Source organism: Microbacterium marinilacus (genome assembly GCF_019753765.1).
GTDB lineage: Bacteria > Actinomycetota > Actinomycetes > Actinomycetales > Microbacteriaceae > Microbacterium > Microbacterium marinilacus.
The window spans coordinates 50,061-106,469 of record NZ_JAIJZW010000007.1 but is presented as its reverse complement, the minus strand read 5'-3'; the positions used below and the strand labels follow the sequence as shown (position 1 = coordinate 106,469).

49 protein-coding genes and 2 pseudogenes (1 of these 51 cut by a window edge) are annotated in these 56,409 nt (G+C 72.4%); 28 read left to right on the top strand and 23 right to left on the bottom strand.

The features are described from left to right. Both K5S26_RS12620 and K5S26_RS12615 read left to right on the top strand, forming a co-directional pair. A protein-coding gene (locus K5S26_RS12620; RefSeq protein ID WP_221858688.1) for a LuxR C-terminal-related transcriptional regulator crosses the window boundary here: on the top strand, positions 1-426 show its 3' portion. Its footprint begins 300 nt before the window's first position; only the last 426 of its 726 coding nucleotides appear in the window; its start codon lies beyond the left edge, outside the window; its stop codon occupies positions 424-426. Continuing rightward, positions 423-1,286, top strand: coding sequence for a hypothetical protein (locus tag K5S26_RS12615; RefSeq protein ID WP_221858686.1), 864 nt, complete (start codon positions 423-425; stop codon positions 1,284-1,286). The genes K5S26_RS12620 and K5S26_RS12615 overlap by 4 nt, the downstream gene beginning before the upstream one ends. An 86-nt stretch (positions 1,287-1,372) precedes the next feature. Here K5S26_RS12615 and K5S26_RS12610 read toward each other — a convergent pair whose 3' ends face one another. The 4 genes from K5S26_RS12610 to K5S26_RS12595 are packed head-to-tail and all read right to left on the bottom strand — an operon-like array spanning position 1,373 to position 5,695. Continuing rightward, positions 1,373-2,557 carry a glycoside hydrolase family 1 protein gene (locus K5S26_RS12610; protein WP_221858684.1) on the bottom strand — a complete coding sequence of 395 codons (1,185 nt, stop codon included), beginning with the start codon at positions 2,555-2,557 and terminating at the stop codon, positions 1,373-1,375. Between the two features lie 14 nt (positions 2,558-2,571). Then, on the bottom strand, positions 2,572-3,462 hold the full coding sequence (locus tag K5S26_RS12605; protein WP_372454406.1) for a carbohydrate ABC transporter permease: 891 nt from the start codon (positions 3,460-3,462) through the stop codon (positions 2,572-2,574). Between the two features lies 1 nt (position 3,463). Further along, positions 3,464-4,384: a carbohydrate ABC transporter permease gene (locus tag K5S26_RS12600; RefSeq protein ID WP_221858682.1), complete on the bottom strand. Its 921-nt coding sequence runs from the start codon at positions 4,382-4,384 to the stop codon at positions 3,464-3,466. A 3-nt stretch (positions 4,385-4,387) separates the two neighbouring features. Beyond that, the gene (locus K5S26_RS12595; protein ID WP_221858680.1) at positions 4,388-5,695 is read right to left on the bottom strand and encodes a sugar ABC transporter substrate-binding protein; all 1,308 of its coding nucleotides are present in this window, start codon (positions 5,693-5,695) and stop codon (positions 4,388-4,390) included. A gap of 153 nt (positions 5,696-5,848) precedes the next feature. Here K5S26_RS12595 and K5S26_RS12590 point away from each other — a divergent pair, with 153 nt between their 5' ends. From K5S26_RS12590 to K5S26_RS12560, 7 genes are all read left to right on the top strand, one after another. Beyond that, positions 5,849-6,484 (top strand): TetR/AcrR family transcriptional regulator, encoded by a 636-nt coding sequence (locus K5S26_RS12590; RefSeq protein WP_221858679.1) that lies wholly within the window; start codon positions 5,849-5,851, stop codon positions 6,482-6,484. Between the two features lie 120 nt (positions 6,485-6,604). Then, positions 6,605-8,158 carry a glucoamylase family protein gene (locus K5S26_RS12585; protein WP_221858678.1) on the top strand — a complete coding sequence of 518 codons (1,554 nt, stop codon included), beginning with the start codon at positions 6,605-6,607 and terminating at the stop codon, positions 8,156-8,158. Positions 8,159-8,227: 69 nt separating this feature from the next. Further along, positions 8,228-8,578: a helix-turn-helix domain-containing protein gene (locus K5S26_RS12580; RefSeq protein ID WP_221858677.1), complete on the top strand. Its 351-nt coding sequence runs from the start codon at positions 8,228-8,230 to the stop codon at positions 8,576-8,578. Positions 8,579-8,689: 111 nt separating this feature from the next. Then, complete coding sequence (locus tag K5S26_RS12575; protein ID WP_221858676.1) at positions 8,690-9,328, top strand: ClpP family protease; 639 nt, start codon at positions 8,690-8,692, stop codon at positions 9,326-9,328. Next, the gene (locus tag K5S26_RS12570) at positions 9,325-9,915 is read left to right on the top strand and encodes a ClpP family protease (protein ID WP_221858675.1); all 591 of its coding nucleotides are present in this window, start codon (positions 9,325-9,327) and stop codon (positions 9,913-9,915) included. The genes K5S26_RS12575 and K5S26_RS12570 overlap by 4 nt, the downstream gene beginning before the upstream one ends. Before the next feature lie 106 nt (positions 9,916-10,021). Continuing rightward, entirely contained in the window at positions 10,022-10,750 is a 729-nt protein-coding gene (locus K5S26_RS12565) for an SDR family NAD(P)-dependent oxidoreductase (RefSeq protein WP_221858674.1), read from the top strand. Between the two features lie 106 nt (positions 10,751-10,856). Continuing rightward, positions 10,857-12,155, top strand: a complete 1,299-nt coding sequence (locus K5S26_RS12560; protein WP_221858672.1) for an alpha/beta fold hydrolase — start codon at positions 10,857-10,859, stop codon at positions 12,153-12,155. Between the two features lie 295 nt (positions 12,156-12,450). On the opposite strand, the gene K5S26_RS12555 is transcribed toward K5S26_RS12560, so the two are convergent. The 6 genes from K5S26_RS12555 to K5S26_RS12530 all read right to left on the bottom strand — a co-directional run bounded on the left by K5S26_RS12555 (position 12,451) and on the right by K5S26_RS12530 (position 18,772). Then, the gene (locus K5S26_RS12555) at positions 12,451-14,184 is read right to left on the bottom strand and encodes a carbohydrate-binding domain-containing protein (protein WP_221858671.1); all 1,734 of its coding nucleotides are present in this window, start codon (positions 14,182-14,184) and stop codon (positions 12,451-12,453) included. Further along, positions 14,181-15,017, bottom strand: coding sequence for a polyphosphate polymerase domain-containing protein (locus K5S26_RS12550; protein WP_308122956.1), 837 nt, complete (start codon positions 15,015-15,017; stop codon positions 14,181-14,183). Before K5S26_RS12550 ends, K5S26_RS12555 begins: the two co-directional genes overlap by 4 nt. Continuing rightward, complete coding sequence (locus K5S26_RS12545) at positions 15,014-15,613, bottom strand: DUF4956 domain-containing protein (RefSeq protein WP_221858669.1); 600 nt, start codon at positions 15,611-15,613, stop codon at positions 15,014-15,016. Before K5S26_RS12545 ends, K5S26_RS12550 begins: the two co-directional genes overlap by 4 nt. 61 nt (positions 15,614-15,674) lie before the next feature. Next, positions 15,675-16,772: a glycosyltransferase gene (locus K5S26_RS12540; protein WP_221858667.1), complete on the bottom strand. Its 1,098-nt coding sequence runs from the start codon at positions 16,770-16,772 to the stop codon at positions 15,675-15,677. After that, positions 16,769-17,707 (bottom strand): phosphodiester glycosidase family protein, encoded by a 939-nt coding sequence (locus tag K5S26_RS12535; protein WP_221858665.1) that lies wholly within the window; start codon positions 17,705-17,707, stop codon positions 16,769-16,771. The genes K5S26_RS12540 and K5S26_RS12535 overlap by 4 nt, the downstream gene beginning before the upstream one ends. A 171-nt stretch (positions 17,708-17,878) precedes the next feature. Continuing rightward, complete coding sequence (locus K5S26_RS12530; protein WP_221858663.1) at positions 17,879-18,772, bottom strand: Bax inhibitor-1/YccA family protein; 894 nt, start codon at positions 18,770-18,772, stop codon at positions 17,879-17,881. 180 nt (positions 18,773-18,952) lie between these two features. On the opposite strand from K5S26_RS12530, the gene K5S26_RS12525 reads away from it, so the two are divergent. From K5S26_RS12525 to K5S26_RS12515, 3 genes are all read left to right on the top strand, one after another. Further along, a complete protein-coding gene (locus tag K5S26_RS12525) occupies positions 18,953-19,966 on the top strand; it encodes a glycerophosphodiester phosphodiesterase family protein (protein ID WP_221858661.1) in 1,014 nt (337 codons plus the stop codon). Positions 19,967-20,022: 56 nt separating this feature from the next. Next, positions 20,023-22,443 (top strand): ATP-dependent helicase, encoded by a 2,421-nt coding sequence (locus tag K5S26_RS12520; protein WP_221858659.1) that lies wholly within the window; start codon positions 20,023-20,025, stop codon positions 22,441-22,443. A 254-nt stretch (positions 22,444-22,697) separates the two neighbouring features. Next, on the top strand, positions 22,698-23,648 hold the full coding sequence (locus K5S26_RS12515) for a type IV toxin-antitoxin system AbiEi family antitoxin domain-containing protein (protein WP_246603967.1): 951 nt from the start codon (positions 22,698-22,700) through the stop codon (positions 23,646-23,648). Here K5S26_RS12515 and K5S26_RS12510 read toward each other — a convergent pair. Further along, on the bottom strand, positions 23,645-24,292 hold the full coding sequence (locus tag K5S26_RS12510; protein ID WP_246603966.1) for a YigZ family protein: 648 nt from the start codon (positions 24,290-24,292) through the stop codon (positions 23,645-23,647). The genes K5S26_RS12515 and K5S26_RS12510 overlap by 4 nt on opposite strands. A 66-nt stretch (positions 24,293-24,358) precedes the next feature. Between K5S26_RS12510 and K5S26_RS12505 the strand changes: the two genes are divergently transcribed. Continuing rightward, entirely contained in the window at positions 24,359-25,594 is a 1,236-nt protein-coding gene (locus K5S26_RS12505) for an SseB family protein (RefSeq protein WP_221858657.1), read from the top strand. Between the two features lie 99 nt (positions 25,595-25,693). Beyond that, positions 25,694-26,743, top strand: a complete 1,050-nt coding sequence (gene ligD / locus K5S26_RS12500; protein ID WP_221858655.1) for a non-homologous end-joining DNA ligase — start codon at positions 25,694-25,696, stop codon at positions 26,741-26,743. Between the two features lie 45 nt (positions 26,744-26,788). On the opposite strand, the gene K5S26_RS12495 is transcribed toward ligD, so the two are convergent. Beyond that, positions 26,789-27,331: an ATP-dependent zinc protease family protein gene (locus tag K5S26_RS12495; protein ID WP_221858653.1), complete on the bottom strand. Its 543-nt coding sequence runs from the start codon at positions 27,329-27,331 to the stop codon at positions 26,789-26,791. Positions 27,332-27,356: 25 nt separating this feature from the next. On the opposite strand from K5S26_RS12495, the gene K5S26_RS12490 reads away from it, so the two are divergent. After that, complete coding sequence (locus K5S26_RS12490; RefSeq protein WP_221858651.1) at positions 27,357-28,550, top strand: RimK family alpha-L-glutamate ligase; 1,194 nt, start codon at positions 27,357-27,359, stop codon at positions 28,548-28,550. 13 nt (positions 28,551-28,563) lie between these two features. Here K5S26_RS12490 and K5S26_RS12485 read toward each other — a convergent pair whose 3' ends face one another. From K5S26_RS12485 to K5S26_RS12475, 3 genes are all read right to left on the bottom strand, one after another. Then, positions 28,564-29,622 carry an ATP-dependent DNA ligase gene (locus K5S26_RS12485; RefSeq protein WP_221858649.1) on the bottom strand — a complete coding sequence of 353 codons (1,059 nt, stop codon included), beginning with the start codon at positions 29,620-29,622 and terminating at the stop codon, positions 28,564-28,566. 96 nt (positions 29,623-29,718) lie between these two features. Continuing rightward, on the bottom strand, positions 29,719-31,170 hold the full coding sequence (locus K5S26_RS12480) for a phytoene desaturase family protein (RefSeq protein ID WP_221858647.1): 1,452 nt from the start codon (positions 31,168-31,170) through the stop codon (positions 29,719-29,721). Between the two features lie 140 nt (positions 31,171-31,310). Then, complete coding sequence (locus K5S26_RS12475) at positions 31,311-32,561, bottom strand: acyl-CoA dehydrogenase family protein (protein ID WP_221858645.1); 1,251 nt, start codon at positions 32,559-32,561, stop codon at positions 31,311-31,313. A gap of 151 nt (positions 32,562-32,712) precedes the next feature. Here K5S26_RS12475 and K5S26_RS12470 point away from each other — a divergent pair, with 151 nt between their 5' ends. The 3 genes from K5S26_RS12470 (at position 32,713) to sucD (ending at position 35,158) form a co-directional block, all read left to right on the top strand. Continuing rightward, entirely contained in the window at positions 32,713-32,871 is a 159-nt protein-coding gene (locus tag K5S26_RS12470; RefSeq protein ID WP_221858643.1) for a hypothetical protein, read from the top strand. 188 nt (positions 32,872-33,059) lie between these two features. Further along, positions 33,060-34,226, top strand: a complete 1,167-nt coding sequence (sucC, locus tag K5S26_RS12465; protein WP_221858641.1) for an ADP-forming succinate--CoA ligase subunit beta — start codon at positions 33,060-33,062, stop codon at positions 34,224-34,226. Positions 34,227-34,255: 29 nt separating this feature from the next. Further along, positions 34,256-35,158 (top strand): succinate--CoA ligase subunit alpha, encoded by a 903-nt coding sequence (gene sucD / locus K5S26_RS12460; RefSeq protein WP_221858639.1) that lies wholly within the window; start codon positions 34,256-34,258, stop codon positions 35,156-35,158. Positions 35,159-35,219: 61 nt separating this feature from the next. Here the strand turns inward: sucD and K5S26_RS12455 are convergent, their stop codons facing one another. Continuing rightward, on the bottom strand, positions 35,220-35,654 hold the full coding sequence (locus K5S26_RS12455; protein WP_221858637.1) for a nitroreductase family deazaflavin-dependent oxidoreductase: 435 nt from the start codon (positions 35,652-35,654) through the stop codon (positions 35,220-35,222). 72 nt (positions 35,655-35,726) lie between these two features. Here K5S26_RS12455 and K5S26_RS12450 point away from each other — a divergent pair. From K5S26_RS12450 to purH, 4 genes and pseudogenes are all read left to right on the top strand, one after another. Beyond that, positions 35,727-36,166, top strand: a pseudogene (locus tag K5S26_RS12450) (nitroreductase family deazaflavin-dependent oxidoreductase). A 108-nt stretch (positions 36,167-36,274) separates the two neighbouring features. Further along, positions 36,275-37,678, top strand: a complete 1,404-nt coding sequence (locus K5S26_RS12445) for a cell division protein PerM (RefSeq protein WP_221858635.1) — start codon at positions 36,275-36,277, stop codon at positions 37,676-37,678. 4 nt (positions 37,679-37,682) lie between these two features. After that, complete coding sequence (purN, locus tag K5S26_RS12440; protein ID WP_221858633.1) at positions 37,683-38,276, top strand: phosphoribosylglycinamide formyltransferase; 594 nt, start codon at positions 37,683-37,685, stop codon at positions 38,274-38,276. A gap of 48 nt (positions 38,277-38,324) precedes the next feature. Next, positions 38,325-39,926, top strand: a pseudogene (gene purH, locus K5S26_RS12435) (bifunctional phosphoribosylaminoimidazolecarboxamide formyltransferase/IMP cyclohydrolase); the annotation flags it as partial. 70 nt (positions 39,927-39,996) lie between these two features. On the opposite strand, the gene K5S26_RS12430 reads toward purH, so the two are convergent. The 4 genes from K5S26_RS12430 to K5S26_RS12415 form a co-directional block, all read right to left on the bottom strand. Then, on the bottom strand, positions 39,997-41,328 hold the full coding sequence (locus K5S26_RS12430; RefSeq protein ID WP_221858629.1) for an MFS transporter: 1,332 nt from the start codon (positions 41,326-41,328) through the stop codon (positions 39,997-39,999). A gap of 84 nt (positions 41,329-41,412) precedes the next feature. Then, complete coding sequence (locus K5S26_RS12425) at positions 41,413-41,862, bottom strand: RpiB/LacA/LacB family sugar-phosphate isomerase (protein ID WP_221858627.1); 450 nt, start codon at positions 41,860-41,862, stop codon at positions 41,413-41,415. Continuing rightward, positions 41,859-42,824 carry a ribokinase gene (locus K5S26_RS12420; RefSeq protein ID WP_221858625.1) on the bottom strand — a complete coding sequence of 322 codons (966 nt, stop codon included), beginning with the start codon at positions 42,822-42,824 and terminating at the stop codon, positions 41,859-41,861. Before K5S26_RS12420 ends, K5S26_RS12425 begins: the two co-directional genes overlap by 4 nt. Beyond that, positions 42,821-43,837, bottom strand: coding sequence for a LacI family DNA-binding transcriptional regulator (locus K5S26_RS12415; RefSeq protein ID WP_221858623.1), 1,017 nt, complete (start codon positions 43,835-43,837; stop codon positions 42,821-42,823). The genes K5S26_RS12420 and K5S26_RS12415 overlap by 4 nt, the downstream gene beginning before the upstream one ends. Before the next feature lie 188 nt (positions 43,838-44,025). Between K5S26_RS12415 and K5S26_RS12410 the strand changes: the two genes are divergently transcribed. The 4 genes from K5S26_RS12410 (at position 44,026) to K5S26_RS12395 (ending at position 49,980) form a co-directional block, all read left to right on the top strand. Further along, positions 44,026-45,537 carry an AlkA N-terminal domain-containing protein gene (locus K5S26_RS12410; RefSeq protein WP_221858620.1) on the top strand — a complete coding sequence of 504 codons (1,512 nt, stop codon included), beginning with the start codon at positions 44,026-44,028 and terminating at the stop codon, positions 45,535-45,537. A 1-nt stretch (position 45,538) separates the two neighbouring features. Beyond that, positions 45,539-46,036, top strand: coding sequence for a methylated-DNA--[protein]-cysteine S-methyltransferase (locus tag K5S26_RS12405; RefSeq protein WP_221858618.1), 498 nt, complete (start codon positions 45,539-45,541; stop codon positions 46,034-46,036). A 189-nt stretch (positions 46,037-46,225) separates the two neighbouring features. After that, positions 46,226-48,172 (top strand): ABC transporter ATP-binding protein, encoded by a 1,947-nt coding sequence (locus tag K5S26_RS12400; protein ID WP_221858616.1) that lies wholly within the window; start codon positions 46,226-46,228, stop codon positions 48,170-48,172. Then, entirely contained in the window at positions 48,169-49,980 is a 1,812-nt protein-coding gene (locus K5S26_RS12395; protein WP_221858614.1) for an ABC transporter ATP-binding protein, read from the top strand. The genes K5S26_RS12400 and K5S26_RS12395 overlap by 4 nt, the downstream gene beginning before the upstream one ends. 177 nt (positions 49,981-50,157) lie before the next feature. Here K5S26_RS12395 and K5S26_RS12390 read toward each other — a convergent pair whose 3' ends face one another. From K5S26_RS12390 to K5S26_RS12380, 3 genes are all read right to left on the bottom strand, one after another. Further along, complete coding sequence (locus K5S26_RS12390) at positions 50,158-50,616, bottom strand: GNAT family N-acetyltransferase (RefSeq protein WP_221858612.1); 459 nt, start codon at positions 50,614-50,616, stop codon at positions 50,158-50,160. Positions 50,617-50,670: 54 nt separating this feature from the next. Further along, positions 50,671-52,152: a L,D-transpeptidase family protein gene (locus tag K5S26_RS12385; RefSeq protein ID WP_221858610.1), complete on the bottom strand. Its 1,482-nt coding sequence runs from the start codon at positions 52,150-52,152 to the stop codon at positions 50,671-50,673. Positions 52,153-52,333: 181 nt separating this feature from the next. Beyond that, a complete protein-coding gene (locus tag K5S26_RS12380) occupies positions 52,334-53,746 on the bottom strand; it encodes a beta-N-acetylhexosaminidase (RefSeq protein WP_221858609.1) in 1,413 nt (470 codons plus the stop codon). Between the two features lie 113 nt (positions 53,747-53,859). On the opposite strand from K5S26_RS12380, the gene K5S26_RS12375 reads away from it, so the two are divergent. Further along, positions 53,860-54,963, top strand: a complete 1,104-nt coding sequence (locus tag K5S26_RS12375) for an ROK family transcriptional regulator (RefSeq protein WP_221858607.1) — start codon at positions 53,860-53,862, stop codon at positions 54,961-54,963. Between the two features lie 80 nt (positions 54,964-55,043). Continuing rightward, entirely contained in the window at positions 55,044-56,321 is a 1,278-nt protein-coding gene (locus tag K5S26_RS12370) for an extracellular solute-binding protein (RefSeq protein WP_221858604.1), read from the top strand. Positions 56,322-56,409 lie beyond the last annotated feature (88 nt).

The window sequence follows — 56,409 nt, the reverse complement described above, 5'->3', positions numbered from 1 at the left end:
TCCGCAGACGGTGCCCACGAGGGGCACAGCGGCGCGCTCGGCTACCTGCTGAAGGATCGCGTCGCCGACGTCGCCGAGTTCCTCGACTCGGTCGCGCGCATCGCACAGGGAGCCACCGTGCTCGACCCCGAGGTGGTCGCACAGCTGCTCACGCGGCGCCGCGAGGACGATCGCATGTCGCGGCTCACCGAGCGCGAGCGCACCGTCCTGTCGCTGATCGCGGAGGGGAAGTCGAACCAAGCCGTCGCGGCGCTGCTGTTCCTCTCGGAGGGCAGCGTCGAGAAGCACATCACCGCGATCTTCCAGAAGCTGGGCCTCGAGCCCGACGAATCCGGCAACCGCCGCGTGCTCGCGGTGCTTGCGCACATCGCCAGTGAAGACCAACAGCGCGGCGGCGCATCGCCGCAGACAGGAACGCCCCGATGAACGCCACCGTCACACCTCCGCCCGCGGCGCCCGCGGCTTCGTCGCCCGCACCGGCCCCGCACAGGCGCGGACCCGGCAAGCCCGTGGCGATCGTCCTCGGCGTGATCGGCGCGATCGTGCTGCTCGGCTTCGGATTCGACGCGGTGCGGTCCACGGTGAGCGCCACCACGCGCGTCAGCGACGTCCAGACGGCCTCCGCCGACGGCCTCGCGTCGCTCGACGTGCGGGCCGAGGCGTCGTCCTTCACGATCGAGTTCGGCGACGTCGCGGACGCGACGCTCGAGGTCTCGGACGCCCGGGGCGAGTGGACGCTCGACCGGTCCGGCGACGAGCTCGTCGTCGCCAGCCGGGACGGCTGGTTCGGCGGCGGGCGCGGCTGGTGGAACTGGGGCGACGACGAGGAGCGTGTGGTGCTGACGCTGCCGGAGGTGCTGCGCGATGCCGGCCTCGACGCCGACCTGGAGCTCGCGGCCGGGCGTCTGGAGGCGGAGGGGGCGTTCGGCAGCCTCGTGCTCGACGTCGGAGCCGGCGGCATGGAGATCAGCGGCTCGGCCGAGACGCTCGAGGTCGACCTGAGCGCCGGTGACGCGCGGTTCGACCTCGCCGACGTGTCCCGCGCAGACCTGAGCGTGTCGGCGGGCCGCCTGCAGGGCGAGCTCACCGGCGCCGCGCCGGACACGGTCGGCGTCGTCGTGAGCGCGGGCTCGGTCGACCTCACGCTGCCGGCCGCCTCGTACGAGGTCCGCTCCGAGGTCTCGGCCGGCTCGTTCGACAGCGGGCTCGAGGAGTCCCCCTCGTCGCGGCACCAGGTCGACGTCGACGTCTCCGCCGGGCACGTCGTGCTCCGCGACGCGGGCTGAGCCTCCGGCGCGGTCCCGGCCGGCGGCCCCGCGATGGGGACGCCGGCCGGGTCCGCGTGCGCCGGGTCGCCCCGTGTCCGGGGGCGTCAGCGCGGGACGTCGGCCCGGCCGACCTGCCCCAGCCACGCGAGGCTCGGCTTGGGACGACGCGCGAACGTGGTGCGATCCCAGCCGATGAGCCCGAACGTGGGGGCGAAGCTGCCCCACTCGTAGTTGTCGAGGGCGCTCCAGTGCAGGTAGCCGCGCACGTCGACCCCGTCGTCGATCGCCGCTGCGACCGTCTCGAGCGCTCCGCGGGTGTAGTCGATGCGGCGTTCGTCGTCGGCGGTCGCGATGCCGTTCTCGGTCACGTAGACGGGAAGCCTGTTGCGCGCCCACGAGTTGCGGATGCCGTCCCCCACGGCGGGCGGGTAGTACTCCCATCCGGTCAGGGTGCGCTCCGCGTCCTCGCGGATCGGGAGCGGTCCGTCGGCGCCGATGCGCGTGCGGGTGTAGGCCTGCACGCCCACCCAGTCGTCGCCGGCCGCGGCGTCGAGGAACACGTCCTCGCGCGACCGCCCGTAGTCGGCCGCGATCGCCTCGGCGCCCGGCTCGGGCTGGTACGCCTGCGTCGCGACCGACCAGCCCGCTCGCGATCCCGCCCCGCGCACCACCTCGACGGCGGCCTTGTGCGCCCGGATGAGGCGCTCGGTGACGGCCGGCACCCCCGGGGGCAGCCCGATCGAGGGGAACCCCGCCTCGGGATCGGCGAGCACCGAGACCATGTTCGGCTCGTTGATCGTGCAGACGAGGTCGACGCCGTCGATCACCGGCAGCGCCGCCTCGACGAAGCGCGCGAAGCGGTCGACCGACGCGTCGGTGAACCAGCCGCCCTCGCGCGCGAACCACGCGGGATTGGTGAAGTGGTGCAGCGTGACCATCGGCTCGAGACCCAGCTCCCGCGCGGTGTCGACCATCCGCCGGTAGTGGTCGATGCTCGCCCGGGAGACGAAGCCGGGCTCGGGCTCGATGCGCGCCCACTCGATGCTGAACCGGTAGCTGTTCAGCCCGGCGCCCGCCAGCAGCGCCATGTCCTCCGGATAGCGGTGGAAGCTGTCGGCCGCGTCGCCCGACGGCTCCGCGACGGGTGCGCCCGGCAGGTGGCCGTGCTCGCGCTGCCACCAGTCGGAGTTCACGTTGTTGCCCTCCACCTGGTGCGCGGCGGTCGAGGCTCCCCAGAGGAAGCCCTCGGGCCAGCGAAGATCCTCGAGGGGACGGGGGGCGTCGGTCATCCGGCTCTCCTTGCTCACTTGATGCCCGTGAGGGCGATGCCCTGGATGAAGTGGCGCTGCAGCAGCACGAACACCACCAGGACGGGGACCACGACGATGACGGCGCCCGCCATCATCAGCCCGTACTGCGCGGCGTTCTGCCCCACCGAGTACAGGGCGAGAGCAACGGGCAGGGTGTACCTGTCCTCGCTGGTGGCGACGACGAGCGGCCACAGGAAGTTGTTCCAGCTGCTCAGGAACGTGAGGATCGTCAGGGTCGCCACGGCGGGGCCGCACAGCGGCATGATGACGCGCAGGAAGATGCGCCACTCGCTCGCCCCGTCGATGCGTGCCGCCTCGATCAGCTCGTCGGGCAGGCCGAGCATGAACTGCCGCATCAGGAACACCCCGAGCGGGGTGATGAGGAACGGCAGGATGAGGCCCGGGTAGGAGTTGACGAGGCCGAGGTTCGCCGTCAGCACGAACAGCGGCACGAACGTCACGACGCCGGGAACCATCAGGGTCGCGAGCACGAGGGCGAACAGCAGCCGCTTGCCGCGGAACTCGAGCTTCGCGAGCGCGTAGCCGACCATCGACGAGAACACGATGTTGCCGAGGGTCACGCACACGGCGACGACGGTGCTGTTCAGGAAGAACGTGGCAAAGTCGAGCCGCCCGAACAGCTGCGCGTAGTTGTCGAGCGTGGGCTCGAGCGGCCAGAAGCCGGTGGGGTGCTGGCGGATCTCCGCGTCGGTCTTGAACGACCCCAGGATCATCCAGACGAACGGCATCACCATCGCGATCAGCCCGAGCGCGAGCACGACGTAGAGCCACCATCGGGGGCGCTCCGTGCGGCGGCGGCGGGCGGGACGGGCGGTCGGCGCGGGCGCGGTCGTGCGGGGAGCGCCGGAGGTGATCGCGGTCACGTCAGTCCCTCCTTCCGAGCAGGCGGAACTGGACCAGCGACAGCGCGACGATCGCGAGGAAGAGCACGTAGCTCGCCGCGGAGGCGTAGGCGTAGTTGCCGAAGCCGAACTGGTTGAACGTGTACATCGCCGTCGACAGCGTCGCGTCGAGGGGGCCGCCGCGGGTCATCACGAACGGTTCCTCGAAGAACTGCAGGAAGCCGATGCTGGTGATGACCGCCGCGAACAGCAGGGTCGGGCGCAGGGCGGGCAGCGTGATCGACGCGAAGCGCCGGAACGCGCCCGCGCCGTCCACCATCGCCGCCTCGTGGTGCTCGCGGGGCACGCCCTGCAGCCCGGCGAGGAAGATCACCATCAGGGTGCCGATGTTGCGCCACACCGCCATGAGCACCAGCGACGGAAGCGCCCACGTCGTCGACTGCAGCCAGTCGGGGCCCTGGATGCCGAACCAGCCGAGGAAGCCGTTCAGCAGCCCGTCCGGCTGCAGGATGAACCGCCACACGATCGCGATGGCGACGATGCTGGTGACCACGGGCGCGTAGTACCCGACGCGGAACGCCGTGCGGAACCGGGTGATCCCGGTGTTCAGCGCCATCGCGACAGCGAGCGCGAGCGCCATCGTGAGCGGCACGCCGACCGCGACGAACGCGACGGTGTTGAGCAGCGAGCGCAGGAAGCGCGGGTCGGCGAACAGCTGCGCGTAGTTGTCCAGGCCGATGAGGTTCACGTTGAACGGCGTCTGCAGGTCGCGCGTGGTGAGGTCGGTGAAGCTCATCAGCAGCGAGGACACGATCGGACCCGCCATGAACACCAGGAACAGGACGACGAACGGCGCGGCGAAGCCCCAGGCGACGAGGGTGGTGCGTCCGCTCCGGCGCGACCCTCGGGTGCGCGCCGGAGCGGACGTGGCGACGGCGGTCATGCGCTACTGACCGGTGCCGATCGACTCGGCCTGCTGCTGCACGGTCGCCAGCGCGTCGTCGACGCTCGTCTCGCCGCGGGTCACCTTCTCGAGCTCCTGGTCGATGACGGCGGACACCTGCGCCCAGGTCGGGATCGACGGCGGCGCCTTCGAGTCGCGCAGCTGCTCGCCGAAGACGCTGAGGTACGGGTCCTCGGCGAAGGTCGGATCCTCCCAGGCCGCCTCGACGCTCGGCAGGTCGGTCGAGATGTCGTACCACGCGACCTGCGTCTCGGGCTGGCTCAGCCAGCGGACGAACTTCCAGGCGGCGTCGCGGTTCTCGCTGTCGTCGAACACGGCGAGGTTGCCGCCGCCCGTGAAGCTCGTGCGGGTGTCGGCGCCCGGCACCATCGACACGGCGAACCGGTCGGCGAAGTCCTCGCCGCCCTGCTCCCGCAGCAGCGAGACGTGGAACGGCCCGCTGAAGAACGAGCCGACCTCGCCCGAGATGAACTTCTGCTCGATCTCGCCGCCCTCGAGGCGCACCGGCTCCGACACGCCGTCCTCGAAGAAGCCGGCGTAGAACTCGAACGCCTCGTGCCACTCCGGGCTGTCGAGGGTGAACGTCTCGCCGTCCTCGGCGAGGATGTCGCCGCCCTGCTGCCAGGCGAGCGGCGCCACGTACTGCCACGAGTCGAAGCCGCCCGGGGGCAGGGAGACGCCCGACGCGGCGCCCCCGTCCTTCAGCGCGGCGGCGAACTCCGCGTACTCGTCCCAGGTGGTGGGCGCCTCGACCCCGGCCGCCTCTGCCAGGTCGGTGCGGTAGTAGAGCACGCGGGTGTCGACGTACCACGGCACCCCGTAGGCGACGTCGTCGACGATCGTGGTGTCCCACGAGCCGGGGAAGAACGACGCGGAGTCGACGAGGCCCTCGGGGGTCGGCTCGAAGGCGCCGGTGGCGGCGAACTCGCCGACCCAGGTGGTGCCGAGCATGGTGACGTCGGGCGTCTCGCCGCCCGCGATGGACGTGGCGATCCGGTCGTGCGCGCTCTCCCAGGGCACGGCGGTCACCTCGATCGTGACGTCGGGGTTCTCCTCCTCGAACTGCGCCGCGAGGTCGCCGAGCACCTCGCCCTCGTTGCCCATCGCCCACACCTCGACGGTGCCGGTCGCGGGGGAGTCGTCGATCGCCTCGCCGCCCCCGGCGTCCCCTCCGCCGGCGCCTCCGCCCTCTGCGCGGCCGCAGCCGGCGAGCACCAGGGTGCTCGCGATCGCGACGACTCCTGCGGCGGCGATGCGCCTGCGTCCTGGATGTGACGTGGTTCGAAACATGTCCGGCCTCCGTTGGTCGATGTCCGCGCCCGCGACGGCTGCGTCTCGGGTGGGGGAAGTGCGCGCCCCGGCCGTGGTCGAGGCGATCGCCACTGTACTCCGAAAACCTTTCACGCGGTAGGTTTTAGGTTCGCGGTGCGATACGTTCGCTGCATGGACCAGGACGTTCCCGCGGAGGAGGCGGCCGCGACGCGCCCTCGGCGCGGGGCGCGCGGCAGCTACGCGAAAGGACAGGCGAAGCGGCGGGAGATCGTCGAGGCAGCGCTCGTCGTGTTCGGCCGAAGCGGCTTCCACAGCGGCTCGCTGCGGGAGATCGCCAAGCGCGTCGAGCTCACGCCGGCCGGCCTCCTGCACCACTTCTCCACCAAGGAGGAGCTCTTCACCGAGGTGCTGCGCGAGCGGGACGCCCGCGTGCAGGCGGCGGCGGGCGACGTGTCGGAGGCGACGCTGCTCGAGCAGGTGCGCAACGTGGTCGCCTACAACCAGACGACGCGCGGGCTGACCTCGCTCTACACGGTGATCGCGGCCGAGGCCACCGACATCGAGCATCCCGCCCACGCGGCGTTCGCACGGCGTTACGCCGAGCGGGCGACCTCGACCAGCGAGGTCCTCGCCGACGCCCAGCGCGGCGGGCTCGTGCGCCCCGACATCGACGTCGCGCACGCGGCCCGGCTGATCTCGGCCGTCATGGACGGGCTGCAGCAGCAGTGGCTGCTCGACGAGACGGTCGACATGACCGCGGCGTTCGACGAGTTCGTGCGCGGCTACCTTCTGCTGCCGCGCGGCTGATCGGCGCGGCTGAGCTGCTCGGCCGTGCCGGCGCCTCCGTGCGGACCCCAATACCTTGCGCTTGTCAGGTATTGGGGTCATGCTTCACGGGTCGCATCCGTCACGAACGAAGGAGTTCCCATGCGATCGACACAGCGCGGCCTGCTCGCCGTCGCCGCCACGCTCGCCCTGCTCGTGCCGACGTCGGCCGCGTATGCGGGGCAGCCGCCCGGCCAGGGAGGCGGACACGGCGGTCACGGCGGCGATCGGACCCTGCAGCGCTACGCGGCCGACACCTGGGAGTCGCTCGAGGCCATGACCGACGAGCGGACCGGGCTGGTGGCCGACAACATCGAGGGCGACCTCAGCGGGGCCAGTGGCTACACCAGCCCGACGAACATCGGGGGCTACCTGTGGTCGACCGTGGTCGCGCGCGACCTGCACATCATCTCGCGCACCGAGGCGCGGCAGAGGATGGCGCGGACGCTCGAGACCCTGTCCGAGATCGAGCGCCACGAGCCGAGCGGCATGTTCTACAACTGGTACTCGCCCGCAGACGGATCGAAGCTGACCACCTGGCCGGCGGACGGCAGCGTCGTCCACCCCTTCCTCTCCACCGTCGACAACGGCTGGCTCGCGACGGCGCTGCGCGTCGTCGCGGAGGCCGAGCCGCGGCTGGCCGACGAGGCCGACGCGCTCTACGAGAGCATGGACTTCGGCTGGTACCACGACCTCGACGCGCGCCCGGAGGTCGGCATCAACCGCGGCGGCTTCTGGGACGAGGAGCCGCCGGGCTGCTCGGTGCCCGGCAACTACGGCGACGACGGGCCCGACGTCTACTACACGTGCCACTGGTACGACACGACCGTGAGCGAGGCGCGCATCGCGACCTACCTCGGCATCGCCAACGGTCAGATCCCCGCGGAGGGCTACTTCGGCACCTACCGGACGATGCCCGACCAGGGATGCGACTACGCGTGGCAGGAGCAGAGGCCGACCGGCGAGTGGCACGAGTACCTCGGGGTGCCCGTGTACGAGGGGGTGTACGACTACCGCGGCTCGAAGCTCGTGCCCGCCTGGGGTGGCAGCATGTTCGAGGCGCTGATGCCCGACCTGTTCGTGCCCGAGGCCGACTGGGGCGAGCGCTCGTGGGCGGTGAACCACCCCGCGACGGTGCGCGCGCAGATCGCGCACGGCCTGGACGAGGCCGGCTACGGGTACTGGGGCTTCTCGCCGGCGTCCGATCCCTTCGGCGAGTACCGCGAGTACGGGGTCGAGGAGATCGGCATCTCGGCGGACGGGTACGCGAGCGACGTGGAGCGCACCGACGTCGACCGGGGATACGACGGCTGCCGGGAGGCGACGAACCCGTCGCCCGCCTTCGGAGACGGCGTCGTCACGCCGCACGCCGCGTTCCTCGCGCTGCCCTATGCGCGCACCGAGGCGATGTCCGATCTCGCGGGGCTCGAGCGCGAGCTCGGCGCCTACGGCCCCGGCGGCTTCTACGACGCGGTCGCCGTCGGCAGCGGCACCGTCGCGGAGCGCTACCTCAGCCTCGACCAGTCGATGATCATGGCGGCCATCGGCAACGAGCTGCGGGACGACATGCTCAAGCGGTACTTCGTCGACCGCTCGTTCGAGCGGGCCGTGCGCCCGCTGGTCGAGATGCTGGAGTTCGGCTCCGAGCTCGGCTGAGCCCCGCATCCGGTTCTGCCCAGAGCAGAACCGGATGCGCGGCCGGGGGCCGCTGTCTACCGTGAGGTCATGGCCGAGCTGCTGCCCCTGCGCGATCCGTCCCCGACCTCCACGGGCCCCGACCCCCTGTGGCGACACCTCGTCGGAGACCGGCTGCGACGGCTGCGCCGAGGGCGCGGCGAGACGCTCGCCGAGGTCGCGCGCCGGGCGGGCATCTCGGTGCAGTACCTCTCGGAGATCGAGCGCGGCCGCAAGGAGCCGTCGAGCGAGATGGTCGCCGCCGTGCTCGGCGCCCTCGACGAGACGCTGCTCGACCTGACCGTCGGCATCTCCGACGACCTTCGTGCCGGCGAGCTCCCGGCAGCGCAGCCTGCGCCGACCCCCGCGGGTGCGGCACAGGCACTGGCTCTCGCCGCCTGACCCGGCCCACCGCGCGGCGCACCCCGCCCGCGCCGACGCGATCTGCCGAGGGCCGATCCGCCCGCGGCAGATCCGGGCCCGCGACGGCGGCGCGCCTCGCAGGCTGGGCCCATGGCAGAAGAAGGAAAGATCCCCCAGTTCACCTCGGAGGCGAGGCGGGAGCTGTTCCACCGGCGGGTGCTCGTGCTCGACGGTGCGCTCGACGACGACAACGGCACGCTTCTCGCGACCCAGCTGCTCTCGCTCGCCGCGGAGGACCCCGTATCCGACGTCGCCCTCTGGATCCACTCGCCCGGAGGATCCGTCGCGTCGATGCTGGCGATCCGCGACATCATGCGGCTCGTGCCCTGCGACGTCTCGACGCTCGCGATCGGGCTCGCCGCGAGCGCCGGCCAGTTCCTGCTCACGGCGGGCGCGCCCGGCAAGCGCCGCGCGCTGCCGCACGCACGCATCCTGCTGCATCAGGGCTCGGCCGGCATCGGCGGCACGGCCGCGGACGTCGAGCTGCAGGCCGACGATCTGCGGCACATGCGCGACACGGTGCTCGGGCTCACCGCCGAGGACACGGGCCAGAGCGTCGAGCGGGTGTTCGAGGACTCGCTGCACGACCACTGGTACACGGCCGCCGAGGCGCTCGACTACGGGTTCATCGACGGCATCGTCCAGGGCTTCCACGAGGTCATGCCGCAGCAGCGCAGCCGCATCGGGCTGAGCGCCGACGGCGGCCGTGCGACGGAGGCGGCGGCATGAGCGCCTACACGATCCCGAACGTGATCAAGCGCGACGCGCGCGGCGAGCGGATCATGGACGTGTACTCGGAGCTGCTGACGGAGCGCGTCGTCTACCTCGGCACCGCGATCGACGCGGGCGTCGCCAACACGCTGATCGCGCAGCTGCTGCATCTCGAGGCCGACAGCCCCGATCGGGAGATCCAGCTCTACGTGAACTGCGAGGGCGGCGACCCGTCCGCGATGCTCGCCGTGCACGACACGATGAGGTTCATCCGCCCGGCGGTGGCCACGACCTGCGTCGGCCAGGCCGTCGGAGCGGGCGCGGTGCTGCTCGCCGCGGGAGAGGCCGGGCGGCGAGCGATGCTGCCGCACGCGCGGGTCGTGCTGCATCAGCCCGGCGCGCAGAGCCGCGGGGCGATCCCCGATCTCATCCTGCACGCCGACGAGCTGGTGCGGGTGCGCGGCGACATGGAGCAGATCCTCGCGGAGAACACCGGTCGCACGCGGGAGCAGCTGCGGCACGACACCGATCGCGACCGGGTCTTCACGTCGGCGGCCGCGGTCGAGTACGGCCTCGTCGACCGGGTGCTCGCCGTCCGGGACTGAGCCCCCGCGCGCGTCCGGTCGTGCGGCGGCGCGGGGCCGGAGAGCCCGCGGCTACGCTGGCATCCGGCCCCGATCGCCGGCGCCGATCCCGACCAGAAGGACGCCCGTGCGCCATCTCACCCTGATCACCGGCGGCACCCGCGGCATCGGCGCGGCGATCGCCGAGCGCCTCGCCGAGGACGGCCACGACCTGGTGCTCGGCTACCTGCGCGACGATCGCGCCGCCGAGCGCACGGCAGAGCGGGTGCGCGCCCGCGGCGCCTTCTGCACGCTCGTCCGCGCGGACGTCGCCGACGATGAGGGCATCGAGGCGCTGTTCGCGGCCGCGGCGGGCGCCGGCACCCTCACCGGCGTGGTCAACAACGCGGGCGCCACCTATCGGTACGCGCCGCTCGACGAGACGCCGGCCGAAGAGATCCGCCGCACGTACGCCGTGAACCTCGTCGGCCCGACCCTCGTCGCGCGCGCGGCGGTCTCGGCGCTCGCCGCCGGCGGCGTCATCGTGAACGTGTCGTCGGGCGCGGCGACCATCGGCTCGCCCGGCGAGTACGTGCACTACGCGGCCGCGAAGGCCGGCGTGGACGCGCTCACGAGGGGCCTCGGCCTCGAGGTGGGGCCGCGCGGCATCCGCGTCGTCGCCGTGGCGCCGGGCCTCACCGCCACGGAGCTGCACGAGCGGACGGGCGACCCGGGCCGGATCGACCGGATGGCGCCCGGCATCCCCCTCGGCAGGGCCGGCACGGCCGGCGAGGTCGCCGACGCCGTGGCCTGGCTGATGAGCGACCGCGCCTCCTACGTCACCGCGACGACGGTGCGGGTGGCCGGCGGACGCTGACCATCCGGCAGGGCCCGGGCAGCGCGGGCGTATGCGACGCTGCTGCACAAGGACCGCGATCTCGACCTCTTCGCCGAGGTCGGCCTCTCAACACGTACGGAGCATCATGACGACGTCCTCCTTCCGCATGCGCGACCGCGTCATCCGGGACCACACCGTGACCGTCCCGCTCGACTGGTCGGCGCCCGACCCGTCCCGCTCGATCGAGGTGTTCGCCCGCGAGGTGGCGCACGTCGACCGGCAGGACGCGCCCCTTCTGGTCTTCCTGCAGGGCGGCCCCGGTGGGAAGGGACCGCGGCCGATGCCGGGCGGCGACTGGATCGACGAGGCGCTGAAGACGCACCGGCTGCTGCTGCTCGACCAGCGCGGCACGGGGCGCTCCACGCGGCTGGAGGCGGCGTCGATCGCGGGGATGACCGCCGACGAGGCCGCGTCGTACATCCGGCTCTTCCGCGCCGAGCAGATCGTCGCCGACCTGGAGCACCTCCGTCGCGAGGTCTTCGGCGGTGTGCGTTGGCAGACCCTCGGCCAGAGCTACGGCGGGTTCCTCACGCTCACCTACCTGTCGTCCCACCCCGACGCGGTCTCGGCCGCATACGTCACCGGCGGCCTGACCTCGTTCGAGCCGCACGTCGTCGACGTCTACCGCCGCACGCTGCCGCGCGTCGCGGCGAAGACCGCCGAGTTCCACCGCCGCCATCCGCAGGACGCCGACGTGCTCGCCCGCGTGGTCGAGGTGATCGAGGGCTCGGACGTGCGGCTGCCGAGCGGCGACCGGCTCACCGCCCGCCGGTTGCAGACGATCGGGATCGAGTTCGGCACCCAGCCCGGCTTCGACCGCGTGCACTGGCTGCTCGACGAGGCGTTCTCACGCCCGGGGGTGCTGAGCGATCACTTCCTGGCAGAGGTCGACGCCCACACGCAGCACTGGTCGGCTCCGCTGTACGCCCTGCTGCAGGAGGAGATCTACGCCGACGGCGACGGACCCACGGCCTGGGCGGCCGAGCGGGTGCGCCATGAGCTCGGCGGGTTCGACGCGGCCGACGAGGTCGCCGCCGGTCGTCCCATGCCGTTCACCGGCGAGATGTTCTTCCCCTGGATGTACGACGAGATCGCCTCGCTGCGTCCGTTCCGCGACGCCGCGCACGCGCTCGCCGATCGCGAGGACCATCCCCGCCTGTACGACGCCGAGCAGCTGCGTCGCAACGCGGTGCCGGTCGCCGCGGCGATGTACTTCGACGACATGTACGTCGACTTCGGCTACGCGCACGACACCGCTCGGGCGATGCCGAGCACGCACCTGTGGGTGACGAACGAGTACGAGCACGACGGGCTGCGTCAGGACCCGCGCATCGTGCGCGCGCTCATCGACCGGGTCGTCGCGGAGGGCGGTCCGCTCGGCTGAGCCCCGGCAAGACGGCGCCCCGGCCGCACCGGTACGGGCGTGTGCGACGGAGATCACGCCTTCTTCGGAGCACAGTGGCGCGATCCGATCCGTCGTAGCCGGTATCTCCGTCGCAGGGGCGCGGCAACCGGACGCGGGGCGCCGCGTATGGAGGGCGCCGCGGCAAGACGACGCCCCGGTCACCATGAGGTGCCGGGGCGTCGCCCGGTCCGCGGCGCGAGGGGGAGGCGCTCGGCGGACCGGGTCTCTCGGGGTCGGCGGCCCGCCGATCGACGACCGGAGCGGACCGATCGCGTCAGCCGCGCGGAGCGCCGCCGCCCATCCCGCCGGCGAGGGCCTGACCCGTCTCGGCCGACCCCGCCTCGTCGCCGTCGACGGACACGCTGTAGGTGGCGCCGTCCGTCACGTCGGGGCTCGAGAACACGACGGTCTCGAAGTCCTTGGCGGCGACCGTGGACGCGACCGCGTTGCCGTCCTCGTCGAGGACGTCGACCGTCGCCCCGGCGGAGCCGGAGGCCGTGACGCCGACCCACGCCTGCGCGGAGTCCGTCGACGGCGTCTCGGCCATGCCCGACGAGCCCAGCGCGAGGAGCGTGCCCCCGGAGATCGTGAACTCGCCGTTCGTGTCGAGCGCGCCGTTGCCGGCGTTCGTCGGGCCGTAGACGATCACCGATCCGCCGGTGATCTCCATCGAGCCGTTGGAGTCCAGGCCATCGCCCTGCGCGTCGATGACGATCTCGCCGCCCTCGATCAGCACGAGCTCGCCGGAGTCCTCCATCCCGCCGCCCATGCCGCCGCCACCGGGACCGCCGCCGGAGGGCATCTCGCCGGAGGGCATCTCGCCGGACGGGGGCTCGCCCGAGGGCATCTCGCCGTCCGCGGGCGGCTGCCGATCGCTCGCGGCGCCGTCCTCGGGAGCGGGGCCCTCGGCGGTCGAGCCCGTGTCGTCGGTCGTCGTGCCGTCCGTCGTCGTGTCGGTGGTGGACGTGTCGGTGGTGGACGTGTCGGCCGACGTCGAGGTGTCCGGCGTGCCCGCCGAGCCGTTGATGCCGTCGTCCGTGGACGTGATGTCGATCGTGCCGCCGGAGATCGCGACGATGCCGCCCTCGATCCCCTCCTCCGCGTCGATCGAGATCGTGCCGTCGGTGACGATCACGTCGGTGAACCCGTCGATCCCGTCGCTGCCGGCGACGATGTCGAGCTCGCCGCCCTCGACCAGCACCCAGCCGCGGGTCTCGTCGTCGTCCTGGTCGGAGTTCAGCCCGTCGCCGCCCGCGTCGATCGAGATGGTGCCGCCGCGCACGGTGAGGGAGTCCTTCCCGCGCAGGCCGTCGTCGGCGGCCGTGACGTCGAGCGTGCCCGAGAGCACGACCAGGTCGTCCTTCGACGTGATGCCGTCGTTCGCGGAGCCGTCGACCGTGAGCGATCCGGTGCCCGAGACGGTCAGGTCGGCGTCCGACCAGATCGCCGCGTTCGCGTCGGCGTCCTCGGCGTACGTGCCGGTCGAGGTCACGGTGTTCGTCGACCCGTCGGCGAGGAAGATCGCCGCGTCGTCCGCCGTGACCACCTGGATCGCGGGCGCGTCCTCCGCCGAGATGTCGACCCCGTCGAGGATCAGCACGACGAGCGCGTCCTCGGGTGCCTCGACCGACACCGTGCCGGCCAGCGTCCCCGACAGGCGGTAGACGCCCGCCTCGGTGATCGTCACCGACCCGTCCTCCGCGGTGACCCCCTCGACCCCCGAGGGGTCGGAGAGGTCCACGTCGACGGCGTCGTCCTCCGACCACTCGTCGTCGTTCACGACCGTCTGGTCGTCGTTCGCGGCGGTCACGTCGGAGACCGTGGACACCGACGCGGCGGCCGCCGCGATCGTGGACGTCGTGGTCGAGCTCGAGGCGCTGTCGTCCCCGGCCTGCGCCGCGACGGCCGAGCAGCCGGCCAGGGTGGCCACGGCCAGAGAGAAGGCGATGCCGAGACCCGCGATCGAGCGGATCCGGGCGGGGGAGCGGCGGCGGTTCGAGGCGTTCATGCGAGGACCTTTCTCTCGGCCCGTCCGGGATCTCCGGTGGGCGCGGGGGCGGTGCGGAAGTGCCGGTTGAGCACGCGGTTCCACTTGTTGGAGGGGAGCTCGGGCCGCAGCGCGGCGAGCCCTGTGGCGAACTTGCTGATGCCCACGGGGCGCGTCCCGTGGCGGCGCAACAGGTCGTCGAGGGAGGAGGCGCGCGACGGCGACTTCGTCTCGACGATCACGAGGTCGGGGCGGCACAGCTCCGCGCCCCATGCGTCGTGCCACTCGAGCTCCGTGTCGACGGTCGCCCGGGCGCCGTCCGGCAGCAGCAGCGTCGTGCGGCGGTAGGACGTGTGCAGGGTGGGCTCGAGGGCGTCGGCGACGGCCGCGCTCATCCCGAGCGTCTCGACGGCCTCCGCGGCGTAGACCCGTCCCTCCGGCGTGAGCTCGTCCACGGCGTCGGCGGGGTGGGGGATGCGCTCCTTGACCGTGGTGCCGCGCCCGCCGCGGGTCTTCATCTCGAGGAAGGCCGCGTCGGTGTCGACGTAGTGGCGCGAGCGCAGCTTGAACCGGCGGCGCCGGCCGTGGGCCGCGAGACGGTAGCTCAGCAGGTCGGGGGTGTCGAAGTACATCGTGCCGTAGCGGGATCCGCGATCCCCCTCGATCTCGAGCACGCGGGTGCGCTCGTCGAGGTCGGCCAGCACGCGCATCGCGGCGTCGGCGGGCATCAGGTACTTGCGGTCGACCCGTGTCAGCAGCTCGGCCTCGGCGACCAGGTCGTCGAGCGAGATCGGTCGGAAGCGGGCGGCGAAGTCCCGGGGGTCGGGTGCCGCGGCATCGTGCCGGCGCATCATGCGGGGATCTCCTCGTGACGGCGGGCCTGCGGCGTGCCGGCCTCGGCGGGACGGGGCACCGCGCGGTAGCGGACGTCGACGAGCGTCGTGTCGTCCACGAAGTCGATGTGCTGCACCGAGAGCGTGCGGATCTCGCCGCCGAGGCGCTCCTCGAGCACCGCGCGCAGCCGGTCCTCGTCCGCGATCGCCTCGTCGAGCTGCACCGTCCGGTGGCGGTGCGTGGAGAACAGGGCGGGGTGGTCGGCGATCGCGAGGGTCGCGATGACGAGCCCGACGAGGCCCGTGGCGAGCAGGTCGAAGGACGTCGACAGGCCGGTGATCAGGCCGATCGCGAGAGCGGCGAAGTAGTAGGCGACCTCGCGCTGGGAGATCTCGCTCGAGCGCAGGCGGATGATCGACAGCACGCCGAACAGGCCGAGCCCGAGACCGAGCGCCACCTCCGCGCTGGCGAGGACGGCGGAGACGGCGAAGACGCCGACGTTGACGCCGAAGAAGGCGACCATGAGGTCGCGGCGGCGGTGGCGGCGGAAGTAGATGGCCGTGGTCAGCAGGGTGATCGCGGCGAGATCTACGAGGAGCATCGTGTAGTCGGTCATGTGTCGGCCTTTCGTTCACCTGCAGTTCACCGGGTGTTTCTATGGCGCTCCTATGGCGCGATCAAGCCAGGACCGTGGGTTCGCGAGGGATCCGCTCGGCGGTCGACCTGCGCTCGCCCGGACGGCGGGCGAACACCCATAGCCGCTGCGCCGCGAACCCGGCCGCCCACAGCGAGGCCTCGGTGATGGCCTTGGCGGCGACCAGGCCCACGCCCAGCGCGTCGAGCCCGGTCATCAGGGCGACGTTCGCGGCGAGCACCGCGGCGGCCAGGGCCGCGTAGCGCGTCAGCTCGGTGCCGAGCGGCGCGCGCTCGCGGTCCGTGCCGAACACCCAGAGCCGGTTGACGGCGAAGTTCACGGCCGCGCTCACGAGTCGCGCACCGATGATCGCGAGCTGCAGCCATCCCGTCGTGGCGACGAGCAGCCAGAGCAGCAGGGCGTCGAGAGCCGCCGCCAGCAGCGACGAGGCGACGAAGGCCGCGAGCGGCGCCACGACCCGCACCGAGTCGCGCACGGGCCGGAAGTGCGAGCCGCGGTTCTCGTCGAGGTACACCGTGCGGATGGGCAGCTCGGTGAGCTGTAAGCCGGCGCGGCGGGCGCGCAGCAGCATGATCGCCTCGTACTCGAAGCGATCCCCGGGGAGCGCCGCCGCCCACGGCAGGGCCCCTGCCGGCAGCCCGCGCAGCCCGGTCTGGGTGTCGGAGACGCGCGCGCCCGTCGCCAGCGCGAACAGGCGCGCCGCGACGGCGTTGCCGAGACGGCTGCGCCAGGGCACCTCGGGCGGCGCCGACGGCCCCGAGAACGCGCGCACGCCCAGCACGAGGGCGTCGTCCGCCCGTTCCGCCGCGCGGGCGACGCGGACGATGTCCTCCGGCGCGTGCTGGCCGTCGGCGTCGGCGGTCACCACCGCGTCGCCGGGATGCGCCGCCTGCGCGTGCGCGAACAGCGTGCGCAGGGCGGCGCCCTTGCCGAGGTTGCGGGGGTGGCTGAGCACGGTCACGCCCGCGGCGTCCAGGGACGCGAAGACCGGCGCGGCGGCTACGGCGCTGCCGTCGTCGACGACGACGAGGCGCAGGTCCGGGTCCCGTTCCCGCAGCGCGGCGGTCAGGTCGACCAGCCGGTGGTCCGGATCCAGCGCCGGGATCCCCACGACGGTCATGAGGCGCCGCCGATGTAGAGGATGTCGCTCGTGGCCCGCTCGCCGCCGTTCGACGGACGGTTCACGACCTCGCCGTCGAACCACATCTCGCTCGATCCGCCGCCGTCGAGGTTGTACGCGGTCTGCGCGCCGAGGTCGCGGAGGATCTCCGCCAGCTCCGGCAGCGTGGCGCCGCGGCTGTACCCGCGGTCGCGGCCGTCGACCACCACGAACAGCAGGTGGGAGGAGTCGACGACGCCGATCGCGGTGCGCGGCTGCTCGCCCTGGATGGAGTGGTTGCCGAAGTTGGTGTCGACCTCGACCTCGTCGATCCCGTCGATGACGGCGCCGTCGCTGAGGAGGGCGGGGCCGAACGAGAGGGTGTTCCACACGCCGGCGTCGACGAGCTCCTGCGCGGTGGTGGCGGTCTCGTCGTAGACGCGGGCGGTGCCGTCGCGGTAGAGAGCCAGGCCCTCGCGGGCGCCCTCGTCCCGGTATGCCACGCCGTTGCGGATCTCGATGCCCGTGTCGCGGAAGCCGTAGTAGTCGCCGTTCACGGCGAACACCGCGCCGTGGGCCTCGGCGATCTCCGACACCTTCTGGGTGATGTTCTCGCCGAACTGGTCCTGCGCGAACGCCGACCGCAGCGCCGTCGGGTCCTCGAGCGTCACCTCCGCGACGTGGTACGTGATCGTGTCGTCGCCCGACCCGGTGCTGACCGTGCGGATCTGCACCGAGGCCGCGTCGCTCGTGGCGCTCGTGTCGTCGACCGTGGCCGTCGCACCCGCCGAGGACGACGTGCCCGCGTCGTCCTCGGCGGCCGAGACGTCGGAGACCTCGACGTGCGGCACGACGAACCGGTCGAGCGCCCACCAGGACGCCGCCCCGGCGCCGGCGACGGTCGCGAGGCCGCCGACGAGGAATGACCTGCGGGTGAGTGTGCGTCGATCCGTCATGGACCGATCGTCGGCAGGCGCGCTATGCGGCCGCTATGCGCCGTGCCGGGCGCCGATGCGAGCACGCCGTGCGACCGCCCAGCGCGTCATCGGCAGATGCCCGGAAGGACCCCGTACACGACGGAAGGGCCCGTCCCGGAGGACGAGCCCTTCTCGATGTCGCGCCGCGCGTCAGTCGTTGCCGCGGAGGATCGCGACGATGCGCAGGATCTCGACGTAGATCCAGACGACCGTCGCGACGATGCCGAACGAGGCCTTCCAGCCCAGCTTGCGGGGCGCGCCGTTGCGGGCGCCGTTCTGCACGAACTCGAAGTCCATGACCAGCATGTAGGCCGCCATCAGCACCGCCAGGATGCCGATGATCACGCCGAGGGGGATGCCCATGATCTCGAAGCCCGAGCGCATGCCCCAGGCCGACTCGCTGAACGGGCCGCCGAAGATCATGAAGGCGCCGTTGATGAGGCTGAAGACGAGGTAGCCGAGCGCCGCGACCATGACGATCTTGGTCATGCGGGGCGACGTGCGGACCTTGCCGCTGGAGAACAGGGCGAGCGTGACGCCCACGACCGCGATCGTGGCGAGCGTCGCCTGCATCACGATGCCGGGGAACGCGGCCTCCATGATGAGGGAGAAGGCGCCGACGAACAGTCCCTGTGCGGCCGAGTACGTGAGCACCAGCCCGGCACCCGGCATCTTCTTGAACGAGTTCACGAGGCCGAGCACGAAGCCGGCGATCGCTCCGACGACCGCGAGGCCGATTCCCAGCCCCGGGCTGACGATCGTGGCGAACCAGCCCACGGCGGCGGCCACGACCAGCACGGCGAACGCGCCGAGGGTCTTGTGGATCGTGTCCTCGACCGTCATGCGGCCGGTGTCGGTCGCGTCGGCGGAGGGCGCCGAGTAGAGGCCCTCGAGGTGCTCGGCGGTCGGCGGGACGAGCCCCGCGCTCGGGGTCTGCTGCCCGGCTGCCGCGCCGCCGGGGTAGGTCTGCGCCGCGTACGACGGTGCCTGCGGCGGACGCGTCGAGGTCTGGAATGCGGGATCCGTGAATCCGAACCTGGCCATGATGTGGTCAACTCCAAGTGGGGTGCGGGACAGCTACGTCTATCGCTGTGGATCCACCCTACCCACGGTTTCTTATGCCTGCGCTGGGGATCGCGCACCCGGTCTACGCCCCGGGCGAACGGGAAGGCCGTCGCGCCCTGGGTGTCCGCTGGCCGCGGACCGAGTATCTAGGGTGGACGCATGCCCCGGCCGCACCCGCTCGTCATCGGCCACCGCGGCGCGCCCGGGTACCGCCCGGAGCACTCGCGCTCCTCCTACGACCTCGCGCTCGAGCTCGGCGTCGACGCGGTCGAGCCCGACGTCGTCGCCACGCGCGACGGGGTGCTCGTCGTGCGGCACGAGAACGAGATCTCCGGCACGACCGACGTCGCCGAGCACCCGGAGTTCGCCGACCGCCGCACCACCAAGCACGTGGACGGCGCACGGCTCACCGGCTGGTTCACGGAGGACTTCACCTGGGACGAGCTGTCGACGCTGTCGACCCGCGAGCGCATCCCCGAGATCCGGCCCCGCAGCGCCACGTTCGACGGCGCGCAGCCGCTGCTGCGGCTGGCCGACCTGCTCGACCTCGTCCGCACCGCATCGCTCGCCCAGGGGCGCGAGATCGGCGTCGTGCTGGAGGTCAAGCACGCGAGCTACTTCGCCTCCATCGGTCTCGACCTCGCGCCGATGATCGAGACGGAGCTGCGCGCCGCGGGATGGGCGTCGGGCGGCCTGCCCCTCGTGATCGAGTCGTTCGAGTCGACCGTGCTGCACCGCCTGCGCGAGCGCGGCGTCGCGGGCACCTACGTCTACCTGCTGGAGTCGAAGGGCAAGCCGTTCGACCTGGTCTCCGCATACGGCGACGCGGCGCCCACCTATCCCGCCACGGCGACGCCGCGCGGGCTGGACGGGCTCGTCGGCGCCGTCGACGGCATCAGCGTCGACAAGAGGATGATCCTCGCCCCGGACCGCCTGGGGCGCGCAACCGGGCCCTCGCCGATCGTCGCCGACGCGCACGAGCGCGGCCTGCAGGTCTACACCTGGACCTGCCGCCCCGAGAACGCGTTCCTCCTGCCCGAGTTCCGCGGGAAGGGCGGCAAGCCGGCCTTCGGCGACTACGAGGCCGAGTGGGACGTCATCCGCCGCTCCGGCGTCGACGGCGTCTTCGTCGACCATCCCGACCTGGGCGTCGCGTTCTTCCGCGGCGTCTGACCACCGACGCGCGCAGCGCGTCCGTGTCGGGCCCTCGCCGTAGACTCGGAGGTGCCATGAGCGACGCTTCCACCCCCATCATCGTGCCCTCCGGCGCCGGCCCGCGCGGGCCGCGGCAGGGCGAGCCGGACGAGCTGCTCGACGGGCTCAACCCCCAGCAGCGCGAGGCGGTCGTGCACCGGGGCCCCGCGCTGCTCATCGTCGCCGGCGCCGGGTCGGGCAAGACGCGCGTGCTGACGCACCGCATCGCCTCGCTCCTGCGCGCCCGCGAGGCGTGGCCGAGCCAGATCCTGGCGATCACGTTCACCAACAAGGCGGCGGGCGAGATGCGCGAGCGCGTCCAGCAGCTGGTGGGCGACAGCGCGCGCGGCATGTGGATCTCGACGTTCCACTCCGCCTGCGTGCGCATCCTGCGCCGCGAGGCCGACCAGTTCGGCTTCACGAAGGCGTTCACGATCTACGACTCGGGCGACTCGCGCGCGCTCATCAAGCGCCTCGTCAAGGAGCACGAGGCCGACGCGCTCGGTCTCACTCCCGCATCGGTGCAGTCGCGCATCTCCAAGCTCAAGAACGAGCTCGCCGACGCCGACTCCTTCGCCCGCGACGCCAACATGAACGACCCGGTCGAGCGGATGTTCGCCGAGCTGTTCCGCGACTACCAGCGGCAGCTGCAGCGGGCGAACGCGTTCGACTTCGACGACCTGATCGCGCAGACCGTGTACCTGTTCCGCGCGTTCCCGAAGGTCGCGGACGTGTACCGCAAGCGCTTCCGCCACATCCTCGTCGACGAGTACCAGGACACCAACCACGCGCAGTACGCCCTCATCCACGAGCTCACCCGCCCCGTCCAGTCGTCCGACGACGTCGGCGGGGGCATGCTCGCGCTCATGGACGAGGCCGAGGGCGCGTCCCTCACGGTGGTCGGCGACTCCGACCAGTCGATCTACGCGTTCCGTGGCGCGGACATCCGCAACATCAGCGAGTTCGAGCGCGACTTCCCCGGCGCGAAGGTGGTGCTGCTGGAGCAGAACTACCGGTCCACGCAGAACATCCTCACCGCCGCCAACTCGGTCATCAGCAACAACTTCGACCGCAAGGAGAAGCGCCTCTGGAGCGACCAGGGCGACGGCGAGAAGGTGATCGGCTTCACCGGCTACTCGCAGCACGACGAGGCGCAGTTCGTCGCCGACGAGATCGAGTCGCTTCGCCGCACCGGGGTCGACTACGGGCAGATGGCGGTGTTCTACCGCACCAACTCGCAGTCCCGTGCGCTGGAGGAGATCTTCATCCGCTCGGCGGTGCCCTACAAGATCATGGGCGGCACCAAGTTCTACGAGCGCGCCGAGATCAAGGACGCCCTGGCGTACCTGGTGTCGGTCGCGAACCCCGCCGACGAGATGGCGCTGCGCCGCATCATCAACCGCCCGCGCCGCGGCATCGGCGACGTCACGGTCGAGAACATCTCCGGGTTCGCCGAGCGCGAGGGCATCACCTTCCGCGACGCGCTCGGGCGTTACACCGAGCTCGGCTTCGGCCCCAAGATCCAGGGCGCGATCGCCCAGCTGCACGGCGTGCTCGTCGAGGCGCAGGAGATCCTGCTGCCGTCCTCCGGCGAGGCGCCCTCGCCGGTCTCCGTCGCCGAGGGGCTGCAGGTGCTGCTCAACAAGAGCGGCTACCTCGATGCGCTGCGCGCCAGCCGAGACCCGCAGGACGAGGCACGCGTCGAGAACCTCGACGAGCTGGTGGCGGTCACGCGAGAGTTCGCGCGCAATAACCCGGAGGGCACGATCCTCGACTTCCTCACCGAGGTCGCGCTCGTGGCGGACAGCGACGATCTCGACGACGAGTCGGGGTCGGTGTCGCTCATGACGCTGCACACCGCCAAGGGCCTCGAGTTCGACACCGTGTTCCTCACCGGCGTCGAGGAGGACCTGATCCCGCACCGCATCTCGGCGGGCGAGCCGGGCGGGCCGCAGGAGGAGCGCCGGCTGTTCTACGTCGGCATCACCCGAGCCCGCAAGCGCCTGTACCTCTCGCTCGCCATGACGCGCGCGCAGTTCGGCGAGGTCACGGTCGCCATGCCCAGCCGCTTCCTGCAGGAGATCCCCGCCGACCTGATCCACTGGCGGCAGTCGCCCGGCGACGTGAACGGTCGCGGCGGATCGCAGTCGCGCGCCCTGAACGCGCGGCGGCCCGGCGGATCCGACCGCTGGGGGGCGACGCCCCTCGCGCCCGGCGGCGGCCTGAAGCCGAAGTCGACCGCGATGGACAAGTTCCCCGGCATGGTGACGAACAAGGTGCGCGACAACGGCGACCTCGAGCTGGCCGCCGGCGACCGCATCCGACACGACGACTTCGGCGAGGGCCGCGTCGACGCGGTCACGGGCGAGGGCGCCAAGCGCATCGCCCACGTGCGCTTCGACTCGGCCGGCGCCAAGAAGCTGCTCATCAAGATCGCGCCGATCCAGAAGCTCTGACCGTGGGCGGCGGCTGGCGCTGGGCCGGGACGTCGAGCGGTCGGCGCTGAGCCCGCTGAGCCGGAGAATCCGCGAACGACGGATCCGGGAGGCGATTCCGCTCCGTAGCACGCGGGATCTCCGTCGAACCGGGGATGGCGGGCGGCGGCGAGTCGAGCGCTCATGTCTCGCTCACAGCGGCGAAACCGAGCCTTCTCGTCCACATCCGGGGCGTTGCGGTGCATCTGCCGCCCCGGGTCCGAGACGGTGTCGGCATGGACATCGACGACGCGCTCGGCATGTTCGACGGAGTGGCCAGGGTGAGGGCGCTGCTCGACCTGGGGATCGGTGATGCCCGGATCCGTCGCGCGGTCGCCGAGGGCCGGCTGCGGCGACCGCGGCGAGGCTGGGTGGCGGCGCCGCATGCCGACGCGCTTCTCGTGGCCGCCGCGGAGGTCGGCGTCGTGCTGACCTGCGTGACGCAGGCGCGACGTCTCGGGATCTGGACCGCGTCTGCCGATACGCACCATGTCGGTGCGGCGCCGCACGCCAAGCTCGTCCGACCGCCACGGACGGGGACGCACGTCCACTGGGCGCAGCCGGCCGTGCCCCGAGGCCCCGGCGTGCTCAGCGATCCCGTCGGGAACGTCCCGGCCATCCTCGCCGTCTGCCAGCCGTACGAGACGGGCCTGGCCGCGTGGGAGTCGGCGATGCGACTCGGCATGCTCGACCGTGAGGTGATGCGTCGCCTCGACCTCGCCCCGGATGCCCGTCGCCTGCTCGCCGAGGCTCGCCCGTTCGCGGACGCAGGCACGGAGACGGTGGTCATGTCGCGCCTTCGATGGCTGCGCCTGCCGATGCAGAGGCAGGTCGTCATCGCCGGGAGACGCGTCGACCTGCTGGTCGGCGACAGGCTGGTCATCCAGATCGACGGCGGCCACCACGTCGACTCGCAGCGAATGGCCGACAACGAGCACGATGCCCGCCTGCGACTGATGGGGTACCACGTCATCCGGGTGGGTTACCGGCAGATCTTCGACGACTGGGCGACCGTCCAGGGCCTGATCGCGCGCGGTGGGGCAAGGGCTGCACCGCGCTGCGCGTTGAGAAGGAGAACCCGCCGACGACGGAATCCGGAGCCGGACTCGCTCCGGAGAAAGCGGGATCTCCGGCGGAGGCGGGCAGGGGCGGGTGCAGACCGGGTGCCGGTCGGGCGCGGAGGCTAGGCCGGGACGTCGACGACCCGCACCGCGCCGGCCTCGGGCACGAGCGCGCCGCCGGACCAGGAGGCCGCGGCGTCGGCCAGCTCGGGAAGCCGCGCGGCGGGGACCCAGGCGCGGAGCGTCGCCCGCGCGGCGTAGTCGGGCTCCCCGAGAGCACCCGCGCCCCCGCCCACCCAGTCCCGCAGCAGGTTGTCGACCCGGCCCGCGTCCGCGTGGTCCACGGCGAGCATCACCTCGGTGAGCTCCTGCCGCTCGACCAGCGCCGCGTCGTCGAGGCACTCCGACACCGCCGACGAGTAGGCGCGCACCAGCCCGCCGGCACCGAGCTTGATGCCCCCGAAGTACCGTGTCACCACGACGGCGAGATCGGTCAGGCGACGCTGCCGCAGCACCTCGAGCATCGGCACGCCCGCCGTGCCGGACGGCTCGCCGTCGTCGTTCGAGCGCGCCTGCTCGCCGCGCAGCCCGGTGACCATCGCCGTGCAGTTGTGCCGCGCGTCCCAGTAGCGCTTGCGTACGCCCGCGATGAACTCGTCGGCGTCGGCGACGGAGCCCACCGGGGCGGTGTGCGTCAGGAAACGCGACTTCCTGATGACGAGCTCGTGCTCGACCGGACGAGCGATCGTCGAGGGGTAGGCGGTCATCATCGAACACGCTACCCGCGTGGCGGCAGAGCCCGGACGGGGGTTGCAGCCGGCACGTAGGCTGGGCGCATGGGACTGTTCTCGCGGAAGAAGAAGAACGACGACCAGTCGGCCGCCGCGGACTCCGCCGAGCAGACGACGGAGAGCGGGGCGTCGCAGGCCCCGGCGGAGCCGGCATCGGATCCGGGCGCCGTCGCTGAGCCGGCGGTCGCTGAGCCGCCCGCGAGCGCCGCCGCCACGGAGCCGGCCGCCGGCGCCGCAGGGGACGCGGCGCCTCAGGTGAACATCTCGATGTCGTCGTATCGAGGGCTCGGTGCCGACGCCGGCCCCGAGGTCGCGCCGCCGTCCGCCGACCAGGACGCTCAGGGCGGGCCCGCCTCCGAGCCGGCAGCGCGACCGGCCGCGGCGCGACCGGCGGCGCCCGCACCGCGCGAGCTGCCGCTGGCGCCCGCCGCGCCGCCCGAGAAGCTCGAGAGCGTGCCCGGCCTGCGCGACAATGCGCTGCTGCGCGACGCGCTCGCGGCGCTCCCCGAGAACCCGACGGGCGCGCAGCTGCTCGGCGTCGTGCGGCAGCTGCTGCAGGGCCACGTGTTCCTGCGCGTGCAGGGGAACGCCCGCGAGCAGCTCGCGGAGGGCAGCGCCCGCCTGTCGTTCGGCATCGCGAGGGACGGCGACAACGCCTACATGCTCGTGTTCAGCTCGGGCAAGGCGCTGCACGACGCCGTGCGAGCGGACGGCGACGCCAGCACGTCGGCCGTCGGTCAGCCGGTCGGCGCGATCCTGAAGCACCTCGTCGAGCAGGACTTCGCCGGTCTGATCGTCGACAACAACTCCGCTCCCCACCGCGCGGTGCTGCCCCGCCAGGTGCTGGAGCGCGCGCTGACCCAGGCCGATCCGGACATGCGGCTGAAGGCGGCGATCGGCGCGCCGCGCGAGGCCGACACCCCGCACCGGATCGCCACGCTGATCGCCGAGGGCGTGCAGCTGTGGATCGCGCTCGGCAAGACGTCCGGCGACGCCTCCCCGGACGGCGAGCAGAAGCTCGGCATCGCCGAGGCCCGGCTCGCCGACGGCACCCGCCTGCTGCAGGTGTACTCGCATCCGCTCGAGATCGCCGCGCAGGGCCGCGACGAGCGGGCGCTGCCCCTGTCGGCGGCGAAGCTCGGCCAGGTGCTCCGGGACCACGAGGGGGTGGGCGGCATCATCATCGACCCCGCCGGGCCGCTGATGACCCTGACCCGCGACGAGCTCGCGCCCGTCATCGCCCTGGCCCCGGAGGCCGACGAGTCAGACGCGCAGGTCTGACCCGCCGCTCCCTCCGCCGAGCCACATCGTCTGGCGGGAGGAGGAGGGCGCTGCGTCAAGCCGTTCCGTCGGACGGAGCGGATCCGTAGGGTGGGCCGCATGGCGTCGGAACGCATCACGCTCACCGTCCCCGGACCGCACGGCGACCGCGAGGTCGGGCTGTCGAGCCCCAACCGGGTGCTCTGGCCCGAGCTCGGCATCACCAAGCACGAGCTCGCCGAGTACGTCGTCGCCGTGTCCGGCGCGTTCCTCGCGCACAACGGTGATCGCCCGGTGTCGCTCGAGAGGTTCCCCGAGGCGGTGGGAGGTGAGAGCTTCTTCTCGAAGAACCCGCCCAAGGGAGCCCCGGACTTCGTCGAGTCGCAGACCGTGACCTACAACAGCGGGCGCCGGCACCCGCAGCTCGTCCTCACCGAGCCGGCGGCGATCGTCTGGGCCGTGCAGATGAACACGATCGTCTTCCACCCGTGGGCGTCGAAGGTGCCGGACACGGACCAGCCCATCGAGCTCCGCATCGATCTCGACCCGCAGCCCGGCACCGGCGTCGAGCAGGCGGTGCCGGCAGCGCGCGCGCTGCGCGAGGTGCTGCAGGAGGCGGGCCTCGAGCCCTGGGTGAAGACCAGCGGCAACCGGGGGCTGCACGTGTTCTGCCCCATCGTGCCCGAATGGGAGTTCCTGGAGGTGCGTCACGCCGTGATCGCCGCGGGGCGCGAGCTCGAGCGCCGGATGCCCGACGAGGTCACCACCGCCTGGTGGAAGGAGGAGCGCGGCGAGCGGGTGTTCGTCGACTTCAACCAGGCGAACCGCGATCGCACGATGGCCGGCGCCTACAGCCCCCGGGCGCTGCCGCACGCGCCGGTCTCGGCGCCGGTGTCGTGGGACGAGCTCGACGACCTCGACCCGCGGGCCTTCACCGTCCGCACGATCCCCGAGCGTCTCGCCCAGGGCGACCCGTGGGCGGGCATCCAGGAGCGTCCCGGACGCATCGACACCCTGCTGCAGTGGTGGGAGCGGGACGTCGAGGACGGCCTCGGCGAGCTGCCGTTCCCACCCGACTTCCCGAAGATGCCCGGCGAGCCGCCGCGCGTGCAGCCGAGCAAGAAGGTCGCCGAGAACTGGGACGACGACGGCAACCGGGTCGCGGACTGAGGCGCGTGGCGTCGCGACGTCCTCCGCCTGACGCGGCCGGCGGCGTCAGCCCTCGGCGCGCCGCCGATGCAGCCGGGGAGGGTGATCCTCGACAGCCGGGCGCTTGTTCGCGCGGCGGACGGCGCGCGGCGGCTTGCCGCCCAGGTACGAGCCCGCCGCGTCGACGAGGAACCCGTTCCGCAGCAGCTCCCGTCCCACGAGCATCCGGAAGCCCATCGCGTCGCGACGGGTGAGCGTGACCTCGGCGCGGATGACCCGGTCGAGCAGACGCACGTCCATCAGCACCACGACACGGCGCTCGGCGTGACCCGACGAGCTGCGCACCCGGCGCCGATCGTGCACCGGCAGCTCGACCTGCACCGCGTCGTCGGCGCTCCGCTGCCACGGATGCACCTCGAAGCGCACCCACGGCTCGCCGTCGCGCGTGAACTCACGCAGCCCGAACGCGTGCAGCGACGACGTCTGTGCGCCGGTGTCGACCTTCGCCTTGAGCCAGTCGACGCCCGCTCCGGGCAGGCCGACCCACTCGCGCCACCCGACGAGCGTCGAGGGCTCCGCGGGGGTGATTGGATGGGACACGCCTCCCATCCAACCGCAACTCCGGGGTCACCACGTGAAGATCGCCATCCTGTCGCGCGCTCCGCGCGCCTACAGCACCCAGCGCCTGCGTGCCGCCGCGTCCGCCCGCGGGCACGACGTCAAGGTGCTGAACACGCTGCGCTTCGCGATCGACCTGTCGGGCGATGATCCCGACCTGCAGTTCCGCGGCCGGCGCCTGTCCGAGTACGACGCGATCATCCCGCGCATCGGCAACTCGATCACCTACTACGGCACGGCCGTGGTGCGGCAGTTCGAGCAGATGGACGTCTACACGCCCAACACCGCCAACGGCATCAGCAACTCGCGCGACAAGCTGCGCGCCAACCAGATCCTGTCCCGCCACGACATCGCCATGCCGGCGACGGCCTTCGTGCGCAACCGCGCCGACGTGATCCCCGCGATCGAGCGCGTCGGCGGCGCGCCGGTCGTGATCAAGCTGCTGGAGGGCACGCAGGGCATCGGTGTGATCCTCGCCCCCGAGATCAAGGTCGCCGAGGCCATCGTCGAGACGCTGCAGTCGGCGCGGCAGAACGTGCTGATCCAGCGATTCGTGAAGGAGTCGAAGGGGCGCGACATCCGCGCCCTGGTCGTCGGCGACCGCGTCGTCGCGGCGATGCGCCGGTCGGCGAAGGGCGACGAGTTCCGTTCGAACGTCCACCGCGGCGGCTCGGTCGAGCGCGTCGAGCTCGACGAGGAGTACGAGCGCACCGCCGTGCGGGCGGCGCAGATCATGGGGCTCAAGGTCGCGGGCGTCGACATGCTCGAGTCGGACGACGGGCCGCTCGTCATGGAGGTGAACTCGTCGCCGGGCCTGCAGGGCATCGAGGAGGCGACGAACCTCGATGTCGCCGGCGCGATCATCGACTACATCGCCGGGCAGGTCGCGTTCCCGCAGATCGACGTGCGTGAGCGGCTGTCGGTCTCGACCGGCTACGGCGTGGCCGAGCTCGTCGTGCACGGTGACGCCGACCTGGTGGGCAAGCGGCTCGCCGAGTCCGGCCTGCGCGAGCGCGACATCACCGTGCTCACGCTGCACCGCGGCGCGCAGGTCATCCCCAACCCGAAGGGCTCCTACGAGCTCGAGGCCGAGGACCGGCTGCTGTGCTGGGGCCGGCTCGAGGAGATGCGCTCGATGATCCCCGAGCGTCCGAAGCGCCGCCCCCGCGTCAAGAAGCTGCCCAAGCACCCGATCCCCGAGGAGGGCTAAGCGCCTTCGGCGGTCACGCCAGCACGTCTCCGAGGTCGTATCGCGCGGGCACGTCGAGCTGGTCGAACCGGCAGGACGTCGCCTCGCGGTCGGGCCGCCACCGCTCGAACTGCACGGTGTGTCGGAATCGCGCGCGCCGGGCGGGGTCGCCCTCCAGCTGGTCGTAGCGGACCTCCAGCACGCGCTCGGGGCGCAGCGACACGAACGACGTGTCGCGGTTCGACGAGAAGCGGTTGCGCTCGCCCTCGCCCGTCACCGCTCGGCCGTCGGCGTCGCGTTCGACGAGCGGATCGAGCTCGTCGATGAGCTCGAGGCGTCGCGCGTCGCTGAACGCCGAGACGCCGCCGACGCCGTGCAGCTCGCCGTGCTCGTCGTAGAGGCCCAGCAGGATCGAGCCGACGCCGCGGCCGCTCTTGTGCACGCGGTAGCCGGTCGCGACGACATCGGCGGTCCGTGCGTGCTTGACCTTGAGCATGGCGCGCTTTCCCGGCGCGTACGGCTGATCGGCGGGCTTCGCGATCACGCCGTCGAGCCCCGCCCCCTCGAACTCGCGCAGCCAGCGCGACGCGAGCTCGCGGTCCTCCGTCGCGCGCGTGACGTGCAGGGGGTGCGGGATGCCCGCCAGGAGGCCCTCGAGTCGTGCGCGGCGCTCGCGGAACGGTCGCCCGGTCAGCGCCTCGCCGCCCACGGCGAGCAGGTCGAAGGCCACCAGCATCGCGGGAGTGTCGACCGACAGTTTGGAGATGCGCGATGCGGCGGGATGGATGCGCTGCGACAGCGTGTCCCACGACAGCCGCTGCGATCCGGCGTCGCCGACGGCGATCACGATCTCGCCGTCGATCAGGCACGGTTCGGGCAGGAGGCGTGCGAGCGCCTCGGTAAGCTCGGGGAAGTACGGCGTCAGCGGCTTCGCCCCGCGCGAGCCGAGCTCCACGGTCTCGCCGTCCCACGACGCGAGCACGCGGAACCCGTCCCACTTCGGCTCGAACACCAGCCCGCCCGGGTGCTTGGCCGGATCGGGGATCGCCGGGACGGCCTTCGCCAGCATCGGCGCGGGGATGTCGTGTGCCATGCGCTCATCCTGCCGTCACCGTCCCGCGAGAATCCATCCTCGCGCCGATAATGCGTGCGGCACACGCATGCTCGGCGCGGAGAGGGATTCTCGCGGTCAGAACAGGTCGCGCAGGCGTGCGGGCTCGCCGGCGTCCGACAGCGCCGTGCGCGCGGCGTGCCAGCCGGCCAGGCCGTTCACGCCCGGGCCGGGCGGCGTCGACGCCGAGGCGAGGTAGACGCCCTTCATCGGGGTGCGCCAGGGGGCCGTCGACACGACCGGGCGGCGGAACGCCTGCGTCATCGTGAACGCGCCGCCGAGGATGTCCCCGCCGATCTCGGCGGGGTTGATCGCCTCTCGCGACGATGCGGGAACGGCGTGCGAGGCGAGGACGCGCTCGCGGAAGCCGGGGGCGAACCGCTCCACCTGGCGCGTGACGTGCTCGGTGGGATCGAGCGGCGATCCGTGCGGCACGTGGATGTACGCCCACAGCACGGCCTTGCCGGCGGGCGCGCGCGACGGATCCAGCACCGAGGGCTGGGAGGCGAGCACGTACGGGCGCTCGGAGACCGTGCCCCGTGCCACGGCGTTCTCGCTCGCCTCCACCTCGGCGCGCGTGCCGCCGAGGTGCACGGTGGGCGCCCGCGCGACGTCCGGGTTCGTCCACGGCACGGGGCCGTCGAGCGCGAAGTCGACCTTCGCCGCGGCGGCGCCGTAGCGGTAGGAGCGGATCGAGCGCGCGTAGGGGGTGGGGACGTCCGGATGGGTCAGCAGCAGTCGTGGCGAGGTGTCGAGCAGCAGGAGGTCACCGGCCGCGGGGTCGCCCCAGTCGATGGACGCGAGGTCGGTCACATGCCGCCCCGTCTCGATACGGCCGCCGTGCGCGCGCAGGTCGTCGGCGAGCGCGTCCGGGATCGCCTGGGCTCCGCCCACCGGGTAGGCCCAGCCGCTGTCGGTGTGCGCGAGCGCCGCCAGCATGATGCCGGAGGCCGCGGCGGCGAGCGACGGCAGCGGGGTGTTGGCATGGGCGAGCACGCCGGTCAGCAGCGCGGACGCCTCCTCGGTGCGGAACGTGCGACGGCTCAGCCCGCTGCCCGCCTCGAGCACGCGCAGGCCGTAGCGGATCGTCGCGACCGGATCGCGCGGCACGCGCAGAAGCTGGTTGCCGGTGAAGTCGAGGACGCCGTCGATGCGCCGGGCGAGGGGACGGGTGAGCGCGAGCCAGGCGCGGCCGTCCGGCCCCAGCTCCGACGCCGTGCGCGTGAGGTCGCGCCAGGCGACCGCCGCGCGTCCGCCGTCGAGGGGCTGCGCGTAGGACGCGTCGGGAACGATCCAGCCGATGCGCTCGTCGAGGCCGAACGCGCGGAAGAACGACGAGGTGATGGCAGCCGGGTGCACGGCGGAGCACACGTCGTGCCGGAACCCGGGCAGCGTCGACTCGGCGGTGCGCGTGCCGCCGCCGATCGTGTCGGCGGCCTCGAGCACGGTGACGTCGTAGCCGGCCCGGGCGAGCGCGACCGCTGCGGCGAGGCCGTTCGGCCCGCTGCCCACCACGGTCGCGCGCGTCATGGCCCCATCCTGTCACGGCCCCGCCCGCCCCCGCCGGTCGCCGAACCGTATGGGTCGGCCGGATCCACACCGGAGTACGGCGTGCGTTCGCCCAGGCGACGTGGTTCGGCGCGAGGAAGGGAGGGAGGAGGGGAGGGCGGTCAGACGAAGGCGCCGAAGCCGGTGATGTCCCGACCGATGATCAGCGCCTGGACGCTCTCGGTGCCCTCGTAGGTGTGGATCGCCTCGATGTCCGCGAGGTGCTGCATAATGCGGTTCTCGAGCAGGATGCCGTTGCCGCCGAGCAGGTCACGGGCGGTGCGCGCCACCTCGCGGGCCGTGCGCGTGTTGTGGAGCTTCGCGAGCGACGCCTGCGTCGGGCGCAGCGTCCCCGCCGCCTCGAGGTCGGCCAACCGCCGGCAGTAGAGCTGCATGGCGGTGAGCTGCGACAGCATCTGCGTCAGACGCTCCTGCACCATCTGGAACCGTGCCAGCGGCTTGCCGAACTGCACGCGCTGCGTGGAGTAGGCGAGTGCCGCCTCGTAGCACGCGGTCGCGTGGCCGAGCGCCGACCAGGCGACGCCCGATCGCGTGGCGAACAGCACGCGGGAGGTGTCCTTGAATGAATGCGCGCCGGGCAGCACCGCGTCGGCGGGCACCCGCACGTCCTCCAGGGCGATGTGCGCCTGGTGGATGCCGCGCAGCGACAGCTTGCCCGTGATGACGGTGCCCGTGTAGCCGGGCGTCTCCTGCTCGACGAGGAAGCAGCGGACCTGCCCGTGGTCGGGGTCGGGCGTCCCGTCGGGCAGCAGCTCGCGGTCCACGCGCGCCCACACGAAGGTGACCCCGCCCGACGCGCCGTTGCCGATCCACTTCTTCGCCCCGCGCAGCACCCAGCCCCCGGCGCTCGCGTCCCACCGCGCGTTCGTCTCGAGCGAGGTGGAGTCGGAGCCGTGGTCGGGCTCGGTGAGCGCGAACGCGCCGGGCACCTCTCCGCGCGCGATCGGGCCCAGCCAGCGCGCCTGCTGCTCGGTGCTGCCGAACAGGGCGAGCGTGCGCAGCGCGAGGCCGCCCTGCACCGCGATCACGGTGCCGAGCGACCCGTCGGCGCGCGAGACCTCCATGTTGACCAGTCCCGCCGCGAGCGGCGACATCGCCGTCAGCTCAGGGTGCTCGATGCCGTCGACGTAGAGGTCGGCGTCGCCGAGCGCGGTCAGCGCCTCCGCCGGGTACTCGGCGCGGTCCCATGCTTCGGCCATCCGCGGGGCGAGCGCCTCGCCCACCTCGCGGGCCCGTGCCCACTGCGCGCGGTCCTCGCCGTCGACGTCGGCGAACACCGCGTAGTAGTCGGTGTCGAGCGGGGATGTCACGTCGTAGGAGAGCACGTTCTCTCCGGGGAGCTCGGATGCCATGCGGTCAGGCTATGTCGGGCTCCGCGTCCTCCCGCAGACGTTTGGAGGTCTCCGCCAGCGTCGACCGCGAAAACCGGCCCGTCGCTTGCCCTAGACTGGGTCGCGGTTCCCTCGGCGCAGGCCGATCGGGTCGGCAGGCACGGAGGTCCTCATGTTCATCATCTCGCTGGTGCTGTTCCTCGGCGGGTTCGGCCTGTTCGCCCTCGCGTTCAACATCGAGATCCTGCAGGGCGTCGTGTTCACGGCGGGCATCCTCGCGATCTCGCTCGCGATGGCCCTCCCGATGCACTTCAGCAAGACGCGACAGTAGTCGCCGACGATCTTCCCGAACGCGGTCCGCGAGCTCTCGCGGGCCGCGTTCCGTCTGTGCGCGCAGCATCGCTGAAGGGGAGGCGGATCGGAGCCTCAGCCGTGCGGTAGTAGGGTGAGATCTCGGTCGAGATCTCTCGACGTCGAGACGTCCAGTCTCCTCCCGTGGCCCCACAGAAGGAATGCAACGTGGACCTGTACGAGTACCAGGCTCGAGACCTTTTTGAGAAGTACGAGGTGCCGGTGCTCGCCGGCATCGTCGCCGACACCCCCGAGGAGGTGAAGGCAGCGGCCGAGAAGATCGGCGGCGTCGTGGTGGTCAAGGCCCAGGTCAAGACCGGCGGTCGCGGCAAGGCCGGCGGCGTGAAGGTCGCGAAGACCCCCGACGAGGCGTACGAGGCCGCGAAGGCGATCCTCGGCCTCGACATCAAGGGCCACGTCGTCAAGCGCGTCATGGTCGCGCAGGGCGCGGACATCGCCCGCGAGTTCTACTTCTCGGTGCTGCTCGACCGCTCCAACCGCTCGTACCTGTCGCTCGCGAGCGTCGAGGGCGGCATGGAGATCGAGCAGCTCGCCGTCGAGAAGCCCGAGGCTCTCGCACGCGTCGAGGTCAACCCGCTGACCGGCATCGACGAGGCCAAGGCGCTCGAGATCGCCAAGGCCGGCGGCTGGGACGAGGAGCTGGCCCCCAAGGTGGCCGAGGTCTTCGTCAAGCTCTACGACGTCTACAAGAGCGAGGGCGCGACCCTCGTCGAGGTGAACCCGCTCGTCCTCACGGGTGCCGGCGACATCGTGGCGCTCGACGGCAAGGTGTCGCTCGACGACAACGCCAGCGAGGTGCGCCACCCCGAGCACGAGGAGCTCGAGGACAAGGGCGCCGCCGACCCGCTCGAGGCGAAGGCCAAGGCCAACGGCCTCAACTACGTCAAGCTCGACGGCCAGGTGGGCATCATCGGAAACGGCGCGGGCCTCGTGATGTCGACGCTCGACGTCGTCGCGTACGCCGGCGAGAAGCACGGCGGCGTGAAGCCCGCCAACTTCCTCGACATCGGCGGCGGTGCCAACGCCCAGGTGATGGCGAGCGGCCTCGACGTGATCCTCGGCGACGAGCAGGTCAAGAGCGTCTTCGTCAACGTCTTCGGCGGCATCACGTCGTGCGTCGCCGTGGCGGAGGGCATCGTGAAGGCCCTGGAGATCCTGGGCGACACGGCCACCAAGCCGCTCGTCGTGCGCCTCGACGGAAACCAGGTCGAGGAGGGCCGCGAGATCCTCGCGGCCGCCAACCACCCGCTCGTCACGCTCGCCGCGGGCATGGACGAGGGCGCCGACAAGGCCGCCGAGCTGGCGAACGCCTGAGACTGCGGATCGGATTAAGGACTAGAGAGATGTCGATCTACCTCAACAAGGACTCCAAGGTCATCGTCCAGGGCATCACCGGCGGCGAGGGCACCAAGCACACCGCCCTCATGCTCAAGGCGGGCACCAACGTCGTGGGCGGCGTGAACGCCCGCAAGGCCGGCACGACCGTGACGCACGAGAAGCCGGGCGCCGGCGAGGTCGAGCTGCCCGTGTTCGCCTCGGTCGCGGAGGCGATCGAGAAGACCGGCGCCGACGTGTCGATCGCGTTCGTGCCGCCGGCCTTCACGAAGGACGCGATGATCGAGGCCATCGACGCCGAGATCCCGCTGCTCGTCGTGATCACCGAGGGCGTGCCCGTCGGCGACACCGCCGAGGCGTGGGCGTACGCCAACGAGAAGGGCAACAAGACCCGGATCATCGGGCCGAACTGCCCCGGCATCATCACGCCCGGCGAGGCGCTCGTCGGCATCACGCCCGCGAACATCACCGGCAAGGGCCCGATCGGCCTCGTGTCGAAGTCGGGCACGCTGACGTACCAGATGATGTACGAGCTGCGCGACCTCGGCTTCTCGACGGCCATCGGCATCGGCGGCGACCCCGTCATCGGCACCACGCACATCGACGCGCTCGCCGCGTTCGAGGCCGACCCCGAGACGAAGGCGATCGTGATGATCGGCGAGATCGGCGGCGACGCCGAGGAGCGTGCCGCCGACTTCATCAAGGCCAACGTCACCAAGCCGGTCGTCGGCTACGTCGCGGGCTTCACCGCCCCCGAGGGCAAGACGATGGGCCACGCCGGCGCGATCGTGTCCGGCTCGGCCGGCACCGCGCAGGCCAAGAAGGAGGCTCTCGAGGCCGCCGGTGTCAAGGTCGGCAAGACGCCGTCGGAGACCGCCGCGCTGATGCGCGACATCATCCAGGGACTGTGACCGCCTAGCCGCACGCCGTCTCGCGAGGCCCCGTCCGCTCTGCGGGCGGGGCCTCGTCGTCTCACCGGGCGGCGGCGACCAGGAACACCGGATGGTGCGACGCGATCGCCGCGAACTCGCTCACGTCGGCGTCCGGGGCGGCGGCGACGTGGGGGCGCACGATCGCGATCCGCTGCACGTAGTGCTTGAGCACGGGGGCGGCGGCGTCGGCGTCGAGCTCGGTGACCCGGATCCGCTCCGCCTGCGCGCCGCGCTGCAGCGTGGCCTCGCCCGCCGCCCGGAGGTTCCGCACCCACTCCACCGGCCCGTACGGGGCGACGAGGTAGCGACGGCCGCCGACCTCGACGGGCGTGACCGGCACGGTGCGCGGCTCGCCGCTGCGGCGGCCCGCGACCGTGAGCGCCGAGACGCCCCCGGGCGCCACGCCGCGGCGTCCGAGCGCGGCCATGATCCGGTCCACCCAGCGGCGGAAGGGCGTGATCCTGTACGACGACATGCGGTCACCCTAGGTCGCGCCGGCTCTTCCCGGAAGGGGCCGAGGGGGTCGGATCGGCAATAGCCTGGGGGCATGCCGCTGAACGGGGAGTACCTGCCGTCGACCGCCGAGTGGGCCCGCATGCAGGCCGAGACCTACGAGGCCACGAACGGCGCGGAGGCCGCCGATCTGCGGGGCCGCCCCGTCATCGTCCTGACCACCGTCGGAGCCCGGACCGGCGGGCTGCGGAAGACGGCGCTGATGCGCGTCGAGCACGAGGGCAGCTATGCCGTCGTCGCCTCGAAGGGCGGAGCGCCGACCCCGCCGCAGTGGTACTTCAACCTCAGGAGGACGCCCGCCGTCGAGCTGCGGGACGGTGCGGACAAGCGCGACTACGTCGCCCGCGAGGTCGACGGCGCCGAGTACGACGCCTGGTGGAGCGCGCCGTCGCGGCGTGGCCCGACTACGCCGAGTACCAGAAGAGGACCGATCGGAAGATCGCCGTGTTCGTGCTGGAGCCCGCCGAGGACTGAGCGCCCCCCGCCCGGCGCGCGGCCGGCCGGTCGCCTGGAGGGCGGACGCGACCCGCGGCGGAGCGCCGCCCGGGCACGGCGCCCGCCGACACGTAGAGTCGATGCGTCATGCATCGCCTGCTCGTCGCCCTCCTCGCCGCCCTGGACGCCGCAGTGGCGGCGATCGTGGGGCTCGCCGCGGTGCTCGTGCCACTGCTGCTGCTGTGGGTGTTCACGTTCGGCGGGGTCGCCGACTGGAGCGCGCTGTGGCCCGCGACGGCCCGTATCTGGCAGCTCGGCAACCTCGTGCCCCTCGCGCTCACGCTCGATCCCGACCTGTTGGTCGAGGCGGGCCTTCCGGAGCAGGGCGGATCGTTCGCGCTCTCGCTGGCCCCGCTCGCCTTCACGGTGCTCGTGGCGCTGTTCGCCGGGCGCTCCGGCCGCCGCGCCGTCGGCTCGGGGCGCTGGCTCACCGGGGTCGCCACCGGCGCCGTCACCACGGTCGTCGCCGCGAGCGTGGTGCAGCTGACCGCGGGGAACCCGGTCGCCGTCGCGGACCCCTGGCTCGCCATCCTGATGCCGACGCTCGTCTACACGGTGCCGATGCTGATCGGCGCGGTGACCGGTGCATGGATCGAGGGCGACGAGGGCCCTGTCGACCGCGTCCACGACGCCGTCGACCGGCTGCCCCGGGTCTGGCGCGTGCTGCCGGCGCTGATGATGCGCGGCGCCACGATGGCCGTCGTCGGGATCGTCGGCTTCGCGGCGCTGACCATCGCGGCGATCGTGCCGCTGCGGGGCGGCAGCGTGATCGCGCTGTACGAGGCGACCCAGGTCGATCTGCTCGGCGCGATCCTCCTGACGATCGGCCAGCTCGCGTACCTGCCGACCCTCATCGGCTGGGCCGTGGCGTGGATCGCCGGCCCGGGCTTCGCGATCGGCGCCGGCACCGGCGTCACCCCCGTCGGCACGCAGCTGGGCGTGCTGCCCGGCGTGCCCGCCCTGGGGCTGATCCCCGAGCACGGGTCGCCGCTGCTGCTGCTCGCGGTGCTCGCGCCGGTCGTGGCGGGCGCGATCGCCGGCTGGGGCGTGCGCACCGCGTACCGCGCGGAGATGCAGGCCAGCGGCGCGGCGAGCGAGCCGCCCGTGCCGCGGGCCCTGCTCGCGGTGGGCATCGCGGTGCTGGCCGGCGCCGGCGCCGCGCTGATCGCCCTGCTGACCTCCGGGTCCATCGGGCCCGAGCGCCTCGCCGTCACCGGCCCCGAGCCCGGCTCGCTCGCGCTGGCGGTCGGGATCGAGGTGCTCGTCGGTGCCGGGATCCTGCTGCTCGCGCCGCGCGGGTACGAGATGCGGCTCGACCGCTTCGCCCCGGGACGCGGCGAGGGCGACGACGAGGACGACGAGGGCGGCGACGACGCGGAGGCGGAGGCGGACACCCCCGCTCCGCGGGGCGATGACACCCGTGCTCCGCGGGGCGGGGCCCGGCGGCCGGGAGGCTCGGCACAGCGCGAGACGGGCGTCTCGCTAGACTGACCAGGTGCTGTCGGTCGCCGTCCTCATCTCGGGCACGGGCTCGAATCTCCGTGCCCTCCTCGAGGCGGCGGACGACCCCGCCTACCCCGCGCGCATCGTCGCGGTCGGCGCCGACCGCGACGCGTCCGGGCTCGCCCATGCCGAGGCGTTCGGCGTGCCGTCGTTCGTCGTGGGCTATCGCGACCACCCCACGCGCGAGGCCTGGGGGGAGGAGCTCGGGCGGCGGCTCGACGCCGTCCAGCCCGACCTCATCGTGCTGAGCGGCCTGATGCGTCTGCTGCCGCCCGCCCTCGTCGCGCGCTGGGCGCCGCGCATCGTCAACACCCACCCGGCCTACCTGCCGGAGTTCCCCGGCGCCCACGGCGTGCGCGACGCGCTCGCCGCCGGGGCGGCGCAGACCGGCGCGAGCGTCATCGTCGTCGACGACGGCGTCGACACCGGTCCCATCCTGGCGCAGGAGCGCGTCCCTGTGCTGCCCGGAGACACCGAGGACACCCTCCACGAGCGCATCAAACCCGTCGAGCGGCGCCTGCTGATCGACGTCGTCCGCCGTATCGCCGCCGACGAGCTCCCGCTCGCGGGCGGCGCACATCCCTGACCCCACCGATCCGAAGACGGATCGATCGCCTCACCGAAGGAGCACCCCATGGCCGGCCCCCGCCACGACCCCTCGCTGTACCGCGACCGCGATGTGGTGCCGATCCGTCGCGCCCTGGTGTCCGTCAGCGACAAGAGCGGCCTCCTCTCCCTCGCGGAGGCGCTCGTGGGCGCCGGCGTCGAGATCGTCTCGACCGGGTCGACCGCCGCGACGATCCGCGACGCCGGCCACGAGGTGACCGACGTCGCCACGGTCACCGGCTTCCCCGAGATGCTCGACGGCCGCGTCAAGACGCTGCACCCGAACGTGCACGGCGGGCTGCTGGCCGACCTGCGCCTCGAGCACCACGAGACGCAGCTGGGCGAGTTCGACATCGCTCCGTTCGAGCTCGTGGTCGTGAACCTGTACCCGTTCGTCGAGACCGTGCGCTCCGGCGCCGAGGGCGACGACGTGGTCGAGCAGATCGACATCGGCGGCCCCGCGATGGTCCGCGCATCCGCGAAGAACTTCGCGAACGTCGCCATCGTCGTCTCGCCCGAGTCGTACCCCTCGATCATCCAGGCGGTCGCCGACGGCGGCACGTCGCTCGTGCAGCGCCGCGAGCTGGCCGCCCGCGCGTTCGCGCACACGTCCGCGTACGACACCGCGGTCGCGCAGTGGTTCGCGGAGGAGACCATCGCCGGCGAGGTCGACCTGCCCGACCACCTCACGATCCAGGCCGAGAAGCTGGCGAACCTGCGCTACGGCGAGAACTCCCACCAGCGCGCGGCGATCTACTCCCGCGTCGGCGGTCACGGCATCGCCCAGGCGACCCAGCTGCAGGGCAAGGAGATGTCGTACAACAACTACGTCGACGCGGACGCCGCGCTGCGCGCCGCCTACGACATGGTGCTGCCGGCCGTCGCGATCATCAAGCACGCCAATCCGTGCGGCATCGCGGTCGCGGCCGCCAACGCGCTCGACCCGATCGCCAGCGCCCATCTGCGCGCCCACGAGTGCGACCCGGTGTCCGCCTTCGGCGGCGTGATCGCCGCGAACAGGCCGGTGACGCTGAAGATGGCCGAGAACCTGCGCGACATCTTCACCGAGGTGATCGTGGCGCCCGACTTCGAGCCCGCCGCGCTCGAGGTGTTCGCCGAGAAGAAGAACCTGCGCCTGCTGAAGCTGCCCACCGACTGGCAGCAGGAGCGGATGGACGTCCGCCTGGTCTCGGGCGGTCTGCTGCTGCAGGACGCCGACCGCTTCCCGGAGGACGACTACGAGTCGGTCGCCGAGGGCTGGCAGCTTGTCGCCGGCGAGCAGCCGGAGGACATCTCGGTGCAGGAGCTCGTGTTCGCGTGGAAGTCGTGCCGCGCGGTCAAGTCCAACGCGATCGTGCTCGCCCGCGGCGGTGCGACGGTCGGCGTCGGGATGGGCCAGGTCAACCGCGTCGACTCGTGCCGTCTGGCCGTGGAGCGTGCGGGGGACCGCGCGGCGGGATCCGTCGCGGCGTCCGACGCGTTCTTCCCGTTCTCGGACGGCCCCGAGGTGTTGATGAACGCCGGCATCAAGGTGATCATCCAGCCCGGCGGATCGGTGCGCGACGAGGAGACGATCGCCCTCGCCCGTGAGCGCGGCGTGACCATGTACTTCACGGCCGCGCGCCAGTACTCCCCCGCCCGGCCCCCGGGGAGGCCGCGCGGGCCGGGATGCGCTGCATCCCGGCCCTCTCGTCAGGTCGTCAGGAGGCGGCGCGTTCCGCCGCCACCAGCGCCGCCACGCGCTCGCGCTCCGCGCGGGTCCAGGTCTCCTTCGTGAGAAGGATGCCCGCCAGGCCGATGCCGGCGGCGAGCATGTAGAGCAGCGCGGCGCCCGGCCAGCCCATCGCGCCGACGATCGCGGCGGCGAGCAGCGGAGCGAAGCCGCCGAGGGACGCCGCCAGCTGGTACCCGAGCGACGCGCCGGAGGTGCGCGTCTGCGTCCGGAACTGCTCGGTGAGCAGCGAGCCCTGGGTGCCCGTGAGGGTCGCGTGGATGACGCCGATGCCGATGATGAACACCGCGATCACGAGCGCGGGCTCCATCGTGTTCGTCAGGAGGTACATCGGGAAGGCGAAGGCCAGGGCGGCGATGCACGCGCCGATGTAGAGCGGTCGCCGGCCGATGCGGTCGGTGATGGCGCCCGCGAAGAAGGTCATCCCGATCGCCACGATGCTCGCTCCCGTGATGGCGCCGAGCGCCACGGGCCGGAGGTCGGGATCCAGCTCGGTGACGTAGTTGAGCAGGTAGGTGGCGGTCGAGTAGTAGGCGAACGACTCGACGATGCGCAGCGCGATCACCCGCAGGATGCCCCGCCAGTCGTCCCGGAGGGTGGCGACGAAGGGGTTCTTCTCGACCGTCCCCTTCGCCTGGGCCTCGCGGAACTCGGGAGACTCGCTGAGCCGCGACCGCACGATGAGCGCGACGATGACGAGCACGGAGCTGAAGAGGAAGGGAGTGCGCCACTGCCAGTCGCCCTCCAGCGTGGCGCTCCAGGCGAACATCGCGCTGGCCAGTGCGATGCCGAGCGGGTTGCCCGCCTGCGGGATCGCGGCGAACATCCCGCGACGGTGCCACGGGGCGTGCTCGTACGCCATCGTGATGGCCCCGCCCCATTCCGCGCCGAAGGCGAGCCCCTGCACCATGCGGATGAGGGTGAGGAGGATCGGCGCGGCGACGCCGATCTGGGCGTACGTGGGCATGAGGCCGATCGCGAAGGTCGCCGCGCCCATGACGATCATCGCCCCGACGAGCACCGGCTTGCGGCCGAACCGATCGCCGAGGTATCCGCCGACGGCGCCTCCCACCGGGCGCATGACGAAACCGACGGCGAGGGTGCCGAAGGCGAGGAGGGTGCCGGTCAGGCGGTCGTCGCTCGGGAAGAAGACCGCACCGAAGTAGAGCGCGGCGGCGGTGCCGTAGGCGACGAAGTCGTAGTTCTCGACGCTGGTGCCGACGCCGGCGGCCAGTGCGGTCTTTAGGCGGTCCTTCGAGCCGAGCACGCTTCGGCGCGGCGCGGGGGCGATGGATGACACGGTGGATCTCCTTCGATCGGGGTGAGGGCTCACGCGAGGGCGGCGCGACCGGGCGCGGCCGACCGCGGTGAGGGGAGGGAGGGACTACGCGGTGAGCGCGTCCAGGGCGTTGAGCTTGCCGACCCGGCGCCGGGTGTCCTCGTCGTCGTCGAAACGGGCGTCCAGGAACTCGCGGACGATGTCGGGGATCAGCGCGTGCGGCACCAGCCAGGCACCCATCGCGACGACGTTCGCGTCGTCGTGCTCGACGGCCTGGTGCGCCGAGTAGGGCTCGTGGGCCAGGCCGCAGCGGATGCCGGGCAGCTTGTTCGCCGCCATGACGGCGCCCTGACCGGTGCCGCAGACGAGGATCGCCCGGTCCGCGTCGCCGCTCAGGACGGGCTCGCAGGTGGCCTGCGTGATGTCGGGGAAGTCGACGGGCTGCGTGTCGTGGGTCCCGCGGTCCAGGACCTCGTGGCCCAGGGACTCGATCGCCCGGCGGACGACGTCCTTCAGCGGGTGGCCGGCGTGGTCGGCGCCGAGGGCGACTCTCATGGGTGTTCTCTCTCTGTGTCGGGGGCCTCTGTGTCGAGGGGGTCTGTGTCGAGCGGACGCGCGGCGAGGCCCTCGACCTCTCCGCGCGCGGGGATCGAGGGCGCCGCCCCGGGCCTCGTGACGGCGAGGGACGCGGCATCCAGTGCTCGCCGCATGCGGTCGGCGAGGGGGAGCCCGGTCAGCGCGGCCAGATAGCCCGCGAAGGTGTCTCCGGCGGCTGTGGTGTCGACGGCCTCGACGGATCGCGCCGGCGCGACCCCGTGCTCGTCGCCGATGCGGTAGGCCGCCCCGTCCGCGCCGAGCGTGCACACGACGCCGGCTCCGGTCGCGTCGACGACGCCGGCGATGCGCTCCGTCGTGCCCTCGGCGGCGACCCCGAGCAGGTCGGCGATCGCTGCGAGCTCGTGCTCGTTCACCAGCAGCAGATCGACGTGGCCGACGAGCTCGTCCACGCTCGTCGGCGCCGGCGCGGCGTTCCAGACCACGGTCGCTCCCGCGTTCGACGCCAGCTCGGCGGCGAGGCGCGAGACGGCGATCGGCACCTCGTGCTGCAGCAGCAGGGCGTCCCCGGGTCGCAGCGCGGCGCAGGCGGTGCGCACCGTCTCCTGCGGGATGCCCGCGTTGGCCCCGGGCACCACCACGATCGAGTTCTCGGCGTCGTCGTCGATGAGGACGATGGCGCGGCCGGACGGGACGCCGTCGAGCCGTGCGACCGCCGCCGTGTCGATGCCGTCGGCGTCGAGGGCCGCGATCAGGGGAGCGCCGTCGTCTGCCCCGACGGCGCCCACCAGCCGGACGTCCGCGCCGGCCCGGGCCGCGGCGACGGCCTGGTTCGCGCCCTTCCCGCCCAGCGCGGTCGTCAGCGTGCGAGCGCTCACCGTCTCGCCGGGCCCGGGGAAGCGGGCGAGGCGCACGGCGTCGTCGGCGTTGATGCTGCCGACCACGAGGACCTGGGCGCTCATCGTGCCGACGCTCCGATCCGCGCCGGCGCTTCGCCGGCGCGGTCGACGAACGAGGTCGCCACGCGCTCGGAGGACGCCTCGCGCCCGCCGATGAGGTCGAGCAGGCCCCGCACGCCGGCCGTGCCGATGGCGGCCGCGTCGTTGCGCACCGCGCTGATGGGCGGCGAGACGAACTCGAACCACTCGAGGTCGTCGAAGGAGACGATCTCGATGCGGCGGGCGGCCTCCGCCCCGAGCCGCTCGCGCAGGGCGCGGATCGCGCCGAGGGTGGTGCGTCCGTTCGCTCCGAACACCGCCGTGGGGCGCACGCCGCGGTCGAGGATGCGCAGCATCGCCTCGGCCGCGCCCTCGGCGAGGAAGTCTCCGGCGTCGACGAACGCGTCGTCGGTGGTGATGCCGTGCGCCGCGCGCCCGTCGAGGTAGGCGGTCCGACGCTCGGCGCCCGTGGACATGGTCTCGGGGCCGCCGACGTAGGCGACGTCCCGGTGCCCGCGACGCTGCAGCCACTCGAGGACATGGCGGACGCCGCCCGCGTTGTCCGTGCCGTACATCGGCGCGGACAGGCCCTCGACCGTGCGGTTGAGCAGCACGATCGGGAGGCCGGACGAGACGAGCGCGCTGAGCCGAGGGCTGACCGGGCCCTGCGGCGAGAGCAGGAGTCCGTCGATGCGCTGCGAGGCGAAGGCGGAGAGCACGGCCTCCGCCTGATCCGTGTCCTCGTTCGCGTTGGCGAGCAGCACGGTGTACCCGTGGTGCCGCGCCTCCTCCTCGGCGGCGTGCGCGAGCTCCGAGAAGAACGGGCTGCGGATGTCCGAGACGAGCAGGCCCAGCACGTCCGTGCGCGAGCGCCTCAGCGAGCGCGCCGGGCCGTGGGCGACGTAGCCGAGCGCGGCGGCCGCCGACAGCACCCGTCCCCGGGAGTCCTCGGACGTCTGCGAGCTGCCCGAGAGCACGCGGGACGCCGTGGCGAGCGAGACGCCGGCGCGCGCCGCGACATCCTTGATCGTGGCCATGGCACTCCTTCGTGGAAACGTTTCCATCGGTGAAACGGCCACCAGCATCACACGGAGCGCGCGCGGCCGCAACCCGGGCGCGGCGGGCGAGCGTGGCGACGGGCGCGTTCCGGGCCGGCGCCGCACCCCGGCACTGCCGTGTCCGAAAACCGCCAGCCCAAGCTCTCCTCACGTGTCAGGCTGGACGCATGTCACCGAGCATGACCTTCGACGAGCGGTATCGCGCCATCTCCTCGCGCGACTCCCGGTTCGACGGGCAGTTCGTCACCGCCGTGAGGTCGACGGGCATCTACTGCCGGCCCTCGTGCCCGGCGCGCACGCCTAAGCAGGCGAACGTCACGTTCTACCCCACGAGCGCGGCCGCGCACGAGGCGGGGTACCGCGCGTGCAAGAGATGCCTGCCCGAGGCGGCGCCGGGTTCGCCGGACTGGAACCTCCGGGGCGATGTCGCGGCGCGCGCCATGCGGCTGATCGCCGACGGCGTCGTCGAGCGCGAGGGGGTCCCGGGCTTGTCCACGCGGCTGGGCTACTCGCCACGGCACCTCACGCGGCTGCTGGCCGCCGAGCTCGGTGCGGGGCCCCTCGCCCTCGCCCGCGCGCACCGCGCCCACACCGCCAGGCTGCTGCTGGTCGGAACCGACCTGCCGGCGGCGGACGTCGCATTCTCGGCGGGGTTCGCGAGCGTGCGACAGTTCAACGACACCGTCCGAGAGGTGTTCGGGCTGACGCCCACCGAGCTGCGCGCACGACGCCGCGCCGGCGACGCGGAACGCACGCCCGCGGGCATCGACCTCGCGCTGCCGTATCGCGAGCCGTTCGACCCGGCCGGGCTGTTCGCGTGGATGGGCGTCCGCGCCCTCGCAGGCGTCGAGTCGGGTGACCGGGTCTCGTTCGCCCGGACGCTGCGGCTGCCGCGCGGCGCGGCCTGGTTCCGACTGACCCACGCCGAGGGGCGGTTGCGGCTCGAGGCCAGCCTGCAGAGCCTCGCCGACCTCTCGCCGCTCGTGACACGAGCGCGGCGGCTGTTCGACCTCGACGCCGACCCGCTGGCGATCGACGAGGCGCTCGGCGCCCACCCCGAGCTGTCGACGCACGTCGCGGAGAACCCCGGGATCCGGCTGCCCGGGACCGCGGACCCGCACGAGCTGCTCATCCGCGCCATGGTCGGGCAGCAGATCTCCGTGTCGGCCGCCCGCACGCATCTCACGCGCCTCACGGACGCGCTCGGTGAGCGCGTCGTCCTCGCGGGGGAGGAGCGCGTGCTGTTCCCCACGATGGCCGCGATCGCCGAGCAGGGCGGGGACGTGCTGCGGGGGCCCGCTGCCCGCATCCGCGCCATCACCGGCGCCGCCGCAGCGCTCGCCTCGGGAGAGCTGCTGTTGACGACCGGGGACGACGCGGCCGACCAGCGCGCCGCGCTGCTGGCCATGCCCGGCATCGGCCCATGGACCGCCGACTACGTGCGCATGCGTGTCATCGGCGACCCGGACGTCGTGCTCACGGGCGACGTGGCGCTGCGGGCCGGCGCGGCACGGGCGGGCATCCCGTCCGACCCGCGTGGTCTGGCCGAGTGGGCCGCGCGCGCGGCCCCGTGGCGCTCGTACCTGTCCATGCACCTGTGGCGACTCGCCGCCGGGCCCGCCGTGGCGGGGCCCGTGGCGGCCGCCCGACCCACCGACCCCCGCCGATCAGGAGACTGACATGACCGCGATCCTCGACACCATCGACACCCCGGACGGGGCCTTCACCCTCGTCGCCGACACGGACGGAGCGGTGCTCGCCTCCGGCTGGTCGGCCGACGCCGACACCATGCTCGGCCGCATCCACCCCCGGCTGCGCCCGGTCGACGTGCGCGAGGGCGCCGTCGCCGCGAGCGACGCGGTTCGCGCCTACTACGCCGGCGACCTGGCGGCGATCGACTCGGTGCCCGTGCGCCAGCACGGCACCGCGCTGCAGGCCGGAGGGTGGGCGGCGCTGCGCCGCATCGCCCCCGGATCCCCGCTCAGCTACGCGGAGTTCGCGCGGGCTCTTGGAGCGCCGAGCGCCGTGCGTGCCGCCGCCTCGATCTGCGCGCGCAACGCGCCGGCCCTGTTCGTCCCCTGCCACCGTGTGCTGCGCGGCGATGGATCGCTCGGCGGGTTCGCCTGGGGGCTGGACGTCAAGCGCGCGCTGCTCGATCGCGAGGCCGGCGTCGTCTGAGGGAGCCGGCGCCGCAGCCGTCCTCGCCGTGCCCGGATCCTCCGCCACTCAGTGGGGCAGGCCTCGGCGAGCGTTGCGGCGGGCGCCGCGACGGGAATAGGCTGAAAGGCTCGCGTCCCCACGTCTGCGGTCTCGGGCCGTGGGCGCGCCGCCGCCGCGGCGCGCGTCTCCCACTTCCCCCTGAGGATCATGACCAGCTCTTCCCCGCGCCCCGCCACGCCCCGACTCTCCACGGTGCGGGCGTTGCTGCGCCTGCTCGAGTTCGCGCGGCCGGTGCTGCCGCGGCTCGGCCTGGGTGCGCTGACCGCCCTCGCGGCCGCGATCATCGCGCTGATGATCCCGATCGCGCTGGAGTGGGTGATCGGCGGGCCGATCGCCTCGGGCGAGACCGTGGCGGTCGTGTGGGGCGCCGTCGCCGTGCTCGTGCTCGGGCTGCTCGAGGCGCTCATGGTGTACCTCCGGCGCTGGCTCGTGCTCGGCCCCGCGACCCTCGTCGAGTACGACATCCGCCGCACGTTCTACCAGCGTCTGCAGCACCTGCCGGTCGCGTTCCACGACCGCTGGCAGTCGGGGCAGCTGCTCAGCCGCATGATGCAGGACATCAGCCTCATCCGCCGCTGGATGGCGTTCGGCCTGATCCTGCTGGTCGTCAACATCCTCACCGTCGTGATCGGCGCCGTGCTGCTGTTCCAGTGGCACTGGGCGCTCGCGATCGTCTTCGTCGTGTCGGGCGTCCCGCTGTGGATCCAGGGGTTCCTCTTCGAGCGCGACTACGGCACGCTCACCCGGCTCAGCCAGGACCAGCAGGGAGACCTCGCGACGAGCGTCGAGGAGAGCGTGCACGGCATCCGCGTGCTCAAGGCGTTCGGGCGCGGGCCGCACGCGCTGCGCCGCTTCACGCGCCAGGCCGAGACGCTGCGCGATACGGAGATGCGCAAGGCGGGAGCGATCGCGCGGGTCGACTTCTGGCTCGTGATGATGCCCGAGCTCGCGTTCGCGGTGTCGCTGCTGATGGGCATCTGGCTCGCCTCGATCGGACAGATCGAGCTGAACCAGCTGGTGGCCTACTTCGCGATGGCGACCATCCTGCGGTGGCCGATCGAGTCCATCGGCTTCCTCTTCTCGTTCATGCTCGACGCCCGCACCGCGACCGACCGCATCTTCGAGGTGTTCGACGCCGAGAACACGATCACCGACCCCGACGAGCCGGTGCGGATCGAACATCCCGAGGGCGCCCTGGCGTTCGAGGGCACGCACTTCCGCTACCAGGACGCGGGGGCGCTCGAGCCCGACCTGCTCGACGGCATCGACCTCGAGGTCCGCCCCGGTGAGACCATGGCGCTGGTCGGGCTGACGGGCTCGGGCAAGACCACCCTGACGACGCTCCCCACGCGGCTCTACGACGTCACGGGCGGCCGCGTCACGATCGACGGCGTCGACGTGCGCGAGCTGCGCCTGGTCGACCTGCGGCGGATCATCGCCACCGCGTTCGAGGACGCCACGCTCTTCTCGGCGTCCGTGCGCGACAACGTGCTGCTCGGCAGGGACGACCTCGACGCCCGATCGGAAGAGGGGGAGCGGGTGCTGCGCGAGGCCCTCTCGGTCGCGCAGGCCGCGTTCGTCGACGAACTGCCCGACGGCGCCGAGACGATGATCGGCGAGGAGGGCATGTCGCTGTCGGGCGGTCAGCGCCAGCGGCTCGCCCTCGCCCGCGCCGTCGCCGCGCGCCCGGCTGTGCTCGTGATGGACGACCCGCTGTCGGCGCTCGACGTGGACACCGAGGAGCGGGTGCAGGCGGGCCTGCGTCGCGTGCTCGGGGCCACCACCGCGCTGATCGTCGCGCACCGGCCGTCGACCGTGGCGCTCGCCGATCGCGTCGCCCTGCTCGAGGGAGGCCGCATCACGGCCGTCGGCACGCACTCCGAGCTGATGTCGGCGTCGTCCCACTATCGATCGGTGATCTCCAGCTTCGAGCGGGACGCCGCCGAGGAGAAGGCCCGCCGCAACGACCCGAACCCAACCTCCGAGCTGGACGTCATCACCGACGCCGGCGCGGGCGGGACGCCGCTGCCGTCACGCATCGCCGAGCCGGACCCGGCGCCGGGCGGCGACGACCGAGCCGAGGAGCCGAAGTGAGCACCGTCCAGGGAACCGCGGGCGAGGACCGGTCCGACTACACGCGCGACGAGAACCGCGCGATCCGGCGGCGCTCGCTGCGCCTGCTGGTGTCGCTGCTCGCTCCCCTCAAGCGGCAGGTGACGCTCGTCGCGATCGTGGTGGTCGCCCAGACCGCGGTGCGGGTGCTGGGCCCCGCGCTGCTGGGGCTCGGCCTGAACACCGCGCTCCCCGCGGTCACGCAGCGCGCCGACTGGGGGCCGGCCTGGCTCGTGGGCGGCGCCTACGTCGTGACCGCCGTCGGCGGCGCCGCGCTGCTGGCCTGGTACGACGTGCTCGCCGCGCGCGTCACGCAGAACGTGCTGCTCGACCTGCGCACCCGGGTGTTCCGACACACGCAGATCCTCAGCCTGGAGTTCCACGAGACCTACACGTCCGGCCGCATCATCTCGCGCCAGACGAGCGATCTCGACACGATCCGCGAGCTGCTCAACGGGGGCCTCAACCAGCTCGTCCACGGCGCTCTCTACGGCGTCTTCACCTTCATCGCGCTCGTGATCGTCGACTGGCAGTCGGGGCTCGTCCTGGTGGTCGCCGCCGTGCCGCTCGCCCTGCTGATGCGCTGGTTCTACCGCGCATCGCAGCGCACCTACCGCGTCTCCCGCGTGATCAGCGCGAAGGTGATCGTGAAGTTCGTCGAGACGATGACCGGCATCCGGGCGGGCAAGGCGTTCCGCACCGAGCCTCGCAACGACACCGAGTTCAGCGGACTGTCCATGGAGTACCGCGACGTCAACATGCGCTCGATCCGGCTGTTCGGCACGTTCGAGCCGGGCCTGATGGCGATCTCGGCCTTCTCGATCGGTCTGGTCGTGCTGTGGGGCGGGATGCGGATCACGTGGGGCGAGTTCTCGATCGGCTTCCTGCTGTCGGCCGTGCTGTACGTGCGCAACTTCTTCACTCCGCTGCAGGAGGTGGCCATGTTCCTGAACTCGTTCCAGGCGGCCGCCGCGGCGCTCGAGAAGGTGTCGGGCGTGCTCGAGGAGGAGCCCACCGTTCCCGACCCGGCGCGGCCCGTCGTCCTCTCCGGCGCACGTGGCCACGTGCGCTTCGACGAGGTGACCTTCGCGTACGGCACCGGCCGCACCATCCTGCCGGAGTTCACCCTCGACATCCCGGCGGGCCAGACCGTGGCGCTCGTCGGCACCACCGGCGCGGGCAAGTCGACGCTCGCCAAGCTCGTCTCCCGGTTCTACGACCCCAGCGAGGGCGCGGTCACGCTCGACGGCGTCGACCTGCGCGAGCTGCACCCGCGAGACCTGCGCCGCGCGATCGTCATGGTCACCCAGGAGGCCTACCTGTTCAGCGGCACGGTGGCCGACAACATCGCGCTCGGGCGTCCGGACGCGACGTTCGACGAGATCGTCGCGGCCGCCGTCGCCGTGGGCGCCGACCCGTTCATCCGGTCGCTGCCCGACGGCTACCACTCCGACGTCAACAAGCGCGGCGGGCGCGTGTCGGCGGGTCAGCGTCAGCTGATCTCGTTCGCGCGGGCGTTCCTCGCCGACCCGGCCGTGCTGATCCTCGACGAGGCGACGGCGTCGCTCGACATCCCCTCGGAGCGGATGATCCAGGACGCGCTGCAGACGCTGCTCGCCGACCGCACGGCGATCATCATCGCGCACAGGCTGTCCACCGTCGCGATCGCCGACCGGGTGCTCGTGATGGAGCACGGGCGCGTCATCGAGGACGGCACGCCGGATGCGCTGATCGCCGGCACCGGCAAGTTCGCGCAGCTGCACGCCGCGTGGAGGGAATCGCTGGTCTGACGCACGGCACCGGCCCTGCGCATCGATCGGGCTGAGCGGGAAGAGGGGGATGGCGACGGGGTCTCGATGGGGGAGGGGGATTCGAGACCCCGCCGCCGGCATGTTCTCAGCGCAGACGACGTTGACGGCGCCGACGAGTCATGTCGAAGCGAGTGTCTCCCCTGCGCTCGATCTCCTCTAGACGCGGATCTCGGCGACTACCTCACCGTACTCCGTCTCGCCCACGGGTGTGAAGCCGACACGGTGGAAGAAGGCCTCGGGGCCGTCGTCTCCCGCCTCGTAGATCACGGTCAGGTGGCTGTGGCCCCGGCGGCGCACCTCGTCCACCAGACCCTGCACCATGAAGCGGCCGATGCCGCGCCCCTGGTCGTCCGCGTCGACGTTGATGCGCAGCAGGATCGAGCGGAAGTTCTCGTCGAGGGCCTCGGCGTCGAAGCTGGCGCTGACGAAGCCGACCACGTCGGTGCCGTCGTCGCCGTCCACGGCGACACGCTGCCACGAGGTCGCCGGGTCGACGACGGTGGCGGCGATGCCGTAGGAGACGGGCGCGAGGAACTGCTCCTGGCCGGGCTTCAGCGACAGCGTGTTCACCGCGACGATCGTCGCGGCCGAGAGCTCGACCAGGTTCAGCGTCATACGGTCAGGCTAACCGCTCCCCGATGCGTGCGCACCAGGATTCCGGGCGCCTGCTCAGTCGTGCACCCAGACCTCGGTGCCGGTCTGCGCGAAGTAGTACATGTGCTCCGCGGCGGCCTGTGTCATGTTGACGCAGCCGTGGCTCATGCGCGCCCCGGCGCCGAAGTTGTTGTGCCAGTAGGTGCCGTGGAAGCCCTGGTCGCCGTTGAAGTACGTCACGAACGGCACGTTCGCGGTGCAGTACCCGAACTTGCCGCCCTCCTTGACCGTCCCGTCGGGGTTGCAGGAGCCCATGTTCTGCGAGGTGAGCTGCGCGTACACGGTGAAGTGGCCCGTGTGCGTCTCGGTGTCGATGCCGTCGCGAACCCCGCCGGTGCCGAGCGCGATCGGGTACGAGGCGACGAGCTTCTCGTTCTCGTACATGTAGGTCATGCCCGCGCTCTTGTCGACCTCGGCGCGACGGAACAGCTCCTCGCTCTCGTACGGCACGACCTCGCCCTCGAGCGTGAACTCCAGGTCGCCGCTGCTGAGCGTCTCCGCGACCCGGTCGGCGACGCCGTCGGTCGAGGCGATGCCGAAGCCGTCCTGGCCCTCCTGGATGACGCGCAGGTGGTCGCCCTTCGAGTTGGTCACGACCTGCTCGTTCCGGACGTCCTGGTTCACCTTCTCGGGGAGGTCCTTGATGGCCTCCTCGATGGCGCCCTTGTCGGCCGTCACCACGAAGTCGCCCGACGCGGGGTCGGCCTCGATGTCCATCCACGACTGGACGTCCTTCAGCGAGAGCTCGCTCGCCCGCTTGTCCTCGAGGTAGAACCCGGCGGCGTCGGCCTGGTCGTTGAGGCCGGCGGCGAAGGCCTCCGCCTCCTCGGTCGTCGCGGCGGCCTTGACCTCGGTCTGCTGGGGCTCGACGGTCGTCTCACCCTTCGCGAGGGCGTCGGTGATGCCGGCGGCCAGCGCCTCGACGTCGACGCCCTGCCCGGGCTCGGCGGCCTCGACGGTGAACCGCCCGCTCTCGTCGTCGAACACGACCTTGGCGTTGACGGAGTCGGTGTAGAGCGACGGCAGCGCTTCGCGCAGGGCCTCGGCCGCCTTCTCCGCGTCGACGGACACGGGAGCGCTGACCTCTCCCTGGCCCCAGCCGCCGAGGTTCCAGGCGGGATACGTCTCGAAGGCGTCCGCCGCAGCGGCCTGCGCGTCGACGGACAGGCCCAGCTGCTCACCGGTGACGGTGGCGTCGCCGATCGTGAACTCGGTGGTGGCCAGGCGCTGCGAGATGGTCTCGGCCGCCATGCCCTGCGTCATCAGGCCGACCGGCGTGGCGGCGGCGGTGACGCCGGGGGCGATCAGCACGAGCGAGGCCACGACGGCCGCCGCTGCGACGAGCCCGGTCGGGATGCCGAGACCCAGCCACAGGCCGAGGCGTCGCTTCTTCGGCGGGTCGGCCTGCGCCCACTGCACCGCACCCGCCTCGGCGGCGGCCCGATCGTCTCCGCCGTCGCCGGACGCCTGCTCGGGTCTGGTCTCCAGATCCGTCACGCTTACCCCCTGATGGCTCGGAACGCCGGTTCGGCACAGATGTCGTCAACTTAGGCTACGGCCGCCAAGCGCATGTCAGGAGGCGGATCGGTTACGAAGTGGCTACGATGCGCTGGGCATCCGCCCGGCGCCGCCTGAGCGCCGCGCTGCCCGACGGTAAGGGCGGTAAGGGCGGGCCGGGTCAGCGCCAGTCCACCCCGGCGGAGCGGTGGAAGCCGATGCCCGCCGCCTCCCAGCGGTCGCCGAGCCCGGCGACGCGCTCCCGGAACGACTCCCAGGTGCGCTCGGGCGAGCCGGCCCGCTCGGACCAGGCGGCCTCGGCCGCCGAGGCGACGCGGGGGAACATCATCTCGTCGACGTCGGCCGGCGTGCGGATCGTCTCCGTCCACATGCACGCCTCGACGCCGAGGATCGCCTCCTCGGCGAGGCCGGGAACGACGGTCGCGGGATCCCAGTCGTACGAACGGGCGAGGCTCGTCGGGCCGTCCGCCCAGACGAGCCCGAGTCGCGAGTCGGCTTCGTGCTTCATGTCGAGGTAGACGGCGTCGGCCGGGGACAGGACGACGCGCCCCCCGCGTTCCGCGAACGACCGTGCTCGGCGCGCGTCCTCGCCGCCCTCCTCGCCGCCTTCCAGGGAGGGGCGGCGGAACCCCCAGTACTGGCCCACCGTGCCGGGAGGCAGGTCGGCGACGCCCGCCTCGTGCCAGGTGACGGGCGTCTTGTCCGCCTCGGCGACGATGCGCGTGGCGAGCTCGACCATACGGCGGTAGTCGGCGGGGTCGGTGCCGAGGGCCTCGTCTCCACCGATGTGCAGGTACGGGCCGGGGGTGAGCGCCGCGATCTCGCCGAGGACTTCCCGCAGGAAGGTCTCGAGCCCCTCGGCGTCCGCCTGGAAGGACGAGAATCCCACCGCCAGCGCGGTGTAGGGGACCCCCTGCTCGGGCAGTCCGCCGCCGCCGTACGTCTCGGTGATCTCGCGGATGTGGTCGGTGATCACCGGCTCGGCCAGCAGCTCGGGATGGCTCAGTCCGATCGCGTGGGTGTGGCCGGGGAGGTCGAACTCGGGCACCACCGTCATGTGGCGCGCGGCAGCGTATTCCACGATGTGCATGTAGTCGTCGATGGAGTAGTGCCCGCCGGGGTCGCCCCCGACGGAGGTGCCCGACGCGCTCTGCGCGAGCTCCGGGTGGGATCGCAGCTCGAGCCGCCAGCCGTGGTCGTCGGTGAGGTGCAGGTGCAGGACGTTGAGCTTGAGCGACGCGGCTCGGTCGATGACGGCCTCGACGGTGGAGACGGGGTGGAAGTGCCTCGCCACGTCGAGCATCATGCCGCGGTGGGCGAAGCGGGGTCTGTCGCGGATGTCGACCGCGGGGAGCTCGTCCGGGCCGGCGAGCTGCGCGAGGGTCTGGCGCGCGTAGAAGACGCCGGCGGGTGAGGAGGCGCGGATGACGACGGCGCCCGCCTCGATGCGCAGGGCGTAGCCCTCCTCGCCGTGTCCCTGCTCGGTGACGACCTCCACGGGGGCGTCGGCGGGGGCGCCCGCGGACTCGAGCAGAACGACGGACGTCGGCCAGGGGACGAGGGGGAAGGTCATGACGGCACGGTATCCAGGCGTGCCGGATCTGCGTGTAACGAGTTTGTAAACTTCCCTTCCTAAATCGCCCGAGCCGTTGCGGCGACATCGATTCGTAAGTAGGACTTACAAACATGAATCAGCGCGGCAGGCTCAAGGTGCTCCCGGAGCACGCCCGTGCCCACAACCGTTCGCTCGTCCTCGCCACGCTGTTCCACGACGGTGCGATGAGCCGCGCCGACCTCGCCCGCGAGACCGGACTCACCCGCGTGACCACCTCCGACCTGGCCGGCGATCTGATCGCCGACGGGCTCGTGGTCGAGCAGGGCATCCGACAGGGGAGCGGCCCCGGCAAGCCCGCCATCCTCGTCGACATCGACCGGCTCGGCCTGCAGGTCGTCGCCATCGACCTCTCCGACAGCCGCGAGTACCGCGGCGCGGTGATCGACCTCGCCGGCACCGTGGTCGCCCGCACCTCGGTGCCGCGTCCCGCCGACGGCGAGGCAGAGGCGTCGCTCGACGCCGTGCGGACGCTGTCGGCCCGCACGCTCGGCGAGGCGACGGGGCGGGTGCTCGGCGTCGGCGTCGGAGCGCCCGGGGTGATCTCGCGCGACGGCGTCGTGCTCTCCTCGCCCAACCTCGGCTGGTCCGACCTGCCGCTGCAGCAGGACCTGCGCGACCGCCTCGGCGTGCCCGTGCACGTCGCGAACGACGCCAACGTCGCGGCCCTCGCCGAGCACACCCTCGGCGGGGCGAGCGGCGACGTCCTGGTCGTCAAGGTCGGCCGCGGCGTCGGCGCAGGAGTGCTGACGCGCGGCGAGCTCACACGGGGCAGCAGGGACGCCGCCGGCGAGATCGGGCACGTCACCGTCGGCACCGACGGCGGACCCCGATGCGTGTGCGGCAAGGACGGCTGCCTCGAGTCGTGGCTCTCGATCCGGTCGCTCGAGGACCGGATCTCGGAGGGCGCCGACCGCGACGCCGTGCTGCGCGACGCGGGCGCCCGGCTCGCCATCGCGATCGCCCCGATCGTGGGCGCCCTCGACCTGTCGGAGATCGTCCTCTCCGGCCCCGCAGACCACCTCGACGGCACGCTCCGGCAGTCCGCCGTCGACACGCTTCGCGCCCGCACGTTCCTCCATGACGACGTGCAGGTGCGGATGTCCGCTCAGGGAGACGACGTCGTGCTGCGAGGCGCGGTCGTGCTGATCCTCGACGGAGAGCTCGGGGTCTCGTAGACGAGCCCCCACGGGGCGAAGAAGCCCCGGTGCACGGAACGCACCACCCACCCCACCACCCCATCCGAAGGACGCATCACATGAACACAGGAACAGGAAAGAAGGCGCTGGCCGGCATCGGCCTGCTGGGCGTCGGCTCGCTCGTGCTGGCGGGCTGCGCGGGCGGCTCGGACGACGGCGACGCACCCGCCGCCGAGACCGGCGAGGTCACGGTCTGGGTCGTCGGCACCGACACCCCCGACACCGCGCGCGACTACCTCAAGGAGACCTTCGAGTCGGAGAACGAGGGCTGGACCCTGCGTCTCGAGGAGAAGACCTGGGCCGACGTGTCGGAGACGTACGTCGCCGCGCTGCAGTCGAACGACACCCCCGACGTCGTCGAGGTCGGCAACACGCAGGCCATCGGCTTCATCGACCAGGGCCTGTTCTCGGACCTCAGCGACATCCGCGGCGACCTCGGCGACCTGAACCCGGGCCTCGAGGAAGCCGGGACGTACGACGGAGCCTTCTACGCGGCCCCGTACTACGCCGGCGGTCGCGTCGTGTTCTACTCGCCCGAGATCGTCGACGGCGACAGCCTGCCGGCGACGCTCGAGGAGTACGTCGACGCGGGCATCGAGATGCGCACCGACACCGTGAGCGGCATCTACGCGCCCGGCCGCGACTGGTACAACATGCTCCCGTACATCTGGACGTACGGCGGGGAGATCGCCGTGCAGGACGGCGACACCTGGGACGCGCAGTTCTCGAGCGACGAGTCGCTGCAGGGGCTCGAGCTGCTGCAGAAGGTCTACGCCGAGGCGACCAACGCCCCCAAGGACGGCAACGAGACCGACGCCCACGTGCCGTTCTGCGCCGGCGAGGTCGCCTTCCTCTCCGCCCCCGCGTGGATGCAGTGGTCGATCCTGGCCGAGGCCGACGCCGAGAACCCGGGATGCCCCGACACCTACGGCAAGGACCTCGGCGCCTTCCCGCTGCCCGGCGCGACCGAGGGCGAGACCGCCCCGATCTTCGCCGGCGGCTCGAACATCGGCGTCGCCGCGCTGTCGGAGAACCAGGCGATGGCGAAGGAGGTCGTGAAGATCATGCTGTCCTCGGGATACCAGGACCTCATGGCCGAGGGCGGCCTGACCCCGGCGCTGCTGGACTCGGCCGCGTCGCTGCCGGACACCCCGGTCGCCCAGGCGCAGGCCGAGGCGCTCGCGAACTCGAAGGGGGTCCCGACCTCGCCGAACTGGGCCGAGGTCGAGTCGAGCCTGATCATCCAGGACTCGCTCGTGCGGATCGCCCAGGGCGAGGACGTCAAGGCCGTCGCCGAGAAGCTCGACACCGACATCGAGGCCATCCTCAACGGCTGACCGGGCTCGGGGGGGGGGGGGGCGCCCGGGGGGGGGCCCCCCCCCCCCCCCCGCCGCCCCCCCCCCCCGGCCGCGCCCGCGGCGACCC

What these genes read in the sequence shown, in the direction of transcription:
- K5S26_RS12615 (WP_221858686.1), top strand. Translation starts at nt 423, where the DNA reads ATGAACGCCACCGTCACACCTCCGCCCGCGGCGCCCGCGGCTTCGTCG.
- K5S26_RS12610 (WP_221858684.1), bottom strand. Translation starts at nt 2,557, where the DNA reads ATGACCGACGCCCCCCGTCCCCTCGAGGATCTTCGCTGGCCCGAGGGC.
- K5S26_RS12600 (WP_221858682.1), bottom strand. Translation starts at nt 4,384, where the DNA reads ATGACCGCCGTCGCCACGTCCGCTCCGGCGCGCACCCGAGGGTCGCGC.
- K5S26_RS12595 (WP_221858680.1), bottom strand. Translation starts at nt 5,695, where the DNA reads ATGTTTCGAACCACGTCACATCCAGGACGCAGGCGCATCGCCGCCGCA.
- K5S26_RS12590 (WP_221858679.1), top strand. Translation starts at nt 5,849, where the DNA reads ATGGACCAGGACGTTCCCGCGGAGGAGGCGGCCGCGACGCGCCCTCGG.
- K5S26_RS12585 (WP_221858678.1), top strand. Translation starts at nt 6,605, where the DNA reads ATGCGATCGACACAGCGCGGCCTGCTCGCCGTCGCCGCCACGCTCGCC.
- K5S26_RS12580 (WP_221858677.1), top strand. Translation starts at nt 8,228, where the DNA reads ATGGCCGAGCTGCTGCCCCTGCGCGATCCGTCCCCGACCTCCACGGGC.
- K5S26_RS12575 (WP_221858676.1), top strand. Translation starts at nt 8,690, where the DNA reads ATGGCAGAAGAAGGAAAGATCCCCCAGTTCACCTCGGAGGCGAGGCGG.
- K5S26_RS12570 (WP_221858675.1), top strand. Translation starts at nt 9,325, where the DNA reads ATGAGCGCCTACACGATCCCGAACGTGATCAAGCGCGACGCGCGCGGC.
- K5S26_RS12560 (WP_221858672.1), top strand. Translation starts at nt 10,857, where the DNA reads ATGACGACGTCCTCCTTCCGCATGCGCGACCGCGTCATCCGGGACCAC.
- K5S26_RS12555 (WP_221858671.1), bottom strand. Translation starts at nt 14,184, where the DNA reads ATGAACGCCTCGAACCGCCGCCGCTCCCCCGCCCGGATCCGCTCGATC.
- K5S26_RS12550 (WP_308122956.1), bottom strand. Translation starts at nt 15,017, where the DNA reads ATGATGCGCCGGCACGATGCCGCGGCACCCGACCCCCGGGACTTCGCC.
- K5S26_RS12545 (WP_221858669.1), bottom strand. Translation starts at nt 15,613, where the DNA reads ATGACCGACTACACGATGCTCCTCGTAGATCTCGCCGCGATCACCCTG.
- K5S26_RS12540 (WP_221858667.1), bottom strand. Translation starts at nt 16,772, where the DNA reads ATGACCGTCGTGGGGATCCCGGCGCTGGATCCGGACCACCGGCTGGTC.
- K5S26_RS12535 (WP_221858665.1), bottom strand. Translation starts at nt 17,707, where the DNA reads ATGACGGATCGACGCACACTCACCCGCAGGTCATTCCTCGTCGGCGGC.
- K5S26_RS12530 (WP_221858663.1), bottom strand. Translation starts at nt 18,772, where the DNA reads ATGGCCAGGTTCGGATTCACGGATCCCGCATTCCAGACCTCGACGCGT.
- K5S26_RS12525 (WP_221858661.1), top strand. Translation starts at nt 18,953, where the DNA reads ATGCCCCGGCCGCACCCGCTCGTCATCGGCCACCGCGGCGCGCCCGGG.
- K5S26_RS12520 (WP_221858659.1), top strand. Translation starts at nt 20,023, where the DNA reads ATGAGCGACGCTTCCACCCCCATCATCGTGCCCTCCGGCGCCGGCCCG.
- K5S26_RS12515 (WP_246603967.1), top strand. Translation starts at nt 22,698, where the DNA reads ATGGACATCGACGACGCGCTCGGCATGTTCGACGGAGTGGCCAGGGTG.
- K5S26_RS12510 (WP_246603966.1), bottom strand. Translation starts at nt 24,292, where the DNA reads ATGATGACCGCCTACCCCTCGACGATCGCTCGTCCGGTCGAGCACGAG.
- K5S26_RS12505 (WP_221858657.1), top strand. Translation starts at nt 24,359, where the DNA reads ATGGGACTGTTCTCGCGGAAGAAGAAGAACGACGACCAGTCGGCCGCC.
- ligD (WP_221858655.1), top strand. Translation starts at nt 25,694, where the DNA reads ATGGCGTCGGAACGCATCACGCTCACCGTCCCCGGACCGCACGGCGAC.
- K5S26_RS12495 (WP_221858653.1), bottom strand. Translation starts at nt 27,331, where the DNA reads ATGGGAGGCGTGTCCCATCCAATCACCCCCGCGGAGCCCTCGACGCTC.
- K5S26_RS12485 (WP_221858649.1), bottom strand. Translation starts at nt 29,622, where the DNA reads ATGGCACACGACATCCCCGCGCCGATGCTGGCGAAGGCCGTCCCGGCG.
- K5S26_RS12480 (WP_221858647.1), bottom strand. Translation starts at nt 31,170, where the DNA reads ATGACGCGCGCGACCGTGGTGGGCAGCGGGCCGAACGGCCTCGCCGCA.
- K5S26_RS12475 (WP_221858645.1), bottom strand. Translation starts at nt 32,561, where the DNA reads ATGGCATCCGAGCTCCCCGGAGAGAACGTGCTCTCCTACGACGTGACA.
- K5S26_RS12470 (WP_221858643.1), top strand. Translation starts at nt 32,713, where the DNA reads ATGTTCATCATCTCGCTGGTGCTGTTCCTCGGCGGGTTCGGCCTGTTC.
- sucD (WP_221858639.1), top strand. Translation starts at nt 34,256, where the DNA reads ATGTCGATCTACCTCAACAAGGACTCCAAGGTCATCGTCCAGGGCATC.
- K5S26_RS12455 (WP_221858637.1), bottom strand. Translation starts at nt 35,654, where the DNA reads ATGTCGTCGTACAGGATCACGCCCTTCCGCCGCTGGGTGGACCGGATC.
- K5S26_RS12445 (WP_221858635.1), top strand. Translation starts at nt 36,275, where the DNA reads ATGCATCGCCTGCTCGTCGCCCTCCTCGCCGCCCTGGACGCCGCAGTG.
- K5S26_RS12425 (WP_221858627.1), bottom strand. Translation starts at nt 41,862, where the DNA reads ATGAGAGTCGCCCTCGGCGCCGACCACGCCGGCCACCCGCTGAAGGAC.
- K5S26_RS12420 (WP_221858625.1), bottom strand. Translation starts at nt 42,824, where the DNA reads ATGAGCGCCCAGGTCCTCGTGGTCGGCAGCATCAACGCCGACGACGCC.
- K5S26_RS12415 (WP_221858623.1), bottom strand. Translation starts at nt 43,837, where the DNA reads ATGGCCACGATCAAGGATGTCGCGGCGCGCGCCGGCGTCTCGCTCGCC.
- K5S26_RS12410 (WP_221858620.1), top strand. Translation starts at nt 44,026, where the DNA reads ATGTCACCGAGCATGACCTTCGACGAGCGGTATCGCGCCATCTCCTCG.
- K5S26_RS12405 (WP_221858618.1), top strand. Translation starts at nt 45,539, where the DNA reads ATGACCGCGATCCTCGACACCATCGACACCCCGGACGGGGCCTTCACC.
- K5S26_RS12400 (WP_221858616.1), top strand. Translation starts at nt 46,226, where the DNA reads ATGACCAGCTCTTCCCCGCGCCCCGCCACGCCCCGACTCTCCACGGTG.
- K5S26_RS12390 (WP_221858612.1), bottom strand. Translation starts at nt 50,616, where the DNA reads ATGACGCTGAACCTGGTCGAGCTCTCGGCCGCGACGATCGTCGCGGTG.
- K5S26_RS12380 (WP_221858609.1), bottom strand. Translation starts at nt 53,746, where the DNA reads ATGACCTTCCCCCTCGTCCCCTGGCCGACGTCCGTCGTTCTGCTCGAG.
- K5S26_RS12375 (WP_221858607.1), top strand. Translation starts at nt 53,860, where the DNA reads ATGAATCAGCGCGGCAGGCTCAAGGTGCTCCCGGAGCACGCCCGTGCC.
- K5S26_RS12370 (WP_221858604.1), top strand. Translation starts at nt 55,044, where the DNA reads ATGAACACAGGAACAGGAAAGAAGGCGCTGGCCGGCATCGGCCTGCTG.